General features: G+C 64.3%; 62 protein-coding genes and 2 tRNA genes (1 of these 64 cut by a window edge). 21 read left to right on the forward strand and 43 right to left on the reverse strand.

The features are described 5' to 3' along the window. The 25 genes from AAG821_RS11410 to AAG821_RS11530 all read right to left on the reverse strand — a co-directional run. A partial coding sequence (locus AAG821_RS11410) for an ABC transporter permease (protein ID WP_341916281.1) occupies positions 1-590 on the reverse strand: 590 nt, incomplete at its 3' end. A 17-nt stretch (positions 591-607) separates the two neighbouring features. Then, positions 608-1,933, reverse strand: a complete 1,326-nt coding sequence (proS, locus tag AAG821_RS11415; protein WP_341914231.1) for a proline--tRNA ligase — start codon at positions 1,931-1,933, stop codon at positions 608-610. A 106-nt stretch (positions 1,934-2,039) separates the two neighbouring features. Beyond that, positions 2,040-2,582 carry a hypothetical protein gene (locus AAG821_RS11420; protein ID WP_341914229.1) on the reverse strand — a complete coding sequence of 181 codons (543 nt, stop codon included), beginning with the start codon at positions 2,580-2,582 and terminating at the stop codon, positions 2,040-2,042. 342 nt (positions 2,583-2,924) lie between these two features. Then, complete coding sequence (locus AAG821_RS11425; RefSeq protein ID WP_341914227.1) at positions 2,925-3,188, reverse strand: DUF1467 family protein; 264 nt, start codon at positions 3,186-3,188, stop codon at positions 2,925-2,927. A 19-nt stretch (positions 3,189-3,207) separates the two neighbouring features. Next, positions 3,208-3,612, reverse strand: a complete 405-nt coding sequence (mce, locus tag AAG821_RS11430) for a methylmalonyl-CoA epimerase (protein ID WP_341914226.1) — start codon at positions 3,610-3,612, stop codon at positions 3,208-3,210. 111 nt (positions 3,613-3,723) lie between these two features. Continuing rightward, positions 3,724-5,385, reverse strand: a complete 1,662-nt coding sequence (locus AAG821_RS11435; protein ID WP_341914224.1) for a ribonuclease J — start codon at positions 5,383-5,385, stop codon at positions 3,724-3,726. Positions 5,386-5,392: 7 nt separating this feature from the next. Further along, positions 5,393-6,109, reverse strand: a complete 717-nt coding sequence (locus AAG821_RS11440) for a hypothetical protein (RefSeq protein WP_341914222.1) — start codon at positions 6,107-6,109, stop codon at positions 5,393-5,395. 3 nt (positions 6,110-6,112) lie between these two features. Beyond that, the gene (locus AAG821_RS11445) at positions 6,113-6,880 is read right to left on the reverse strand and encodes a type III pantothenate kinase (RefSeq protein WP_341914220.1); all 768 of its coding nucleotides are present in this window, start codon (positions 6,878-6,880) and stop codon (positions 6,113-6,115) included. A 12-nt stretch (positions 6,881-6,892) separates the two neighbouring features. Then, positions 6,893-7,627: a biotin--[acetyl-CoA-carboxylase] ligase gene (locus AAG821_RS11450; protein WP_341914218.1), complete on the reverse strand. Its 735-nt coding sequence runs from the start codon at positions 7,625-7,627 to the stop codon at positions 6,893-6,895. A 24-nt stretch (positions 7,628-7,651) separates the two neighbouring features. Next, positions 7,652-9,097 carry an NADH-quinone oxidoreductase subunit NuoN gene (gene nuoN / locus AAG821_RS11455; RefSeq protein WP_341916282.1) on the reverse strand — a complete coding sequence of 482 codons (1,446 nt, stop codon included), beginning with the start codon at positions 9,095-9,097 and terminating at the stop codon, positions 7,652-7,654. An 11-nt stretch (positions 9,098-9,108) separates the two neighbouring features. Further along, positions 9,109-10,623: an NADH-quinone oxidoreductase subunit M gene (locus AAG821_RS11460; RefSeq protein WP_341912526.1), complete on the reverse strand. Its 1,515-nt coding sequence runs from the start codon at positions 10,621-10,623 to the stop codon at positions 9,109-9,111. A 4-nt stretch (positions 10,624-10,627) separates the two neighbouring features. Continuing rightward, positions 10,628-12,556 carry an NADH-quinone oxidoreductase subunit L gene (nuoL, locus tag AAG821_RS11465; protein ID WP_341912532.1) on the reverse strand — a complete coding sequence of 643 codons (1,929 nt, stop codon included), beginning with the start codon at positions 12,554-12,556 and terminating at the stop codon, positions 10,628-10,630. A gap of 13 nt (positions 12,557-12,569) precedes the next feature. Beyond that, positions 12,570-12,878 carry an NADH-quinone oxidoreductase subunit NuoK gene (gene nuoK, locus AAG821_RS11470; RefSeq protein WP_341894115.1) on the reverse strand — a complete coding sequence of 103 codons (309 nt, stop codon included), beginning with the start codon at positions 12,876-12,878 and terminating at the stop codon, positions 12,570-12,572. 2 nt (positions 12,879-12,880) lie between these two features. After that, a complete protein-coding gene (locus AAG821_RS11475) occupies positions 12,881-13,495 on the reverse strand; it encodes an NADH-quinone oxidoreductase subunit J (protein WP_341912524.1) in 615 nt (204 codons plus the stop codon). Between the two features lie 26 nt (positions 13,496-13,521). After that, the gene (gene nuoI / locus AAG821_RS11480; RefSeq protein ID WP_341912522.1) at positions 13,522-14,010 is read right to left on the reverse strand and encodes an NADH-quinone oxidoreductase subunit NuoI; all 489 of its coding nucleotides are present in this window, start codon (positions 14,008-14,010) and stop codon (positions 13,522-13,524) included. A 3-nt stretch (positions 14,011-14,013) separates the two neighbouring features. Beyond that, positions 14,014-15,045: an NADH-quinone oxidoreductase subunit NuoH gene (gene nuoH / locus AAG821_RS11485; protein ID WP_341912521.1), complete on the reverse strand. Its 1,032-nt coding sequence runs from the start codon at positions 15,043-15,045 to the stop codon at positions 14,014-14,016. Continuing rightward, entirely contained in the window at positions 15,038-17,104 is a 2,067-nt protein-coding gene (gene nuoG / locus AAG821_RS11490) for an NADH-quinone oxidoreductase subunit NuoG (RefSeq protein WP_341912519.1), read from the reverse strand. The genes nuoH and nuoG overlap by 8 nt, the downstream gene beginning before the upstream one ends. 18 nt (positions 17,105-17,122) lie before the next feature. Further along, a complete protein-coding gene (nuoF, locus tag AAG821_RS11495) occupies positions 17,123-18,421 on the reverse strand; it encodes an NADH-quinone oxidoreductase subunit NuoF (protein ID WP_341912517.1) in 1,299 nt (432 codons plus the stop codon). Between the two features lie 14 nt (positions 18,422-18,435). Next, positions 18,436-19,074 (reverse strand): NADH-quinone oxidoreductase subunit NuoE, encoded by a 639-nt coding sequence (nuoE, locus tag AAG821_RS11500; protein ID WP_341912515.1) that lies wholly within the window; start codon positions 19,072-19,074, stop codon positions 18,436-18,438. Then, entirely contained in the window at positions 19,071-20,249 is a 1,179-nt protein-coding gene (locus AAG821_RS11505) for an NADH-quinone oxidoreductase subunit D (protein WP_341912513.1), read from the reverse strand. Before AAG821_RS11505 ends, nuoE begins: the two co-directional genes overlap by 4 nt. Before the next feature lies 1 nt (position 20,250). After that, complete coding sequence (locus tag AAG821_RS11510; RefSeq protein ID WP_341912511.1) at positions 20,251-20,889, reverse strand: NADH-quinone oxidoreductase subunit C; 639 nt, start codon at positions 20,887-20,889, stop codon at positions 20,251-20,253. Positions 20,890-20,899: 10 nt separating this feature from the next. Beyond that, positions 20,900-21,445, reverse strand: coding sequence for an NADH-quinone oxidoreductase subunit B family protein (locus tag AAG821_RS11515; RefSeq protein WP_341912508.1), 546 nt, complete (start codon positions 21,443-21,445; stop codon positions 20,900-20,902). 8 nt (positions 21,446-21,453) lie between these two features. After that, positions 21,454-21,819, reverse strand: coding sequence for an NADH-quinone oxidoreductase subunit A (locus AAG821_RS11520; RefSeq protein ID WP_341912530.1), 366 nt, complete (start codon positions 21,817-21,819; stop codon positions 21,454-21,456). A gap of 274 nt (positions 21,820-22,093) precedes the next feature. Further along, positions 22,094-22,170, reverse strand: a tRNA-Asp gene (locus AAG821_RS11525). A gap of 104 nt (positions 22,171-22,274) precedes the next feature. Continuing rightward, positions 22,275-23,201 (reverse strand): RNA polymerase factor sigma-32, encoded by a 927-nt coding sequence (locus tag AAG821_RS11530; protein WP_341912507.1) that lies wholly within the window; start codon positions 23,199-23,201, stop codon positions 22,275-22,277. A gap of 156 nt (positions 23,202-23,357) precedes the next feature. Between AAG821_RS11530 and AAG821_RS11535 the strand changes: the two genes are divergently transcribed. From AAG821_RS11535 to AAG821_RS11545, 3 genes are all read left to right on the forward strand, one after another. Continuing rightward, positions 23,358-23,996 (forward strand): MarR family transcriptional regulator, encoded by a 639-nt coding sequence (locus tag AAG821_RS11535; protein ID WP_341912505.1) that lies wholly within the window; start codon positions 23,358-23,360, stop codon positions 23,994-23,996. A 114-nt stretch (positions 23,997-24,110) separates the two neighbouring features. Continuing rightward, the gene (locus AAG821_RS11540) at positions 24,111-24,956 is read left to right on the forward strand and encodes a MoxR family ATPase (RefSeq protein ID WP_341912503.1); all 846 of its coding nucleotides are present in this window, start codon (positions 24,111-24,113) and stop codon (positions 24,954-24,956) included. Positions 24,957-24,975: 19 nt separating this feature from the next. Then, complete coding sequence (locus AAG821_RS11545) at positions 24,976-26,160, forward strand: VWA domain-containing protein (protein ID WP_341912501.1); 1,185 nt, start codon at positions 24,976-24,978, stop codon at positions 26,158-26,160. A 6-nt stretch (positions 26,161-26,166) separates the two neighbouring features. Here the strand turns inward: AAG821_RS11545 and AAG821_RS11550 are convergent, their stop codons facing one another. The 8 genes from AAG821_RS11550 to AAG821_RS11585 all read right to left on the reverse strand — a co-directional run bounded on the left by AAG821_RS11550 (position 26,167) and on the right by AAG821_RS11585 (position 31,539). Then, positions 26,167-27,138 carry a tripartite tricarboxylate transporter substrate binding protein gene (locus tag AAG821_RS11550; RefSeq protein WP_341912499.1) on the reverse strand — a complete coding sequence of 324 codons (972 nt, stop codon included), beginning with the start codon at positions 27,136-27,138 and terminating at the stop codon, positions 26,167-26,169. 76 nt (positions 27,139-27,214) lie between these two features. Next, positions 27,215-27,802 carry a hypothetical protein gene (locus AAG821_RS11555; protein WP_341912498.1) on the reverse strand — a complete coding sequence of 196 codons (588 nt, stop codon included), beginning with the start codon at positions 27,800-27,802 and terminating at the stop codon, positions 27,215-27,217. Beyond that, positions 27,795-28,352, reverse strand: a complete 558-nt coding sequence (locus tag AAG821_RS11560) for a hypothetical protein (protein WP_341912497.1) — start codon at positions 28,350-28,352, stop codon at positions 27,795-27,797. The genes AAG821_RS11555 and AAG821_RS11560 overlap by 8 nt, the downstream gene beginning before the upstream one ends. Before the next feature lie 124 nt (positions 28,353-28,476). Then, positions 28,477-29,022: a hypothetical protein gene (locus tag AAG821_RS11565; RefSeq protein WP_341912495.1), complete on the reverse strand. Its 546-nt coding sequence runs from the start codon at positions 29,020-29,022 to the stop codon at positions 28,477-28,479. Positions 29,023-29,025: 3 nt separating this feature from the next. Beyond that, complete coding sequence (locus tag AAG821_RS11570; protein WP_341912493.1) at positions 29,026-29,580, reverse strand: hypothetical protein; 555 nt, start codon at positions 29,578-29,580, stop codon at positions 29,026-29,028. 152 nt (positions 29,581-29,732) lie between these two features. Next, positions 29,733-30,218 carry a 30S ribosomal protein S9 gene (gene rpsI, locus AAG821_RS11575; RefSeq protein ID WP_341912491.1) on the reverse strand — a complete coding sequence of 162 codons (486 nt, stop codon included), beginning with the start codon at positions 30,216-30,218 and terminating at the stop codon, positions 29,733-29,735. Further along, positions 30,218-30,685, reverse strand: coding sequence for a 50S ribosomal protein L13 (rplM, locus tag AAG821_RS11580; RefSeq protein ID WP_341894096.1), 468 nt, complete (start codon positions 30,683-30,685; stop codon positions 30,218-30,220). Before rplM ends, rpsI begins: the two co-directional genes overlap by 1 nt. A 437-nt stretch (positions 30,686-31,122) precedes the next feature. Beyond that, positions 31,123-31,539: a PaaI family thioesterase gene (locus AAG821_RS11585; protein WP_341912489.1), complete on the reverse strand. Its 417-nt coding sequence runs from the start codon at positions 31,537-31,539 to the stop codon at positions 31,123-31,125. A 143-nt stretch (positions 31,540-31,682) separates the two neighbouring features. Here AAG821_RS11585 and AAG821_RS11590 point away from each other — a divergent pair. Further along, a tRNA-Asn gene (locus AAG821_RS11590) sits at positions 31,683-31,757 on the forward strand. A gap of 95 nt (positions 31,758-31,852) precedes the next feature. On the opposite strand, the gene AAG821_RS11595 is transcribed toward AAG821_RS11590, so the two are convergent. After that, complete coding sequence (locus AAG821_RS11595) at positions 31,853-32,077, reverse strand: DUF2798 domain-containing protein (RefSeq protein ID WP_341912487.1); 225 nt, start codon at positions 32,075-32,077, stop codon at positions 31,853-31,855. Between the two features lie 31 nt (positions 32,078-32,108). Then, positions 32,109-32,594 carry a DUF2938 domain-containing protein gene (locus AAG821_RS11600; protein ID WP_341912485.1) on the reverse strand — a complete coding sequence of 162 codons (486 nt, stop codon included), beginning with the start codon at positions 32,592-32,594 and terminating at the stop codon, positions 32,109-32,111. Between the two features lie 68 nt (positions 32,595-32,662). Here AAG821_RS11600 and AAG821_RS11605 point away from each other — a divergent pair, with 68 nt between their 5' ends. Further along, positions 32,663-33,112 (forward strand): helix-turn-helix domain-containing protein, encoded by a 450-nt coding sequence (locus tag AAG821_RS11605; protein WP_341912482.1) that lies wholly within the window; start codon positions 32,663-32,665, stop codon positions 33,110-33,112. 11 nt (positions 33,113-33,123) lie between these two features. Here AAG821_RS11605 and AAG821_RS11610 read toward each other — a convergent pair whose 3' ends face one another. Further along, a complete protein-coding gene (locus tag AAG821_RS11610) occupies positions 33,124-33,942 on the reverse strand; it encodes an alpha/beta hydrolase (RefSeq protein ID WP_341912481.1) in 819 nt (272 codons plus the stop codon). 138 nt (positions 33,943-34,080) lie between these two features. On the opposite strand from AAG821_RS11610, the gene AAG821_RS11615 reads away from it, so the two are divergent. Together AAG821_RS11615 and AAG821_RS11620 are read left to right on the forward strand one after the other, a co-directional pair. Then, a complete protein-coding gene (locus tag AAG821_RS11615; RefSeq protein ID WP_341912479.1) occupies positions 34,081-34,707 on the forward strand; it encodes a LysE family translocator in 627 nt (208 codons plus the stop codon). A 78-nt stretch (positions 34,708-34,785) separates the two neighbouring features. Continuing rightward, on the forward strand, positions 34,786-35,298 hold the full coding sequence (locus AAG821_RS11620) for a GNAT family protein (protein WP_341912478.1): 513 nt from the start codon (positions 34,786-34,788) through the stop codon (positions 35,296-35,298). Between the two features lie 19 nt (positions 35,299-35,317). Here AAG821_RS11620 and adhP read toward each other — a convergent pair whose 3' ends face one another. Beyond that, on the reverse strand, positions 35,318-36,343 hold the full coding sequence (gene adhP, locus AAG821_RS11625) for an alcohol dehydrogenase AdhP (protein WP_341912477.1): 1,026 nt from the start codon (positions 36,341-36,343) through the stop codon (positions 35,318-35,320). 120 nt (positions 36,344-36,463) lie between these two features. Then, positions 36,464-37,234, reverse strand: a complete 771-nt coding sequence (locus tag AAG821_RS11630; RefSeq protein WP_341912475.1) for an SDR family oxidoreductase — start codon at positions 37,232-37,234, stop codon at positions 36,464-36,466. Between the two features lie 127 nt (positions 37,235-37,361). Here AAG821_RS11630 and AAG821_RS11635 point away from each other — a divergent pair, with 127 nt between their 5' ends. From AAG821_RS11635 to AAG821_RS11660, 6 genes are all read left to right on the forward strand, one after another. Continuing rightward, the gene (locus AAG821_RS11635; protein WP_341912473.1) at positions 37,362-37,805 is read left to right on the forward strand and encodes a helix-turn-helix domain-containing protein; all 444 of its coding nucleotides are present in this window, start codon (positions 37,362-37,364) and stop codon (positions 37,803-37,805) included. 97 nt (positions 37,806-37,902) lie between these two features. After that, on the forward strand, positions 37,903-38,775 hold the full coding sequence (locus tag AAG821_RS11640; RefSeq protein WP_341912471.1) for a response regulator transcription factor: 873 nt from the start codon (positions 37,903-37,905) through the stop codon (positions 38,773-38,775). A gap of 93 nt (positions 38,776-38,868) precedes the next feature. Beyond that, positions 38,869-40,350 (forward strand): deoxyribodipyrimidine photo-lyase, encoded by a 1,482-nt coding sequence (locus AAG821_RS11645; protein WP_341912469.1) that lies wholly within the window; start codon positions 38,869-38,871, stop codon positions 40,348-40,350. Next, positions 40,347-41,666: an FAD-dependent oxidoreductase gene (locus tag AAG821_RS11650; protein ID WP_341912468.1), complete on the forward strand. Its 1,320-nt coding sequence runs from the start codon at positions 40,347-40,349 to the stop codon at positions 41,664-41,666. The genes AAG821_RS11645 and AAG821_RS11650 overlap by 4 nt, the downstream gene beginning before the upstream one ends. Continuing rightward, on the forward strand, positions 41,663-42,508 hold the full coding sequence (locus AAG821_RS11655) for a DUF1365 domain-containing protein (RefSeq protein ID WP_341912466.1): 846 nt from the start codon (positions 41,663-41,665) through the stop codon (positions 42,506-42,508). Before AAG821_RS11650 ends, AAG821_RS11655 begins: the two co-directional genes overlap by 4 nt. Next, the gene (locus AAG821_RS11660) at positions 42,505-43,869 is read left to right on the forward strand and encodes a cyclopropane-fatty-acyl-phospholipid synthase family protein (RefSeq protein WP_341912464.1); all 1,365 of its coding nucleotides are present in this window, start codon (positions 42,505-42,507) and stop codon (positions 43,867-43,869) included. The genes AAG821_RS11655 and AAG821_RS11660 overlap by 4 nt, the downstream gene beginning before the upstream one ends. A gap of 41 nt (positions 43,870-43,910) precedes the next feature. Here AAG821_RS11660 and AAG821_RS11665 read toward each other — a convergent pair whose 3' ends face one another. Genes AAG821_RS11665 through AAG821_RS11675 form a run of 3 tightly spaced genes read right to left on the reverse strand, consistent with a single transcriptional unit; the run spans position 43,911 to position 45,996 of the window. Further along, entirely contained in the window at positions 43,911-44,687 is a 777-nt protein-coding gene (locus AAG821_RS11665) for an SDR family NAD(P)-dependent oxidoreductase (protein WP_341912462.1), read from the reverse strand. Next, positions 44,684-45,322, reverse strand: coding sequence for a DUF6134 family protein (locus AAG821_RS11670; RefSeq protein ID WP_341912460.1), 639 nt, complete (start codon positions 45,320-45,322; stop codon positions 44,684-44,686). The genes AAG821_RS11665 and AAG821_RS11670 overlap by 4 nt, the downstream gene beginning before the upstream one ends. Further along, positions 45,301-45,996, reverse strand: a complete 696-nt coding sequence (locus AAG821_RS11675) for a ChrR family anti-sigma-E factor (RefSeq protein ID WP_341912459.1) — start codon at positions 45,994-45,996, stop codon at positions 45,301-45,303. The genes AAG821_RS11670 and AAG821_RS11675 overlap by 22 nt, the downstream gene beginning before the upstream one ends. Positions 45,997-46,090: 94 nt before the next feature. Here AAG821_RS11675 and AAG821_RS11680 point away from each other — a divergent pair, with 94 nt between their 5' ends. From AAG821_RS11680 to AAG821_RS11705, 6 genes are all read left to right on the forward strand, one after another. Then, on the forward strand, positions 46,091-46,540 hold the full coding sequence (locus AAG821_RS11680) for a gamma-glutamylcyclotransferase family protein (protein ID WP_341912458.1): 450 nt from the start codon (positions 46,091-46,093) through the stop codon (positions 46,538-46,540). Next, on the forward strand, positions 46,525-47,172 hold the full coding sequence (locus tag AAG821_RS11685; RefSeq protein WP_341912456.1) for an NUDIX domain-containing protein: 648 nt from the start codon (positions 46,525-46,527) through the stop codon (positions 47,170-47,172). Before AAG821_RS11680 ends, AAG821_RS11685 begins: the two co-directional genes overlap by 16 nt. Before the next feature lie 70 nt (positions 47,173-47,242). After that, on the forward strand, positions 47,243-48,244 hold the full coding sequence (locus AAG821_RS11690) for a cysteine synthase A (protein WP_341912455.1): 1,002 nt from the start codon (positions 47,243-47,245) through the stop codon (positions 48,242-48,244). Positions 48,245-48,249: 5 nt separating this feature from the next. Continuing rightward, positions 48,250-48,972, forward strand: coding sequence for an alanyl-tRNA editing protein (locus AAG821_RS11695; protein ID WP_341912453.1), 723 nt, complete (start codon positions 48,250-48,252; stop codon positions 48,970-48,972). Positions 48,973-48,993: 21 nt separating this feature from the next. Continuing rightward, positions 48,994-49,854, forward strand: coding sequence for a 3-mercaptopyruvate sulfurtransferase (gene sseA / locus AAG821_RS11700; RefSeq protein ID WP_341912451.1), 861 nt, complete (start codon positions 48,994-48,996; stop codon positions 49,852-49,854). 8 nt (positions 49,855-49,862) lie between these two features. Then, entirely contained in the window at positions 49,863-50,474 is a 612-nt protein-coding gene (locus AAG821_RS11705) for a GNAT family N-acetyltransferase (protein WP_341912449.1), read from the forward strand. Between the two features lie 54 nt (positions 50,475-50,528). Here AAG821_RS11705 and AAG821_RS11710 read toward each other — a convergent pair whose 3' ends face one another. Further along, a complete protein-coding gene (locus tag AAG821_RS11710) occupies positions 50,529-52,637 on the reverse strand; it encodes a catalase (protein WP_341912447.1) in 2,109 nt (702 codons plus the stop codon). Positions 52,638-52,740: 103 nt separating this feature from the next. Next, complete coding sequence (locus tag AAG821_RS11715; protein ID WP_341912445.1) at positions 52,741-53,376, reverse strand: ABATE domain-containing protein; 636 nt, start codon at positions 53,374-53,376, stop codon at positions 52,741-52,743. Between the two features lie 51 nt (positions 53,377-53,427). Between AAG821_RS11715 and AAG821_RS11720 the strand changes: the two genes are divergently transcribed. Together AAG821_RS11720 and AAG821_RS11725 are read left to right on the forward strand one after the other, a co-directional pair. Continuing rightward, positions 53,428-54,141, forward strand: coding sequence for an AzlC family ABC transporter permease (locus AAG821_RS11720; protein WP_341912443.1), 714 nt, complete (start codon positions 53,428-53,430; stop codon positions 54,139-54,141). Continuing rightward, positions 54,134-54,142 carry the beginning of an AzlD domain-containing protein gene (locus AAG821_RS11725; RefSeq protein WP_341912441.1) on the forward strand. It continues 318 nt past the right edge of the window, so 9 of the gene's 327 nt are visible here — the first part of the coding sequence; it begins with the start codon at positions 54,134-54,136; its stop codon lies off the right edge, out of view. Before AAG821_RS11720 ends, AAG821_RS11725 begins: the two co-directional genes overlap by 8 nt.

The raw sequence follows: 54,142 nt of genomic DNA on the forward strand, positions 1-54,142 counted from the left end.
ACATCGAAGATGGCGGCGACGCGGTAGCGCACCAGGCGCGGCACGCTGCCGAACGGCGTGGCATTGGTCTGCGGCGAGATCAGGGTGATCTGGTCGCCGACGCGCAGCCCCAGCTTGCGCGCCAGGCGGTGGCCGATCATGGCGGCATCGTCGCCCTGGAAGTCGCGCATGCTGCCTTCGCGGATGCCCTTGGCAATCGCGCTTTCCTTCATCAGGTCTTCCGGCCGCACGCCACGCACCATGACGCCGGACGAACCGCGGTCGGCGGTGGCCATCACCTGGCCCTCGATGATCGGGTTGGCCATCACCACGCCGGGCATCTTGCCCACCGTGTCGGCGACGAATTCAAAGTCGCGCAGGATGGGGGCGGCTTCCGACTGGATGGTGAGATGGCCGTTGAGGCCGAGGATGCGGCCCATCAGCTCGGCGCGGAAGCCGTTCATCACGCTCATCACGATGATCAGCGTCGCCACCCCCAGCATGATGCCGAGGAAGCTGAAAATCGCGATCACCGAGATGAAGCCCTCCTGCCGCCGCGCCCGTAAATACCGCAGGGCGAGCATCCATTCAAAACGCGAAAAGAAGGGCATGCGATGTCCGGAGTTGGTTACACTTTTGCGGCAGAAAGCTTGTTCAGCGCGGCGTCGACCGACAGTTCCTGCTTTTCGCCGCTGGCGCGGTTCTTCACTTCCACCGTGCCGGCCTTCACGCCGCGCGGGCCGACCGTCACCTGCCAGGGCAGGCCGATCAGGTCCATGGTGGCGAATTTGGCACCGGCGCGCTCGTCGCGATCATCCAGCAGCACGTCGAAGCCGGCCGCCTTCAGCCTGGCATAGAGGTCTTCGCAGGCCGCGTCGCAATCGGCATCGCCGACCTTGAGGTTGATCAGGCCGACATGGAAGGGCGCCACGCTCATCGGCCAGATGATGCCGGCCTCGTCATGGCTCGCCTCGATGATGCCGCCGACCAGGCGCGACACGCCGACGCCGTAGGAACCCATTTCCAGCGTGATGCTCTCGCCACCGGGACCCTGCACGACAGCGCCCATCGGCTTGGAATACTTGGTGCCGAAATAGAAGATATGGCCGACCTCGATACCGCGGGCCGCCACCTGGCGTTCCTTGGGCAGCGCCTCAAAACGGGCGGCATCGTGCTTTTCCTCGGTCGCCGCATAGGGCGCGGTCCAGGAATCCACGATGGGCTGCAGGTCGCTGTTGTAATCCACGCCCTCGCCCAGCACGTCACGCTCGATCAGCGCCTTGTCGCAGAACACGCCGCTCTCGCCGGTCTCGGCCAGCACGATGAATTCATGGCTGAGGTCGCCACCAATGGGCCCGGTATCGGCCTGCATCGGGATCGCCTTCAGCCCGAGCCGGGCGAAGGTGCGCAGATAGGCGACGAACATGCGGTTGTAGGACCGGCGCGCGGCAGCCTGGTCGAGATCGAAGGAATAGGCATCCTTCATCAGGAATTCGCGGCCGCGCATGACGCCGAAGCGCGGGCGCACCTCGTCGCGGAATTTCCACTGGATGTGGTAGAGGATCTTCGGCAGGTCGCGATAGCTCTTGAATTCCGTCGCGATGATGTCGGTCAGCATTTCCTCGTTGGTCGGGCCATACAGCATCGGCCGCTCATGACGGTCGGTGATGCGCAGCATCTCCTTGCCGTAATCCTCGTAACGACCGCTCTTCTGCCACAGCTCGGCCGACTGGATGGTCGGCATGAGAAGTTCCTGGGCGCCGGCATTGTCCTGCTCCTCGCGCACGATCTGCTCGATCTTCTTCAGCACGCGATGGCCGAGCGGCAGCCAGGCATAGATGCCGGCGGCGGTCTGGCGCACCATGCCGGCGCGCAGCATAAGCCGGTGGCTGACGATCTGGGCTTCGGAGGGGTTTTCCTTGAGAACGGGCAGGAAGAAACTGCTGAGCCGCATAGGGTGGGTTATCCTGAATGATCGTGCGGTGATGGCGGGATAATGGGGCGTTTTTAAGGCCCAGCCTTCCCGGCTGCAATGGCCCCCCGCTGGCAATGGCTTGAGGCTAGCGCTTCTGGGCCGGCGGCTTGGCCAGGTATTCCCGGCAGGCCACGGCGACCGCATCCTCGGTCGGCGGCTCCAGCGGCTTGCCGTTGAAGGCCAGCTTGCCGCTCATCGGATCGATGCTGAGCGTGGCGATCCTGAGCCGGGATTCCTCTTTCACCGCGGTGGGGACCTGCGGCAGCCCGGGCAGACCCGAGAGCGGCATGCGGATCGGCAGGTCGATCATGCCGTCCAATGGCAGCGGATTGCTGCCCGGCAGGTCGGCGGGGGCAATGGGGCGGCCCTTGGAATCGACATCGCGGCCGGGCTGATAATTCACATCCGGTGCCGGCTGGTGCGCGGTGACCATGCCCCGCTGGGCCAGCAGCCGGCGGCAGTCCGCCGCGTTGAGGCTGACCACCACGGGCAGATCCTTTGAATCAGCGGGTTTGACCGAGTCGGCGGCTTTTTGCGGGGGTTTCGTGGACTGACTACCCGTCTGGGCCATGGCCGCCACGGGTAGCAGCAGCAGTCCGAGCAGGCAGGTGGTCGGAATCCGGAGCATTTGAGCACCCTGCACCGCCATTATTACCATTTTGTTAGGAGGTCATAACTTTTTGGATGACAACGCTTTCATCATTCGGTATAGAAAATACGCAACCGCTTGGTAACAGGCGGCCCAAGTCTGGGGAGGCTTAAACTTACCCGTGCGAGACGGGGTCCGGAGCGAGGCATGTCCTTGCTCCTTTCTTTTTTGTGCATACCCCTTCGCAAAACTGCAGCCTCAGGTAGAGCGATTTCATCGCTTCCCGCCCCCGCCAGGGCTTAGCCCGGGCAGACTGACTAAAAACCGTCCTTATCCGAAAATCTGGCCCACAACAGGGCCTCGCCGCGCCCGGCGAGCCGCTCAGAAGCGGCGGCCGAGCAGGTCGTTCAGGCCGAGCAGGTCGTAGGTGCCGACCACGTAATAGACGCCGAACAGCACGCAGCTGATCGCGAAGGTCAGCAGGAACTTGAAGCCGATGCGCGGATTGAGCGGCGCCGACGAGGCATGGCCGGGCTCAACCTCTGCGCCGACATCCTGCGCGGTTTTCACACCGATCGGCAGCACGCAGAACAGCGTGAGCATATAGATCAGCGCAAAGGCGACGAGGTTGTTGTACCAACTCATGACTCAGTCCCCGCCCGGCTCAGACCTGTTCGATCTCGACCAGCGTGCCGGCGAAATCCTTGGGATGCAGGAACAGCACCGGCTTGCCGTGCGCACCGATCTTCGGCTCGCCGTCGCCCAGCACGCGGGCGCCCTGCGCCTTCAGCCGGTCGCGCGCGGCGATGATGTCTTCCACCTCGTAGCAGACATGATGCATGCCGCCCGAGGGATTGTTGGCGAGGAACTTGGCAATCGTTGAGCTCTCGCCCAGCGGATGCAGCAGCTCGATCTTGGTGTTCGGCAGTTCAACGAACACCACCGTCACGCCATGGTCGGGCTGCGCCAGCGGCGCCGAGACCTTGGCGCCCAGCGTGTCGGCGTACATGGCCGCGGCAGCGGCAAGGTCGGGGACGGCAATAGCAACGTGGTTGAGGCGGCCGATCATGGACACGGATTCCCTGCTGGTCTTTTCTGCAGCGCAATATGGGGCCGAATGCTGCGGCGGGCAAGCGGACCTAAAGTCGCAGACGGCACCGATACTTAGCTACGCCTGTCGCTACGTCAGCCGCAGCACATGCACCTGGATCACCGGCTTGCGGCCGTTCAGGCCCTTCAGATAGGCGCGCACGGCGCGCTGGGACACCTGCTCCAGCGCCGCATCCTCGCGCTGCGGCCCGGGGCGCAGCTTGTCGATGGCATCGGCAATATCCTCGGCGATATCGGCATCCACCTCGTCGGGCTCGAAATTCACCACGCCCGCCATGCTGACCTGCGGCGGCGCCAGCAGCAGCCCGTCGCGGTCGACCGCCAGGCTGACGGTGACCGAGCCGTTGAAGGCCAGCTTGCGCCGCATCTGCAGGGTGCCGCCCTGGATCGGGATCAGTTCGTCGCCGTCGATGGCGAGCCGGCCGGCCGGCACCTGCTCCACCACATCGGGCTCGCCCGGTGCCAGCCGGATCAGGTCGCCGTTGCGCGGCACGATGCCATGCGGCACCTGCAGGCTCTGGGCAAAGCGCGCATGTTCCACCAGATGGCGCGGCTCGCCATGCACCGGCACGGCGATCTGCGGCCGGGCCATGGCATACATCTCGGCCAGCTCGTCGCGCGAGGGATGGCCCGAGACATGCACGAAAGCATCCTTCTCGGTGATCACCTCGATGCCTTTCAGCACCAGTTCATTATGCAGCTTGAACAGCGTGCGCTCGTTGCCGGGAATGATCTTGGAGGAAAACACCACGGTATCGCCGGGCGACACCACCACATGGGGATGGCTGCCGAAGGCGATGCGGGCCATGGCGCCGCGCGGCTCGCCCTGGCAGCCGGTGCAGATATACATGATCTTCTCGCGCGGCAGGAAACCGGCCTCGCGTTCATCCACCTGGTTGGGGATATGCTTGAGATAGCCGTTCTCCTGCGCCGCGGCGATGAAGCGGTGCATCGAGCGGCCGATCAGGCAGACATGGCGGCCGAGTTCGACCGCCACGGCAAACAGGGTTTCCAGGCGGGCGAGATTCGATGAGAAGGTGGTGACGGCGATGCGGCCCGGCTTGTCGCGCAGCAGCGGGATCAGGCTGTCATGCACCTCGCCCTCGGAGCCCGAGGTGCCGCGGCTGAACACATTGGTGCTATCGCAGACCAGCGCCAGCACGCCGCGATCACCATAGCCGCGCAGCGCCTCGATCTCGGTCTTCGGCCCCAGCATCGGGCGCGGATCGAGCTTCCAGTCGCCGGTATGCAGCACCACGCCGCGCGGCGTCTCGATGGCCAGCGCCTGACTCTCCGGCGTCGAATGGGTGATGTTCATCGAGCGGATCTTAAAAGGCCCCAGCTCGATCAGGTCGCCCGGCTCGTAGATATGCAGCGGCACATCGTCGACCATGCCCTTCTCGGCCAGCTTGCGGCGCAGCACGCTGGCGGCAAAGCCGGTGGCCCAGACGGGGCATTGCAGATCGTCCCAGCAATGGCTGATGGCGCCGAGATGATCCTCATGGGCATGGGTCAGCACGATGCCGAGCAGCTGATCTTTGCGATCGGCGATCCAGGTGACATCGGGCACCACCATGTCGACGCCGGGCATGGCGTCGTCGGCGAAGCTGGTGCCGAGATCGACCATGATCCACTGGTCGTTATAGCCATAGAGATTGAGATTCATCCCAATCTCGTTCACACCACCGAGCGGCAGGAAATACAGGCTATCTTTTTTGAGGCGAACTGACATCTCTATCTCAATCGCCAAAAGACCGGCCAAAGTCCCACATCTTCAGTCCATCCCTGGTAATGTCCGCCTTAATGTTCGCCGGCCCTCGCGAAAAATAAAACCCGATCTGATAATACGGCTCTGCGCTTACATGCCGTTTTCCGAAATACTCCAGATGTGGGGAGCCATATTTTTGAACAGTCTCTGTAAAAGACTTTAACGATCCGATCGATTTATATGGCTCCACCATACTACGATCGGCGATGAACATGTCGTCAGTTATCTTCTGTTGCCGAATGCTCGACCAGACCTTCATGAATTCAACAAAGATACCCTCAGTAACAGAGTCCGTAAGGATATAATCTCCGTGGTCATGCGCAGGGCAATCCCCATCAGAAAGAGCCATAAAACTCCGTAACCTGTAGTCATTGGGTGGCGGGGAATCAAACTTCAAACCGGCTGGCGTCTGATACTCGAACACTTGCTTGACACCAAAACTGCAAACACCGAAATGCCCTTTCTGTATCTTGGATAGAGAAAAATAGAAGATGCTGACAGGCCAAGCCTGCTGGTTACGGCAGATCATGGCGGCACCATTGCCGTACTGCTTGGCAATCTCATTCACTTCTGCGGGAGCATCAGGGGCATCCTGTATGTACCGTGTACAAACTGGCCGCGCTTCCCACGCCAGTGCCTGACCCGACAATGCCGTAACGGCAAGCAAGAAAAGCAGCATAAAGCGCATGATCTACGCCTGCGTACTACGCCGGTAGATCTCAATCAGGCCGCGCACGGTGATGTCGGGCACGTTCTGCTCGATCACGTCGGTGGAACCGTCAAACACCGGGGCCAAACCACCGGTGGAGATCACCTTCATCGGCCGGCCGAATTCGGCGCGGATGCGGCCGACAATGCCGTCGATCAGGCCGACATAGCCCCAGAACACGCCGGAATGCATGCAGGCCACCGTGGTGGTGCCGATCACGCTCTGCGGCTTCTCGACCACGATGCGCGGCAGCAGGGCCGTGGCGCTCACCAGCGCCTCGATGGAGAGGTTGATGCCCGGCGCGATCACGCCGCCGCAATAACTGCCCTCCTCGTCCACCACGTCAAAGGTGGTGGCGGTGCCGAAATCGACCACGATCAGCGGCGTCTGGGGGAACAGCACGCTGGCGCCCACGGTGTTGCAGATGCGGTCGGCACCGGCTCCGGCGCCCTTGATCTGGATGCCGTATTTCACATTGGGCTCGCCCAGCACCAGCGGCTCGGTCTCGAAATAGCGGGTGCAGAGCCGGCGCAGGTTGAAGGTGGCCTGCGGCACCACGCTGGCGATGATGGCGCTGCGCACGCTTTTCGGGTTGATGCCCTCGATCTGCATCAGCTGCAGCAGCCAGACGGCATGCTCATCCGCCGTGCGCATGGCCGAGGTATGCTGGCGCCATTCGCCGACAATGCGGTCGCCGTCGATGACGCCGAACTTGACGTTGGTGTTGTTGGCATTGATGGCGAGCAGCATGGCGCGTCCTCTTCAGCCGGCCGGGAACACATCGCCGGCGGTCACAGTCTGACGCCGGCCGTCGGGCATTTCCAGTATAAGCGCGCCGCCTTCGTCCAGTGCGACGAAGACACCGCGCAATTCCTGGTCCGGCAGGCGCACCACGGCGGGCAACCCAAGCCCCTGCGCCCGCTTCAGCCAGGCGGCACGCACCGGCGCAAAGCCTTCGGCCTGCCAGCGGCCATACCAGTAGCCGTAGCGCGCCAGCAGCCAGGGCGCGAAATCCTGCGGCGACAGGCTGGTGCCATGGGCGGCGAGCGAGGTGACCGCATAGGGCGTCTCGGCCGGATGCCAGGCGAGATTGACACCGATGCCGACGGTGACCCAGTCGAGGTTGCCATCCGGAGCGGTGCGCGATTCCAGCAGGATGCCGGCGATCTTGGCGCCATTCACCAGCACATCGTTCGGCCATTTGCAGGTGATCGTCGGGCCCAGCTGGGGTGCGGCCAGTTCAAGCGCCTCGGCCAGCACGATGGCGGTGAGGAAAGACATCGTCGCGGCCTGGGCCGGCGAGGCTTTGGGGCGCAGCAGCAGCGAGAGGAAGAGATTGCCCGGCGGGGACTCCCAGGCACGACCGCGACGGCCACGGCCGGCGGTCTGCTGCTTCGCCAGCACCGCGAGACCCTCCGGCGCGCCGGTCTCGGCCTGGCGGCGGATTTCCTCATTGGTGCTGTCGAGGCTGTCGAAGGCCCGGAGGTCCCACTTCATCGAATGGGCCAGGTCACCACCGGCTTACGGGAACAGGGCCTTGGCGGCGATGCCCGCCATGTTCAGCAGCGGCGCCGGCCAGATGAAGAACAGCATGGTGAACAGGCCGGTCACGGTCATCACCGCACCGAGTTCACCGCGCACCGGCTTGGCCAGCGGTTCGGCCGCCTCGTCGAAATACATCAGCTTGACGATGCGCAGGTAGTAATAGGCACCCACCACCGAGCTGAGCACGCCGATCACCGCCAGCGTATAGAGGCCGGCATTGATGGCGGCCATGAAGATGTAGAACTTGCCGAAGAAGCCGGCCAGCGGCGGCACACCGGCGAGCGAGAACATGAAGGCGGCCAGCAGCAGCGCCATGCCCGGATGGGTTTTGGCCAGACCGGCGAGATCGTTCACGCCCTCCACCATCTGGTCCTTCTGGCGCATGGCGAGGATGCAGGCAAAGGTGCCGACATTCATGGCCAGATAGATCGCCAGATAGATCAGGATGCCGCGCACGCCTTCCTCGGTGCCCGAGGCCAGGCCGATCAGGGCATAGCCGACATGGCCGATGGAGGAATAGGCCATCAGCCGCTTGATGTTGGTCTGCTCGATGGCGGCGAAGGCGCCCAGCAGCATGCTGAGCGCGCTGACCACGATGATGATCTGCTGCCAGTCATGGGCGATTTCGCCGAATGGCGTGAGGATGGCGCGCACGAACAGCGCCATGGCGGCGATCTTCGGCGCCACGGCGAAGAAGGCGGTCACCGGTGTCGGCGCGCCCTCATAGACGTCGGGCGTCCACATATGGAAGGGCACGGCCGAGACCTTGAAGGCGAGACCTGCCGACAGGAACACGATGCCGACGATCAAGCCGATGGACGTATGCCCCTCGCCCGCCCCGGCCAGCGCCTTGGCGATCAGCGGGAAACTGGTCGAGCCGGCAAAGCCGTAGATCATCGAGGCGCCGTAGAGCAGCATGCCGGACGACAGCGCGCCGAGCACGAAATACTTCAGGCCCGCCTCGGTGGCACGGCCGGAATCGCGCTTGAAGGCGGCCAGCACATACAGCGACAGCGACTGCAGTTCGAGGCCGAGATAGAGCGCGATCAGGTCGTTGGACGAGACCATCATCAGCATGCCGGTGGTGGCCAGCAGGATCAGCACCGGATATTCGAAACGCTCCATGCGCTCGTAGCGGATATAACCGAGCGACAGCACGATGGCGAAAGCCGAGCCGAGCAGGATCAGCACCTTGGCGAAACGGCCGAAGCCATCGGCGATGAACAGGCCGCCGAAGGTGATCTCGGTGGCGGCCGGCTGCATGACCACCAGCAGCACGGTGACGGCAAGCGCCGCCACGCTGAGCCAGGCGACCAGGCGGGTCGAGCCGTCGCCCTTGAAGACGCCGAGCATCAGCAGCGCCATGGCAGACAGCGCGAGCCAGAGTTCCGGATAGGCGGGCGCGAGGGCGGGCAGAGTCACGGTCTAAACTCCTAACGGGCAGCGGTCGCGATCGCCTTGGCGGCGGCGAGCGCGGTCTGGTGCTGGTCGAGCAGATGCTTGACCGAGGCGGCCATGACGTCAAAGAACGGCGCGGGATAGATACCCATCCACAGCGTCATGATCACCAGCGGCGCGAAGATGGCGATCTCGCGCGGGGTGAGGTCGAGCATGGCCTTGAGGTCGGACTTGGTCAGTTCACCGAAGACCACGCGACGATAGAGATACAGCGCATAGGCCGCGGCGAAGATCACGCCCGAGGTGGCGATCAGCGCCACCCAGGTGTTGGCCTGGAAGGCACCGACCAGCGTGAGCAGCTCGCCGACGAAACCGCCGGTGCCCGGCAGGCCGACATTGGCCATGGTGAACAGCATGAAGACGGCCGCGTATTTCGGCATGTTGTTGGCCAGGCCGCCATAGCGCGCGATCTCGCGGGTATGCAGGCGGTCGTAGACGACGCCGACGCAGAGGAACAGAGCGCCGGAGACGATGCCGTGGCTCAGCATCTGGAAGATGGCGCCTTCGATGCCCTGGGTGTTGAAGGCGAAGATGCCCATGGTGACGAAGCCCATATGCGCCACCGAGGAATAGGCGATCAGCTTCTTCATGTCTTCCTGCACCAGCGCCACCAGCGAGGCATAGACGATGGCGACGACCGACAGGGTGAAGACGAAGGGCGCGAAGTATTCCGAGGCAATCGGGAACATCGGCAGCGAAAAACGCAGGAAGCCGTAGCCGCCCATCTTCAGCAGCACGGCGGCCAGGATCACCGAGCCGGCGGTGGGCGCCTCCACGTGGGCATCGGGCAGCCAGGTATGCACCGGCCACATCGGCATCTTCACCGCAAAGGAGGCAAAGAAGGCGAGCCACAGCCAGGTCTGCGCTTGGCCTGAGAACAGCCCGGTCTTCATCAGGCTCGGGATGTCGGTCGTGCCGGCGATGAAATACATGTAGAGCAGCGCCAGCAGCAGCAGCACCGAGCCGAGCAGCGTGTAGAGGAAGAACTTGAAGCTGGCATAGATGCGGCGCTTGCCGCCCCAGATACCGATGATCAGGAACATCGGGATCAGGCCGGCTTCGAACATCAGGTAGAACAGCACCAGATCCAGCGCGCAGAACACGCCGATCATCAGGGTTTCCATGACCAGGAAGGCGATCATGTATTCCTTGACGCGATGCTCGATGGCCTCCCAGCTGGCCAGGATGCAGAACGGCATCAGGAAGGTGGTGAGGATGACGAACAGCATGGAAATGCCGTCGACACCCATATGGTAGTTGATGCCGGCGCCGATCCACTGGTGCTTTTCAACGAACTGGAAGGCCGCCGTGCTGTTGTCGAAATTCAGCCAGATCAGCAGCGAGACGGCAAAGGTGATCGTGGTGGTCCACAGCGCCACCGAACGGGCGTTGCGGGCCACGATCTCCTCTGGCCCGCGCGCCAGGAAAATGAAGGCGGCGCCGACCAGCGGCAGGAAGGTGACGATCGACAGCAAGGGCATGCTCGACATCGGATTAGTGCCCCATCGCACTGAAGAAATAGGTCACCAGCGCCGCCACGCCGATCAGCATGGCAAAGGCATAGTGATAGACATAGCCGGTCTGCAGGATGCTGGCGCGTTTGGCCAGCCGGATCACGGTGGCGGCAAAGCCATCGGGGCCCAGCCCATCGATGATCTTGCCATCGCCGCCCTTCCACAGCACCTGGCCGAGCCAGAAGGCCGGGCGCACGAAGATGCGGTCATACAGCTCGTCGAAATACCACTTGTTGAGCAGGAAATTGTACAGCAGCGGCTGCTGGGCGGCGGCGCGATGCGGCAGGCCGGTATCGCGGATATAGGCGATCCAGGCGATGAAGATGCCGATGATGCCGACGATGATCGGTCCGACCTTGACCAGGAAGGGCACGTTATGCGCCTCGTCCATCGCCTTGTGGGTGTCGAGGATCAGGATCGAGCTGCCCCAGAAGTCTTTCCAGTGATGGCCGATGAAACCGTCGTGGAAGGCGAAGCCGGCAAAGACCGCGCCGATCGCCAGCACGAAGAGCGGCGCCAGCATGATCATCGGGCTTTCATGCACGTGTTCCATCACGTGATGGTCGGCCCGCGGCTTGCCATGGAAGGTCATGAACAGCAGGCGCCAGGAGTAGAAGGCGGTCAGGATCGCCGCCGCCATACCCATGATATAGGCATACTGCCCGACCCCGCCGGCGGCATAGGCCACTTCGAGGATCATGTCCTTGGAATAATAGCCGGCAAAGATCGGGAAGCCGGCCAGCGCGAGGCTGCCGATCCACATCATCACATAGGTGACCTTGATGTGTTTCCACAACCCGCCCATGCGGCGCATGTCCTGCTCGCCATCAACGGCATGGATCACCGAGCCGGCACCGAGGAACAGCAGCGCCTTGAAGAAGGCATGGGTGAAGAGATGGAAGATCGCGGCCGGATAGGCCGAGACGCCAAGCGCGAAGAACATGTAGCCGAGCTGCGAGCAGGTCGAATAGGCGATCACGCGCTTGATGTCGTTCTGTGCCAGGCCGACGGTGGCGGCGAAGAAGGCGGTGCTGGCGCCGACCACGGCGACGATGGCGAGCGTATCGGGCGCGTATTCAAACAGCGGCGAGCAGCGCGCCACCATGAAGACACCGGCGGTGACCATGGTCGCGGCATGGATCAGCGCCGACACCGGCGTCGGGCCTTCCATCGCATCCGGCAGCCAGGTGTGCAGGCCGAGCTGGGCCGACTTGCCCATGGCGCCGAGGAACAGCAGGAAGGTGGCGACGGTGAGGATATCCCAGTCCTTCCAGAGGAAATGGAAGGTCTTGCCGGCCAGCGCCGGGGCGGCACCGAACACGGCGTCGAAATTCACCGAGTTGGTGGCGAGGAACAGCGCCATGATGCCGAGCGCGAAGCCGAAATCGCCGACGCGGTTGACCACGAAGGCCTTGATGGCCGCCGCATTGGCGGTCGGCTTGTGATACCAGAAACCGATCAGCAGATAGGAAGCCAGGCCGACGCCTTCCCAGCCCATATAGAGCTGCACGAAGTTGTCTGCCGTGATCAGCATCAGCATGGCGAAGGTGAACAGCGACAGGTAGGCGAAGAAGCGCGGGCGATGCGGATCGTGGCTCATATAGCCGACGCTGTAGACATGCACCACGGCCGAGACGGTGTTGACCACCACCAGCATGACGGCGGTGAGCTGGTCGATCTTCAGCGCCCAGTCGACGCTGAAGCTGCCGGAGTCGATCCAGTCGAGCACCTTGACGGTGACGACCATGCCCTTGGAGATCACCAGGTAGAAGGCGACCCAGGACAGAATGGCGGAAATGATCACCGCCACGCAGGTCACGGCCATGGAGGCCGCATCGCCGATGCGACGGCCGAACAGGCCGGCAATGATGGCAGCCAGCAGCGGCAGGAAAACGATCAGATGGTACATCGTCATCGCCGCCTCAGCCCTTCATCATATTGATGTCTTCAACCGCGATGGTGCCGCGGTTGCGGAAATAGACCACCAGGATCGCCAGGCCGATGGCGGCCTCGCCGGCGGCAACGGTCAGCACGAACAGCGCAAACACCTGCCCGACCAGATCGTTCAGGTGGGTGGAAAACGCCACCAGGTTGATGTTGACGGCGAGCAGCATCAGCTCGACCGACATCAGGATGACGATGACGTTCTTGCGGTTCAGGAAGATGCCGACGATCCCGAGCGTGAACAGGATCGCGGCAACCGTGAGATAGTGTCCAAGGCCGATGGTCATGGTCAGATACCCTTCCCCGTCTCGACCTTCTTGATCTCCACCGCGTCTTCACGCGGGCGATTGACCTGCTCGGAGATGCTCTGGCGCTTCACGCCGGGGCGCGAACGGAGCGTCAGCACGATGGCGCCGATCATGGCAACCAGCAGGATCAGGCCTGCGCCCTGGAACAGGTAGATGTATTTCGTGTAGATCACCGCACCCAGCGCATGCGTGTTGGTGGTCTGGGCCAGCGGCGGGATCGGATCGGTGCCGGCCGACAGCGCCGCCGGCGTCAGCACCCAGCCGCCCAGCACCAGCGCCAGTTCAACCAGCAGGATCAGGCCGATCACGCCGCCGATCGGCAGATACTGCAGAAAGCCCTGGCGCAGCTCGACGAAGTTGATGTCGAGCATCATGACAACGAACAGGAACAGCACGGCGACGGCGCCGACATAGACGATCACCAGGATCATGCCGAGGAACTCGGCGCCCATCAGCACGAACAGTCCGGCCGCATTGAAGAAGGCCAGGATCAGGAACAGCACGCTGTGCACCGGGTTACGCGAGGCAATCACCATGAAGCCGGAGGCCACGGTGATGGCTGCGAACAGATAGAAGGCCAGAGCCTGGATAATCATCGTCTACCCCCTCGCCTGCGGCGCGCTCAACGGTACGGCGCGTCCGCGGCGATGTTCCGCGAAATCTCGTATTCCCAGCGCTCGCCGTTGGCGAGCAGCTTGGCCTTGTCATAGAACAGCTCTTCACGCGTCTCGGTGGCGAATTCGAAATTCGGCCCCTCGACAATGGCATCGACCGGGCAGGCTTCCTGGCAGAAGCCGCAGTAGATGCACTTGGTCATGTCGATGTCGTAGCGCGTGGTGCGGCGCGAACCGTCATCGCGCGGCTCGGCCTCGATGGTGATGGCCTGAGCCGGGCAGATCGCCTCGCAGAGCTTGCAGGCGATGCAGCGCTCTTCGCCATTGGCGTAGCGGCGCAGCGCATGCTCGCCGCGGAAGCGCGGGCCGAGCGGGCCCTTTTCATAGGGATAGTTCACGGTGGCGCGCGGCTTGAACATGTAGGAGAAGGTCAGGCCGAGGCCCTTGACCACTTCCCAGAGGAAGAGTGCACGCGCGCCGCGATCGAGCAAAGCCATGGCCTAGACCCCTTTCGGCAGCAGATCGAAGGCGAGCAGAACGCCAGCGGTCAGCACCACCCAGAACAGAGAGAACGGCAGGAACACCTTCCAGCCCAGACGCATCAGCTGGTCGTAGCGATAGCGCGGCACGGTGGCGCGCACCCAGATGAAGACGAACAGCAGCACGAAGATCTTCAGGCAGAACCAGACGATGCCCGGAATCCAGTTGAACGGCGCGATGTCGAGCGGCGGCAGCCAGCCGCCCAGGAACAGGATCGTGGTCATACCCGACATCAGGATCATGTTGGCGTATTCGCCGAGGAAGAACAGCGCAAAGGCCATCGACGAATATTCGACCTGATAGCCGGCGACCAGTTCGGCCTCAGCTTCCGGCAGATCGAAGGGATGCCGGTTGGTCTCGGCCAGGGCCGAGATGAAGAAGACGATGAACATCGGGAACAGCGGGATGGCGAACCACACTGTCTTCTGGGCCTGCACGATGGCGCTGAGGTTCAGCGAGCCGACGCAGAGCAGCACCGAGATGATGACAAAGCCCATCGAGACTTCGTAGGACACCATCTGCGCCGAGGAGCGCAGCGCGCCGAGGAAGGCGTAGCGCGAATTCGACGACCAGCCGGCGATGATAATGCCGTAGACGCCGAGCGAGGAAATCGCAAAGAGATACAGCACGCCGACATTGATGTTGGCAATCACCAGTCCCTCGCCCACCGGGATCACCGCCCAGGCGATCAGCGCCAGGATGAAAGTGATGCAGGGCGCGGCGATGAACAGGAACTTGTTCGCGCCCGACGGGATGATGGTTTCCTTGAAGATCAGCTTGGCCGCATCGGCAAACGGCTGCAGCAGGCCGAAGGGCCCGACCACGTTGGGGCCCATGCGCAGCGACATTGCCGCCAGCACCTTGCGCTCCATCAGAGTCAGATAGGCGACCGCGATCAGCAGCGGCACCGTCAGCATCAGGATGTGGACGAGGATCAGGCCGCCCGGGAAGACGTAGCCGGTCCAGAGTGTTTGCCAGAGCGACTCAGTCATGGGTACCCGTCTTCGGCTGCGTGATGCCGCGTGCGATGGCGGAGCATTCGGCCATGGTGGCGGAGGCCCGCGCGATCGGATTGGTCAGGTAGAAATCGGCCACCGCCGACACGAAGGGCACATCGCTGACGGCACCGGCAGTGCCGAAGGCGCCCCAGGCGGCCGGCGTCAGCTTGTCGACGGCCGAGAAATGCGGCGCCAGCTGCAGCATGCGCCGGCGCAGCATGCCGAGATTGTCATAGGCCAGCTTGTGGCCCAGCGGCTCGGACAGTGCGCGGATGATCGACCAGTCCTCGCGGGCATCACCCGGCGGTGCCGCGGCGCGACGGCCGAGCTGCACGCGCCCCTCGGTGTTCACCCAGGTGGCGTCCTTCTCGACATAGGCCGCGCCCGGCAGGATCACATCGGCGCGCTTCGCACCGGCATCGCCGTGGCTGCCCTGATAGATCACGAAGGCGGAACCGAGCTTCGTCGTGTCGATCTCGTCGGCGCCAAGCAGATAGACCGCTTTGACCTCACCGGCCTGCGCAGCGGCCAGAATGCCCGCAACGTCCTTGCCGCCCTGCCCGGGAACGAAGCCCAGATCGAGCGCGCCGACACGGGCGGCAGCGGTGTGCAGCATGTTGAAGCCGTTCCAGCCATCCTTGACCAGACCGAGCGTGTCAGCCGCCAGTTTGGCCAGCGCCAGCACGGCGGCACCGTCGGCACGGGCAATCGCGCCCTGGCCGAGAATGATCATCGGCTTCTGCGCGCCCTTCAGAACTTCGGCAAAGGCATGGCGGCCTTCGGCGATATCCTTCAGGGTCGCAGGGCCGGCGCCGAGATAGTCATACTTGTAAGTGAGCTGCGGCTGCTCGCTGCTGATCAGCGCGATCTTCACCTTGCCGGTGAGCGAGCGCTTGCGGATACGGGCATTGATCAGGGCGGCTTCGCGGCGCGGATTGCTGCCGACGATCAGGATCGCATCGGCCTCTTCGATGCCGGCAATGCCGCTGTTGAAGATATAGCCGGCGCGGGTCGACGCATCGATCTTCGCGCCATCCTGGCGGCAATCGAGATTGGGCGAGCCCAGCTTCTCCATCAGGTCTTTCAGCGCCGTGACGCTTTCGGCGCAGGCGAGATCGCCGGCGATGGCGGCGATCTGGCTGCCCTGCAGGCCCTTCAGGCCGGCGGCAACGGCAGCGAAGGCCTCGTTCCAGGTGGCTTCCTGCAGCTTGCCGTTCTTGCGGACATAGGGGCGGTCGAGGCGGCGGGTCTTGAGGCCGTCATAGGCGAAGCGGCTTTTGTCCGACAGCCATTCCTCGTTGACGTCTTCGTTCACGCGCGGCAGCACGCGCATCACTTCGCGGCCGCGCACATCGACGCGGATATTGGCGCCAACCGCATCCATCGCATCGATGGTCTCGGTCTTGCGCAATTCCCAGGCCCGCGCCGTGAAGGCATAGGGCTTGGAGGTGAGCGCACCCACCGGGCAGAGATCGATCACGTTGCCGGACAGCTCCGACGTCATCGCCTGCTCGAGATAGGTGGTGATCTGCATGTCTTCGCCGCGGCCGATGGCGCCGAGTTCCGGCACGCCGGCCACTTCCTGCGCAAAGCGCACGCAGCGGGTGCAATGGATGCAGCGGGTCATCACCGTCTCGACCAGCGGACCCATATACTTGTCGTTCACCGCGCGCTTGTTCTCGTCGTAACGCGAGGCGCCCTTGCCGTAGCCCATCGACTGGTCCTGCAGGTCGCATTCGCCACCCTGGTCGCAGATCGGGCAATCCAGCGGATGGTTGATCAGCAGGAATTCCATCACGCCTTCGCGGGCCTTCTTGACCATCGGCGTGTCGGTCTTGATCACCATGTTGTCGGCGGCCGGCATGGCGCAGGAAGCAATCGGCTTCGGCGCCTTCTCCTGCTCGACCAGGCACATGCGGCAGTTGCCGGCGATGGTGAGGCGCTCGTGGTAGCAGAAGCGCGGGATTTCCTTGCCGGCAAGCTCGCAGGCCTGCAGCACGGTGGTGCCCGGCTCGACCGTTACCTGAATGCCGTCGATGGTCAACGTGGGCATTGCTTCGCCTTCCCCCGCCTACTCGGCCGCCGCCGGCATGACCGGCGAGCCCGAGTGATACGCGTCGATGCGGCGTTCGATCTCGCCGCGGAAATGCCGGATCAGGCCCTGGATCGGCCACGCCGCGGCATCGCCGAGGGCGCAGATCGTGTGGCCTTCCACCTGCGTGGTGACTTCGAGCAGCATGTCGATCTCGCGGCGCTCGGCCTTGCCCTGCACGAGACGCTCCATCACGCGCCACATCCAGCCGGTGCCTTCGCGGCACGGCGTGCACTGGCCGCAGGATTCATGCTTGTAGAACTTGGACAGCCGCGCGATGGCACGCACCACATCGGTGCTCTTGTCCATCACGATCACGGCCGCGGTGCCAAGGCCCGAACGCTGGGCGCGCAGACTGTCGAAATCCATCAGCACGTCGTCGCAGATCGCCTTGGGCAGCAGCGGCACGGAAGAACCGCCCGGGATCACCGCCAGCAGATTGTCCCAGCCGCCGCGCACGCCACCGGCATGCTTCTCGATCAGCTCTTTCAGTGGAATGCCCATCTCTTCTTCGACATTGCACGGCTTGTTCACATGGCCGGAAATGCAGAAGACCTTGGTGCCGGTGTTGTTCGGACGGCCCAGGCCGGCAAACCACTCGCCACCGCGGCGCAGGATGGTCGGCGCCACCGCGATGCTCTCGACATTGTTCACCGTGGTCGGGCAGCCCCAGACGCCCATATTGGCCGGGAATGGCGGCTTCAGGCGCGGCTGGCCCTTCTTGCCTTCCAGGCTTTCGATCAGCGCGGTTTCCTCGCCACAGATATAGGCGCCGGCGCCACGATGCACATAGACATCGAACTTGTAGCCGCTGCCGCAGGCGTTATCGCCGATCAGACCGGCCGCATAGGCCTCGTCGATGGCACCCTGCAGGTTCTCGGCCTCGCGATAGAATTCACCGCGGATGTAGATATAGGCAGCGACCGCACGCATGGCGAAGCCGGCGACCAGGCAGCCCTCGACCAGCTTGTGCGGATCGTGCCGCATCATGTCGCGGTCCTTGCACGTACCCGGCTCGCCCTCGTCGGCATTGACGACGAGATAGCTCGGACGGCCATCGGACTGCTTGGGCATGAACGACCATTTCAGCCCGGTCGGGAAACCGGCGCCGCCGCGACCGCGCAGGGCCGACTTCTTCATCTCCTCGATGATCCAGTCCTGGCCCTTGTCGAGGATGGCCTTGGTGTTGTCCCAGTCGCCACGCTTGCGGGCAGCCTCAAGGCGCCACGACTGCTGGCCGTAGAGATTGGTAAAGATGCGGTCTTTATCCTGAAGCATGATCCGGCTCCGCCTCAGTCGTCATTCCCGCCGGCGGCACCGGCAGGATTGAAGGTGGTCAGGGTGGTGGCGCCGCCATGCGGCTCCGACGAAAGCCGGCCGCTCTGCGGGCCGGGCTTCGGTGTCTCGCCGCGCTTCAGCGCCTCGAGAATCTTGCCGGTGCTTTCCTCGGTGAGATCCTCGTAGAAATCGTCGCCCAGCTGCAGCATCGGCGCATTCACGCAGGCGCCGAGGCATTCCACCTCGATCACGGTGAACTGGCCATCGGCCGAGGTCTCGCCCGGATTGAGGCCAAGATGCTTCTTGCAGGCGCTCACCACCTTGTCCGAGCCGGCGAGCCAGCAGGGCGTGGTGGTGCAGACCTGGATGAAGTGTTTTCCCACCGGCGCGAGATTGTACATCGTGTAGAAGCTGGCGACTTCCAGCACGCGGATCGGCGCCATGCCCAGCATCTCGGCGATATGACGGATAGCCGCCTGCGGCACCCAGTTGTCATGCTGGCGCTGCGCGATATCCAGCAACGGCATCACCGCGCTCTGCTGGCGGCCGGCCGGGTACTTGGCGATATGCTTCTTCGCCAGTTCCAGATTCTCCGCCGTGAAGGCGAAGCTGGCCGGCTGCTGCTCGGGCGGTGCGATATGGACGCCACTCATCGGTCGATCTCTCCGAACACGATATCCATGTTGCCGACGATGGAGACGGCATCGGCCAGCATGTAGCCCTTCGACAGGAAGTCGGTGGCCTGCAGATGCGGGAAGCCCGGGGCGCGGATGCGGCAGCGATACGGCTTGTTCGAGCCGTCCGACACCAGATACACGCCGAACTCGCCCTTCGGCGCCTCGACGGCGGCATAAGCCTCGCCCTCGGGCACATGATAGCCTTCGGTGTAGAGCTTGAAGTGGTGGATCAGCGCTTCCATCGAGCGCTTCATCTCGCCACGCTTGGGCGGCACCACCTTGCGATCATCAGACGCAATCGGGCCGGTCGGCATATTGGCGACCACCTGCTCGATGATGCGCGCGCTCTGGCGCATTTCCTCGATGCGGCAGAGATAACGGTCGAAGCAGTCGCCGTTCTTGCCGACGGGAATGTCGAAGTCATATTTCTCGTAGCCATCATAGGGCTGCGACTTGCGCAGATCCCAGGCGACGCCCGAGCCGCGCAGCATGACGCCGGAGAAGCTCCAGTCCATCGCATCCTTGGCATCGATCACGCCGATATCGACATTGCGCTGGCGATAGATGCGGTTCTCGGTCAGCAGGCCTTCAATGTCGTCGATCACCTTCAGCATGCGCGGCAGGTAATTGACGATGGCCTCGTCCATGCCCTTGGGCATGTCCTGATGCACGCCGCCGGGACGGAAATACGCCGCGTGCATGCGGGCGCCGGATACGCCCTCGTAGAATTCCATCAGCTTCTCGCGCTCCTCGAAGCCCCAGAGCGCCGGCGTCATGGCGCCGCAATCGAGAGCATGAGTGGTCACGTTCAGCAGATGATTGAGCAGACGGCCGATCTCGGCGAACAGCACGCGCACCGCCTGGCCGCGCGCCGGCACTTCCAGGCCGAGCAGACGCTCGGTGGCCAGCGCGAAGGCATGCTCCTGGTTCATCGGCGCGACATAATCGAGGCGGTCGAAATACGGCACCGCCTGCAGATAGGTCTTGTGCTCGATCAGCTTCTCGGTGCCGCGATGCAGCAGGCCGATATGCGGATCGCAGCGTTCGACGATCTCGCCGTCGAGTTCCATCACCAGGCGCAGCACGCCATGGGCCGCCGGATGCTGCGGCCCGAAGTTGACCATGTAGTTGGCGATTGTGACTTCGGCCATGTTACTTCTGCCCCTCGGCCTTTTCGTCGCCCGGCAGCACGTATTTCGCGCCTTCCCACGGGCTCATGAAATCGAAGCGGCGGAATTCCTGGGTCAGCTGCACGGGCTCGTACACCACGCGCTTCTGCGCCTCGTCGTAGCGCACTTCGACATAGCCGGTGAGCGGGAAATCCTTGCGCAGCGGATGCCCTTCGAAACCGTAATCCGACAGGATGCGGCGCAGGTCGGGATGGCCGGCGAACATCACGCCATACATGTCCCAGGTCTCGCGCTCGAACCAGTTGGCGGCGGAATAGACACCAACGGCGGACGGCACCGGCGTCTCTTCGTCGGTCTGCGCCTTGATGCGGATGCGCTGGTTCAGCTTCATGCTGAGCAGGTGATAGACGACATCGAAACGCTTGGCCCGCTCCGGCCAGTCGAGGCCGGTGAGATCGACCAGCTCGGTGAACTGGCAGTTGCCGTCATCGCGCAGGAAAGTGAGCACCTTCACGATACGCTCGGCCGGCACCTGGATGGTCAGCTCGCCCAGGGCGATGCTGCTCTCCAGCAGATCGGCGCCGAGGCCGGCTGAGAGGTGGTCGGCCAGGTCGCGCAGCGCCTGTTCCTGTTCGCGCAAGATTGCCTTGCTGTCGGTCATGTCGCGTCCCTCAGCGGGCAATCGTGCCGGTACGCCAGATCTTCTTCTGCAGCTGCAGAAGACCGTAGACCAGCGCTTCGGCGGTCGGCGGGCAACCGGGGACATAAACGTCGACCGGCACGATGCGGTCGCAACCGCGCACCACCGAATAGGAATAGTGATAATAGCCGCCGCCATTGGCGCAGCTGCCCATCGAGATCACATAGCGCGGCTCGGCCATCTGGTCGTAGAGCTTGCGCAGGGCCGGCGCCATCTTGTTGGTCAGGGTGCCGGCGACGATCATCACATCCGACTGGCGGGGCGAGGCCCGCGGCATCGAGCCGAAGCGGTCGAGATCGTAGCGCGCCATATAGGCATGGATCATCTCGACGCCGCAGCAGGCCAGACCGAAGGTCATCGGCCAGAGCGAGCCGGTGCGGGCCCAGTTGGCCAGCTTGTCGAGCGAGGAAATCACCACGCCCTTGTCGGCCAGTTCATCGGACAGATCCTTGTAGAAGCTGTCCTGGTCCGACCCCAACTGCAGGGCGGTATCGGTTTTCGGGGCGGTCGTCTGCATGGCGTTGCTCATTCCCACTCCAGCGCCCCCTTCTTCCATTCGTAGATGAAGCCGATGGTGAGGATTCCGAGGAAGACCATCATCGACCAGAAGCCATAAACGCCGATCTCGCCCAGGCTGATCGCCCAGGGGAACAGGAAGGCCACTTCCAGGTCGAAGATGATGAAAAGAATGGCGACGAGGTAGAAGCGCACATCGAACTGCTTGCGCGAGTCACCGAAGGGCTCAAAGCCGCACTCGTAAGTGGAATTCTTCTCGGGGTCCGGCGCGCGCTTGGCTGCCACAAAGGGCAGCAGGGCCAGAATCACGGCCAGCGCGATGGCCAGGCCAAGGAAAAGCAGGATCGGCAGATATTCCCGTAGCAGGGCGTCCACGGTCATTCCCCTCCGAAAAAAGCGTTCTGCCCGGGCCGGTCCCACCCCACCCGAGTTCCGGGCTGTTCTAGCCGGTTCCGTGCCGCGCCGCAACACGTGCCCGTGCGGCAAAAAAGCCGCAAGTGGCCGGCCAAAAACCAATTTTCGGCTTTTTGAGAATCACTCGCGAGAGGGTTTTGCGGCGAATCGCTCCGTGTACGAAGGCACGGATTCGGGCGACCCGGACAGGCAGGCACAGCGATCGGATTTTCAGGAAAGGTGCCCGCGGGGAAAATGGCGAGAGTGACGGGACTTGAACCCGCGACCTCCGGCGTGACAGGCCGGCGCTCTAACCAACTGAGCTACACCCCCGCGGCGGCAGGCGGTTTACCCTTCGCCACCCCCGATGTCAAGCAGGCGTGGCCGATATTCCGGCCACGCCTGCAAACACTTGCAACCCTAGTGCCTGCCTAAATTCAGGCGGGCGCCAAATGGCTCATATCGTCCAGCATCGGGGCCAGCTTCTCGCCGGCCAGCTTGGCCTTGCGGTGCACGGCATTCTGCAGCTTGCGGAAGGCCTTGGTCTCGATCTGGCGCACGCGTTCCTTGGTGACGCCGAGCTTGCCGCCCAGTTCTTCCAGGGTGGCCTTCTCGTCGGTCAGCATGCGTTCGACGATGATCATCTGCTCGCGCGCATTCAGCTCCTTGAGCGATTCCGTCAGCCATTCCCGCCGCAAACCGCCATCCATCTTGGTGGTGACGATTTCCTCAGGGTTAGGGCCCGGATCGACCAGGAAGTCCTGGAAGGCGTCGCCGCCCTCCTCGCCGCCCACGGTCTCGTTCAACGAATGGTCGCGGGCCGACAGGCGCTCGGCCATGTTGGTCACGTCCTTCGGCGACACCTTGAGCGCCGTGGCGATTTCATCGCGGGTGGCATTGTCCAGCGTCAGCGTGCCGCCGCCAGCCCGCTCCAGCTTGGCACGCAGCCAGCGCAGATTGAAAAACAGCGCCTTCTGGCCGGCCGAGGTGCCGGAGCGCACGATCGACCAGTTGCGCAACACATATTCCTGGATCGACGAGCGGATCCACCAGGACGCATAGGTGGAAAAGCGCACGCCGCGCTCGGGGTCGAAACGGTTCACCGCCAGCATCAGGCCGATATTGCCTTCCTGGATCAGGTCGGGCATCGCCAGGCCGTAATTGCGGAAACGGGTCGAGGTGGCGACCACCAGGCGCAGATAGGCCGTTACCAGCTTCTGCATTGCCTTTTGATCTCCATCAACGCGCCAGCGACGGGCGAGGTGTAATTCCTCTTCCTCTGTCAGCATGGCTTTGGTCATGACGGTGGACAGGTAGCGCCGGTCGGCGGTGTCCAGGGTCCGGGGAGCTGATGCGATGGCCATTTGTATGTCCTCCATCGACTTTCGCCCGGTCCTGCACTAGGTTCCTCAGACTGCTGGCTGGGCGAAGCGTTGTTAGTATCGTGTCGATACAATCAAACGATACGCCTCACCTTGCTCCACCGGCAAGGGGTATTAGCGAGTCGAAACAAAACTGTGATGCCGATCACCGATCCCCTTCACGCCCTGGCCGAAACAACCGGCATAGGCCCCGGCCAAAGCGAAAAAACCGCGCTGGCGCAAAGGGTTATCATCCTGCTTGATCGCCTCGGGCGGCTGACGCGCGAGCTGCAGTTCGCCAATGGCCTGAACCCCGCCCAATGGGAAGCCTTGCGCTTTATCGCCCAGGCCAACAAGTATTCCCGCTCCCCCACCGCACTGGCCGACTATCTCGGCGCCACCAAGGGGACCGTCTCCCAGACCCTGATTGCCCTCGAATCCAAGGGCCTGATCACCCGCTGCAAGAAAACTGAGGACCGCCGCCAGGTCGATCTCTGCCTCACCGAGGCCGGCCAGGCCATGCTGGCCAAGGATCCGATGCAGACGCTGGAACAGGCGACGCTGGAAATCGCCGACGAGCTTGGCATCCAGATGGTGAAGGGCCTGACCCGCCTGCTGCACGACCTGCAAAGCCGCAACCAGATCAACGAATTCGGCGTCTGCCAGGACTGCTCGCTGTTCTGCGTGAACAGCCAGTCCGTGACCGACCTGACCGGCGGCACCTGCGGCAATACCGGCGAAGCGGTCGATACCGCCGAAAAAACCAAGATCTGCATCAACTACAAGACCACCAATTAGGCGGTCCTGCCGTTGCCGGCCGCCGTTGACGTAACGTCACGGCTTGCGAAGCGCGGGGTGGCGACCTAGCGTCTTCCCCATCCGCAGTCCTTTGCAGAATCCGGGAAGCCCGCAATGAAGTTCACTGGTACCGAGTCCTATGTCGCCACCAACGACCTCAAGGTGGCGGTGAATGCCGCCATCACGCTGGAGCGGCCATTGCTGGTGAAGGGCGAGCCGGGCACCGGCAAGACCGTGCTGGCCATCGAGATCGCCAAGGCGCTGAACGCCCCGCTCCTCACCTGGCATGTGAAGTCGACCACCAAGGCGCAGCAGGGCCTGTATGAATACGACGCCGTGTCGCGCCTGCGCGACAGCCAGCTGGGCGACGAGCGCGTCAAGGACATCCGCAACTACATCAAGAAAGGCAAGCTGTGGGATGCCTTCACGGCGCCGCAGCGGCCGGTGCTGCTGATCGACGAAATCGACAAGGCCGATATCGAATTCCCCAACGACCTGCTGCTCGAACTCGATCGCATGGAATTCTTTGTCTACGAGACGAACGAGACGGTGAAGGCGACCGTGCGCCCGATCATGATCATCACCTCGAACAACGAAAAGGAACTGCCCGACGCCTTCCTGCGCCGCTGCTTCTTCCACTACATCCGCTTCCCCGAGCGCGAGACGATGGAAGAGATCATCGAGGTGCATTATCCCGGCGTGCAGAAGAACCTGGTGCGCGATGCGCTGAATGTGTTCTACGACATCCGCGAGACGCCCGGCCTGAAGAAAAAGCCCTCCACCTCGGAGCTGCTCGACTGGCTCAAGCTGCTGATGGCCGAAGACCTGCCGGCCGATGCGCTGCGCACCAAGGACCAGGGCAAGCTGATCCCGCCGCTGGCCGGCGCACTGTTGAAGAACGAGCAGGATGTGCATCTGTTCGAACGACTGGCCTTCATTGCCCGCCGTGAACGGAACTAAGCCTTAAAAAGAGGCCGCCATGTTCATCAATTTCTTCCTCGAACTGCGCAAGGCGAAAGTCCCCGCCACCCTGCGGGAATACCTCACGCTGATCGAGGCGATGGACAAGAACGTGGCCGAGTACCGCGTCGAGGATTTCTATTACCTGTCGCGTACCGCCCTGGTGAAGGACGAACGCAATCTCGACAAGTTCGACCGCGTGTTCGGCCAGTGCTTCAACGGCCTGCAGTTTGCCGGTGCCGGCGCCGAGATCACCGCCGAGATTCCGGAAGAATGGCTGCGCAAGCTGGCCGAGAAGGTGCTGACCCCGGAGGAAATGGCGCAGATCGAGGCGCTCGGCGGCTGGGACAAGCTGATGGAGACGCTGAAGCAGCGCCTCGAGGAACAGAAAGGCCGCCACCAGGGCGGCAGCAAATGGATCGGCACCGCCGGCACCTCGCCCTTCGGCGCCTATGGCTACAATCCCGAAGGCGTGCGCATCGGCCAGGACAAGTCGCGCAACCGCCGCGCCGTGAAGGTGTGGGACAAGCGCGAATACAAGAACCTGGACGACAGCGTCGAGTTGGGCACCCGCAACATCAAGGTGGCGATGCGCCGCCTGCGCAAGTTTGCCCGCGACGGCGCCGACATGGAACTCGACCTGCCCGACACCATCAAGTCGACGGCGGCCAATGCCGGCTATCTCGACATCAAGATGGTGCCCGAGCGGCATAACAAGGTGAAGGTTCTGCTGCTGTTCGATATCGGCGGCTCGATGGACGACCATATCCGCGTGACGGAAGAGCTGTTCTCGGCGGCGCGCGCCGAGTTCAAGCATATGGAGTTCTTCTACTTCCACAATTGCGTCTACGAGAAGCTGTGGAAGGACAACCGCCGCCGCCACAGCGAATTCCTGCCCACCTTCGAGATGCTGCGCACCTACCAGCATGACTACAAGCTGATCTTCGTCGGCGACGCCACCATGAGCCCGTATGAGATCGTGCAGCCGGGCGGCAGCGTCGAGCACTGGAACGAGGAAGCCGGCGCGGTGTGGATGCAGCGCCTGATCGACACCTATCCGAAGGCGATCTGGCTCAACCCGGTGCAGGAAAAATACTGGGACTTCACGCCCTCGGTGCAGGTGGTGCGCCAGATCATGGGCAACCGCATGTTCCCGCTAACGCTGGAAGGGCTGGAGCGTGGGATGAAGGAACTGAATCGGTAAGGCAGATCAATCCGGCTGGATCTTCGCCGTCGTCACCACCTTGCCCCACCGCTCTTTCTCCTTGGCGATCAGGGCCGCAAACTGTTCCGGTGTGCCGCCGGCGGTGATGCCGCCATCGTCGCTGATGCGCTTCTTGGCATCGTCGCTCGCCAACGCCTTGCGGGTTTCTTCCGCGAGGCGATCGATGATCGCCCGTGGCGTACCGGCCGGCGCCATCAGGCCATACCACTGCGAGGTCTCGAAACCCGGATAGCCGCTTTCGGCCACCGTCGGCACATCGGCCAGCGCCGGCACGCGCGCTGCCGAACCGACCGCCAGCGGCCGCAGCTTGCCGGCCTTGATATGGCTCATGATCGGCGGGATGCCGTTGAAGGTGGCTTCCACCTGGCCGCCGAGCAGGTCGGACAGCATCGGGCCGGTGCCGCGATATGGGATATGCACAATGTCGATGCCCGCCTGCAGCTTGAAATACTCCATCGCCAGATGACCGGCGCTGCCGTTGCCGGCCGTGCCGTAATTCAGCTTGCCCGGCTTGTCCTTCGCCGCCTTGACGAATTCGGCGAGGTTCTTGATCGGCACATCGGGGTGCACGGCGATCACATTGGGCACCACGGCGAGCAGCGAGATCGGCTGGAAATCCTTCACCGGATCGTAAGGCAGCTTGGCGCCATACATGGCCGGATTGACCGCGAGTGTGCCGATATGGCCGAGGATCAGCGTGTAGCCATCGGGCGCTGCGCGCTTGACCTCTTCCATCGCGATATTGCCGCCTCCGCCGCCCTTGTTCTCGACATAGACCTGCTGGCCAAGGCCGGCGGTCAGCTGGTTGGCGACAGCGCGCGAAATGATGTCGGACGAGCCACCCGGCGCAAAGGGCACCACGAAGCGGATGGTCTTGTTCGGATAGCCCTGCTGCGCGATGGCGGCCGGGCTGACCGCCAGCATGAGCGTGGCGGCAAGGATGGCAATTTTCTGCATGGTTTCCTCCCGGGAAACACAGAGGGGCGTCTGATTGCGCCGATGACTGGATGTTAAGCCAGGATAGTCCGAACCGCTAGATCGCGCTGATGGCCGCTTCGATCGGTTCCGGCGCGTCGATGGCGGTGCCGCGCGGCGGTGCCGGATCGACGGTGAAGCCGTCGCGCAGCAGGAAGCGCTGCTGCATCGCCTGCACGGCATAGTCCATGTTCGGTGCCGGCACTTCGTAGTAGCGGCCCTCGATCCATTTATGCGCCGGATGGCTGAACGACCCGGCCTGTGCGCCCAGCTCGGCATTGCGCACCACCACGCGCCAGGTGCGATAGCGGCGGTCGACCACATCGACGATGGTGGCAGTGTAGCCGAATGGCAGATCGGTTTCCTTGTGGCGCTTGGTCAGCGCATCGAGATCCTGCTCGGCGCGGGTCACCTGGTTTTTCAGATCGGCGATGCTCTCGCGCAGCGACTGCACGGCCTTCACGGCATCGTCGGCCTGGCGCTCCAGATCCTGCTTCAGGCCGGTGAGTTCCTCGGCCTTCAGGCGGACGCGGGTCCAGGCGGCATGGCTGCGCTCGCCCAGCAGGATGATGATCATCACCGCGATGCCGATATTGGCCGCAGCAGCCAGGATGCCGATGAACTGAGTGATCGAAACCTCAGGCATCGCCGAGCCTGAGCTTGCCGTTGAACGGGCGGATCAGCATGACCTCTGACAGCGCGCCGAATATCTTCTTGGTGCGCAGGCGCGCCGCATGTTCGTCCTCGATGCCCCACATCACCACGCGCGCCGTGCGGCGGCCGGGAAAGGCCGAGACGGCCGAACCGGGACCGCTGAACATCTCGTGCATCTCGGGGCCAATCAGCTTGACATACCAGCCGGTGTGATGCGGCTTCGGCGTGCCGACCTCGTAGATCACCATGTTGCGGGCGTCGCTGAATTCGACCTCGCGCGCCATCATCGCGCCATAGGTCGACTGTCGCTCGCCCAGGCGCAGCTCCAGCTCCGCCTTGGTCTCCACCAGCTTGTCGTATTCAACGCGGATATCGGAGAGCTGGTTGCGGATACGGTCGGCATCGCCGACCAGTTCGTCGAGCCGGAAACGGCCGCGCGCATAATTGAAGACATAGCGTTCCAGGCTGTTCGCGCCGAGCGAAACGGCGAAGAACATCATCAGCGACGGCAGCAGTGCGGAGACGATGTCGACGGTATCCATACCGGCGGCCTCTGGCTTATTGCCCCCTGGGGTTAGCCAATACTGTCGGGCAAAGGCGGTATCAAATCAATCACAGTTTTACCGCTGATTGTGGTCGCCGGACCCGACTCGGCCCGAGATCTGCCTAACCCGGCTGGGCCGGCGCGTCGCTGGAGGCTTCGCCTATGTTAACCACGGTAAACCCGCGATGGCGCGGCAGCAGGCGATCCATCACCGAACGCGCCTCGGCCTGATTCTCGGCGGTCAGCACATAGGGGCGGCCCTGATTCCACTGCCCGGCCGGAACGGTGTCGGGCAGGTCGGCGCCGAGCGTGGGATGGCGGGCACTGAAGCGCCAGGGGCGCGCATACATGTCGCGGCTTTCCATCGGCACCGCAGTGTAGCTGAAGACATGCTCGGTGGCGTTCAGCTGGGCCTTCAGGCTTTCGCAATCGGCCTTGGTCTGCTGCACCTTGCGGCGGACTTCGGCAATCGCGGGCCGCTGCTCGGCGATGGCGCGCTCGAGCTGTTCCAGCCGCATGGTCAGTTCATGCTGGCGATTGCGGCGGCCGGCCTGCTCGGCTTCGGCGCGACGATAACCGTTGCGGGCGCGATCAATAACGATCACAGCCGCCAGGCCGAACAGCAGCAGAGCAATCATGGCTCCGAGGGCAGCGACCAGACCATCCATCGCTCAGACCTCGTGCCAGAACAGCTTGCCGGCGAACTCGCGCGCGTCGATCACGCGGCCATCATCGCCGGTCCAGTTCATCGCAATCGCCTGCGCCGCTTCCATGTTGCCGGCCCAGACCACCAGGCGCACGCGCCGCTTGCCGCCCATCGCCGTCGGCAGCGAGGCCATGCCGGCAAAGGGCATCACCGCGGCGGGGCCTTCGATGCGGAAGTAGAAACCATTGGTACCCGGCGCGGGATAGCCCGCTTCGGCCACCAGATTGTTCTGGCGATCGGCCATGCGGCGCTGCTGGCCCTGCAGGTTGGCGCGCTCTTTCATCAGCTCGGCGAGATCTTCCTCCAGCCGCGCCTTCTCGTCGCGCAGACGGGCGAACTCGGTGCGCTGCTGGTTGTAGGTGCCCTGCATGCGCGCCTGGTTCTCGGCATTGTCCTCGCCATCGCCGCCGCCGCGATAGAGCTGGTAGACCGCGTTCTCGATATAGCCGGCAAGGCCGCCGGCTGCGAGCAGCAGCAGCATGGCGGGCACAACGAGCAGCAATGCCTCTCCGGCATCCATCGTCAAAAACTCCGTTTACGTCGCGATTCTGAGACGCGTCGGTGCACACAGCCATAGCACCGCGAGGCGATGCCGCACCATTAAAAAGCAAAAGGGCCGGAGCTTGCGCTCCGACCCTTTTCTCGTTTGCCGCCAGATGGCAGCGAAACCGATTAGCGCTTCGAGAACTGGAAGCTGCGGCGGGCCTTCGGCTTGCCGTACTTCTTGCGCTCGACCACGCGGCTGTCGCGGGTCAGGAAGCCCTGGGCCTTCAGAGCCGGACGCAGTGTCGGCTCGAAATAAGTCAGGGCCTTCGAGATGCCGTGACGCAGCGCGCCGGCCTGGCCCGACAGGCCGCCGCCAACGACGGTGGCCATGATGTCGAACTGACCCGAGCGGTTGGTCACGACCAGCGGCTGGGCGAGCAGCATGCGCAGCACGGGACGAGCGAAGTAATCGTTGCTCTCCTTGCCGTTCACGGTGAACTTGCCGGTGCCGGGCTTGATCCAGACGCGGGCGATGGCGTTCTTGCGCTTGCCGGTGGCGTAGGCGCGGCCGTACTTGTCGAGCTTGCGCTCGGCCGGAGCGGCGGCGGTGGCAGCCACGGCGGCCTTGGCGTTGCCCAGGCTCAGGTCGGCGAGTGTGCGGGACTCAGCCATTAGTCGTTCCTCTTGTTCTTCGGATTGAGCGCGGCGACATCCAGCTTCACGGGCTGCTGTGCCTCATGCGGATGCTCGGCACCCTTGTAGACCTTGAGCTTGGTGAGCTGACGGCGAGCCAGCGGGCTCTCCTTCGGCAGCATGCGCTCGACGGCCTTCATGATGACGCGCTCGGGATACTTGCCGGCCAGGCCCTCACCGAGGGTGCGGCCCTTGATGCCACCCGGATGACCGGTGTGCCAGTAGAAGACCTCATTCGCGGCCTTGCGACCGGTGAGGCGAACCTTCTCGGCATTGATGACAATGATGTTGTCGCCGGTATCGCAGTTCGGCGTGAAGATGGCCTTGTGCTTGCCGCGCAGACGCATGGCGATCAGGGAGGCAAGCCGCCCCAACACCAGGCCATCGGCGTCGATCAGCAGCCACTTCTTGTCCACTTCGGACTCTTTGGCGGTGAAAGTCTTCATCTGACGTCCTGACAGAGTAGTAAAAATCCCGCCGGACAGCCGGCGGGCGGATCGGGGCGCACTATGAGGATTTTTGGCGTGCTGTCAAACGTGATCTGTCTAATGAAATCAGATATTTACAGAGCGGTATTATAATACCCAGACTTCGCCTCATATAAATCAACGGCTTAGAGCATTCGCCATCAGTCCGCGCCGGCGGGAAATCCAGCTTATTTGTGCCAAGGCCCCGTTTCCCGCCGCTTCGGCAGCCTTCGCCAGGCTTCCGCAGGCTTCGCCCGTATTCGTGGCGCTTCGCTGGTGTTCGCCAGGCTTCGCCCGTATTCGCTGCCCTTCGCCAGTATTCGCGGCACGCCGGCACTGCCACCCAGTCAGGAACGATATGGGAACAGTGTTCCGGCCGGTCAAGCCCTGCCCGTCCCCCTTGCAATTACCCGGCCTCAGCGTTTGGGCGGAATCGCGTAGGTCATCACCGAATGCGCCACCGGATCGGCCTGGCCGGCGGTGAACAGCGCGATCTCAATGATCGCCAGGGTCTTGCCCAGCTTGAGCATGGTGGCCTCGGCGGCCAGATCGCCTAGGCCGGGCTTGCGCAGGAAATTGATGTTGAGATTGGTGGTGACCGCCAGCGCCACCGGGCCGATCAGGCCGAGCAGCAGCAGATAGGCGGCGCAGTCGGCCAGCGTCATCATCGCCGGGCCAGAGACCGTGCCGCCGGGGCGCAGATTCTGCTCGGTCACCGGCATGGCCAGCCGCAGCGCCGCGCCGTCCCAGCTTTCGATTCGCATGCGCAGCGGCGCCATCTGCGGGAATTCGGCGGCGAGAAAGGCTTCCAGATCGGCCTTGGTCATTTTCATTTTTGCGGCTCCCTCGCCTCCCGCTTACCATCTGGCGCATAAAGGGAAAAGCCGGTTTGACAGGCGCCGGAAGCGGCTGCGGAATTTTTGCAGGCGGCCCTTGCAGTGCGGGGCTCAGGTGGCTAGGTTGCGCGCCGCACTGGTCCGAGGTAGCTCAGTGGTAGAGCAGGCGGCTGTTAACCGCCCGGTCGGGGGTTCGAATCCCTCCCTCGGAGCCATTCATTCCCCAGCATTCCTGCACATCATCGCACGCTGCATCACAGGCAGCGACCGGACGCGTGTATTCCGCGCGCCCGGCCGTCTGGCCGTGACCTTACGCCCGCACCATCCGTTTCACGACACGCCGCGCGACCGGCGCGACGAACAGCACGACCGGGAACGCGACCAGCCATGAGGCCAGCCAGGCACCGGTCCACAGCCAGAGGAAATTCTCAGCCAGACCAGCAGTGCGAAACGTAGCGATGCCGGAAACGAGCAGCGACATCAGGGCCGAGAGCACGAAGCCGAAGGCAACAGGTTCAAAGCGAGCGGGGATCATCGGATATCTCCTTCTTCCGGAATGATGAGCGTTACAGAGTTGCGGCGAGCCGGGCGGCGCCGTAGAGCCCGGCGCCAAACACCAGATGCGTGATGAGGCTGCGTGCCCGCGCCGCCATCGGCGCCGGTGTGCGCGATGCGGCGATGCCGAGCCCGAGCGCCGGCTGCAGGATCAGGAAAGGTGCCGCAACCGTGACGAGCCCGGTGAGCAGCGCCGGCGCCAGCGTGGGCGCCTGCAGCCAGCCGGCGCCGAACACCGCCACCAGCCCGGCAGAAAAGGCGATGCCGATGGCGTAATGCGCCACCCAGCCGAGCGCCGCCTCGCCCGCCACCGGCGCCGCACGGCCGATGCCGTCATGGCGGAAGCGGCCGCGCGGCAGATGACCGAGCCAGCGGCCGACCATGCGGTAGTCGAGCCCGGTGACGCCGTAGACATGCCGCAGCACCAGGCCCCAGAGATCCATCGCCAGCGTGGCGCCAATGCCCACGGCGGCAATGTGAAAGGGTGTATCCAACATCTGAAATTCCTCTTGTGTGGTGGTGATGTTGGGGTAGCCTACAAATTCAAGTTCACTTGAGGTCAAGCATGAAAGCGCTCGATATCGCCGAAGTGGCGACCCGCACCGGCGTGCCGGCCTCGGCGCTCCGCTTCTATGAGGAAAAGGGCCTGATCGCCTCCATCGGCCGGCGCGGGCTGAAGCGCCTGTTCATGCCCGATGTGGTGGAACGCCTGTCGCTGATCGCGCTGGGGCGGCTGGCCGGCTTCAGCCTCGAGGAGATCGCCGGCATGTTTGCCACCGATGGCCGGCTGCGCATCAAACGCGAGCAGCTGGCGGCCAAGGCCGATGATCTGGACAGCACCATCCGGCGGCTTTCAGCCATGCGCGACGGATTGCGCCATGCGGCGAAATGTTCGGCGCCAAGTCATCTCGAATGCCCGACCTTCCGCCGGCTGGTGAATGCCGCCGGTCAACTCAGCCGGACGCAGAGCCGCAAAACCGTTGGCAAAAGCAAAGGCCTGCGCAAAAAGCGATAGCTGCGCGCAGTCTATACGCGGCAGCGCGCGATGAAGCCGGTGACCAGAGCCGTGATTTCGGCCGGCCGGTCCAGGCTCGGCACATGGGCCGCATCGGGCAGCACATGATGCGTTGCGTTTGGCATCAGGCCGGCGACCGCGCGGCAGCGCTCCTGGATATGCGGAAAGTCCATGTCGCCGCAGATCACCAGCGCCGGCACCGCTATTTCACCCAGATGCTGGAAGGCGCCGGGCGGTGCATCCATGTCCATTCCGAGCGGCGACGAGCGCAATGCAGTGGCGTTCATGTCCAGGAACAACTGGCGCGCTCGCCCGGTGACACGACCTTCGGGCTGCAGCGGTCCATCGAGCCAGAGCCGCGCCTTGATCGCGATCACGCGGTCGAGATCGCCGGCTGCCTCGGCGGCTTTCTGTTCGGCCAGCAGGCTCTTGATATCGGGCGGCAGGACGGGATCGGGCGCACCGGTCACGGTGGGCGAGATCAGCACCAGGCCGCGCACGGCGGATGGATGCCGCAGCGCCGTGTCGATGGCGATGCGGCCGCCCTGCGAGCAGCCGACGAGGATCGCAGATCTGCCCTTCGCCGTGGCGCCGAGTACCGCCATCAGATCGCTGATCGCCGAATAGTCCTCCGGCTCACCGCGGGTGTCACCAAAGCCGCGCCGGTCATAGGCCACCGCCATGTTGCCGGCACTGATGCCATCCATCTGCGCGCGCCACATGCGGCGGTCGCCGACATTGGCATGCAGAAACACGACGGGATCGCCGCTGCCGACCGTTTCCACCGCCAGCATGGCGCGTCCGGATGCGATCGTGTGATAGGTGGTCATGGATGATCCTGGGCCTTGCCGGGGAAGCAGGCAGTATTGCGTCGACCTGCGGGTATCACAAGGTGCGACGGGCTGCGCGATTGTAGCGATACATCTCCGCGCTTGCCTTCGCGGCATTGGCCGGACCAGACTTGGCGCATGCTTGATGACATCAACCTGCCGCTCATTCTCCTTGCCGCCCTGCTCGCCACCGGCAGCCCCGGCCCGGCCACGCTGGCCATCGCCGGCGCCTCGATGAAATCCGGTCGCGGCTTCGGCCTTGCGGTGGCCGGCGGCGTCAGCACCGGATCGCTGATGTGGTCGACGGCGGCTGCCTTCGGCCTTGGCGCGGTGATGCTGGCCAATGCCTGGCTGTTCGAAGTGATGCGCTTTTGCGGTGCCGCCTATCTGCTCTATCTCGCGTTCCGGTCGGCGCGCTCGGCGCTGAAAGCCGGGGAACTGCATGCACGCGCCGGCAGCTATGCGTCACGGAAGCGCGCCTATGCCGCCGGGCTTGGCCTGCACCTGACCAACCCGAAGGCGATCCTGTTCTTCGGTTCACTCTATGCCGTGGGCGTGCCGGCACAGGCCTCGCCGCTGACGCTCGTCACCATCATCGCCGCCGTGGCGCTGCAGAGCACGCTGGTGTTCCACGGCTATGCGCTGCTGTTCTCCAGCCCGCCGCTGAGCCGGGGTTACATGCGGCTGCGGCGCTGGTTCGAGGGTGCCTTCGCACTGGCCTTCGGTGCCGCCGGCCTGAAGATTCTGACCACTCGCCTGCAATAGGGCTTTGCTTCCGGCCGATCCCGCGCCAGCATGACGGCACGGCGGCGACGGCCGCATGTCTGATGGCAGGAGAGCAGCATGGCCCTGACGGTGCGGCTGATGACGGCGGCGGAAACCCCGCTCATCCTCGATTATTTCCACAATGCCACGCCCGAACATCTCGAACTGCTGGGCGTCGACCCCACCCGCCTGCCGGCGCGCGCGGCCTGGCAGAGCGCCTATGAGCAGGAGCTCGCCCTGCCGGTGGAGCAGCGCAAAAGCCTGCTGGTGATCTGGCTGCTGAACGGCCGGGCAATCGGCTTCTCGACCAGCGACCGCATCCTGCGCGGCGAGCGCGCCAACATGCACCTGCATATCGTGGAGCCCGACCTGCGCGTGCAGGGCCTGGGCACCCAATGCGTCAAGCACAGTGTCGATATCTATTTCGAGGAACTGAAAATCCGCAAACTGTTCTGCGAGCCGAATGCCTTCAATGCCGCGCCGAACCGGACCCTGCAGAAAGCCGGCTTCAAATTCGTCAAGACGCATATGACCGTGCCCGGCCCGCTCAACTATCACCAGGCCGTGACACAATGGGTGATCGAACGCTGACGCCTTGCGGGCGCCGCGCCTAGGCGAAATCGAGCACGATGCGGCCTTCGATTTCGCCACGATGCATGCGGGCGAAGACGTCGTTGATATTTTCCAGCCGCTCGGTCTTCACCGTCGCCTTCACCCTGCCCGCCCCGGCGAAGGCCAGCGCCTCCTGCAGGTCGAGCCGCGTGCCGACAATCGAGCCACGCACCGTGATGCCGTTGAGCACGGTGTCGAACACCGATAACGGGAAGTCGCCGGGCGGCAGGCCGTTCAGCGATACCGTGCCGCCACGGCGCACCATGCCGAGCGCCTGCTGGAAGGCCTTGAGCGAGACGGCGGTGACCAGCACGCCATGGGCGCCACCGATCTCCTTCTTCACGAAAGCAGCCGGATCGGTCTGTCGCGCATTGACCGTCAGCGCCGCACCCAGGCGCCGGGCCAGCGCCAGCTTGGCATCGTCGATATCCACGGCCACCACATTCAGGCCCATCGCCGTCGCGTATTGCACGGCCATATGGCCCAGGCCGCCGATGCCCGAGATCGCCACCCAGTCGCCGGGCTTGGTATCGGTGACCTTCAGTCCCTTGTAGACGGTGACGCCGGCACAGAGCACCGGTGCGATCTCGACGAAGCCGACATTCGCCGGCAGATGGCCGACATACTCGGGATCGGCAAGCACATATTCGGCGAAGCCGCCGTTCACCGAATAACCGGTATTCTGCTGCGTCTCGCAGAGCGTTTCCCAGCCGCCGAGGCAATGCTCGCAATGGCCGCAGGCGCTGTAGAGCCAGGGCACGCCGACGCGGTCGCCTTCCTTGACATGGCGCACGCCGCTGCCGACCGCGGCGACATAGCCGACGCCTTCATGGCCGGGAATAAACGGCGGCGTCGGCTTGACCGGCCAGTCTCCTTCCGCGGCATGCAGATCGGTGTGACAGACGCCGCTCGCCATGACCTTGACGAGGATCTGGCCGGCACCCGGCAGCGGCACGGCCGCCTCCTCGATGACAAGCGGCTTGCCGAAGGCGCGAACGACGGCGGCTTTCATGGTCTTCTGCATGATCAATCTCCAATGCAGGAAGACTAGAACGGGCCGCGCTGCGCCACGTTGATATGAATCAACAGGGAGAAGCGGCCTTGCAGCTTCTTCTCCCTGCATCGTCAACGGCCAAGCATGGCTTCAGCGGAAGGCCGGACCACCGACCGGCGCGCCGTTGCTGCCACCATCGACGAAGATTTCGGTGCCGTTGACATTCGAGGCATCGTCAGAGGCCAGGAACAGCACGGTCTTCGCAATCTCGTCGGCTTCGCCCAGACGGCCGAGCGGGATGATGCCAGACAGGCGCTTTTCCAGCTGCGCCTTCGCCTCGGGTGTCGGCGCCGCGCCGTCCCAGATCGGCGTGCGGGTGGCGCCGGGCGAGACGACATTCACGCGGATGCCACGCGGCGCCAGTTCGGATGCCATCACGCGCGCCATTCCGCGCACGCCGGCCTTGCTGGCGGCATAGGCCGAAGAACCGGGCGAGCCGAGCTGCGACATCACCGAGCCGTTCAGGATGATCGAGGCGCCATCGTTGAGATGCGGTGCGGCGGCCTGCACGGTGAAGAACACGCCGGTGATGTTGGTGCGCAGGATCTGCTCGAAAACCTCGAGCTTGCTGCCACCGATGGGCGTGCTGCCCGGAATGCCGGCATTGGCGAACAGGATGTCGAGCTTGCCAAAGGCCTGCACGGCCGCCGCCACCGCCTGCTCGATGGCGGCGATGTCGGTGGCATCGGCCTGCAGGGCGATGGCATTGGGGCCCAGCTCTGTCAGCGCCGCGTCCAGGGTCGCCTTGTTGCGGCCGGTGATGGCGACGCGGGCGCCCGCGGCGATGAAAGCTTTGGCGGTGGCCAGGCCGATGCCGCTGTTGCCGCCGGTGATCAGCGCCGTCTTGCTCTTGAGCCTCATGGTGTTCTCCAGGGGGATATAAGTTTAATGATGAAACCACATGGACATCTCACCATACTGGTTTTATAATGCAACCACCGTGGAGCGCCGCCCGGTGACGGCGCGCACAAAACCCCGAGGAGCCACCATGAAGCGAACCAGCCTCGATGACGCGGATTGCCCGATTGCCCGGGCACTGGATGTGATCGGCGACTGGTGGTCGCTGCTGATCGTGCGCGATGCGTTTTTCGGCCTGCGCCGCTTTGGCGAATTCCAGAAAAGCCTCGGTCTGGCTAAAAACATCCTGACCGTGCGGCTGAAGAGCCTGGTCGCCAATGGCATCCTGGAGGCCGTGCCGGCTGCGGATGGCAGCGCCTACCGGGAGTATGTGCTGACGCCAAAGGGCCGCGCGCTGTTTCCGGTGCTGGTGGCGTTGCGGCAATGGGGCGCCAAACACCAGTTCCCCGACCAGCTCTGCAGAATCGAACTGATCGACCGTGAGAAGGGTGAACCGGTTCCGATGCTGGAACTGCGTGCCGCCGATGGCCGCCGGCTCACGCCCGCCGATACCATGATCCGAATCCGCACCTGAGCTTCGCTTTGATACTTATGTCGGGTAAAAAGCCCGTCAGGCCTCGTTTCTTTTGCGAGATGATCCGCTACAATACGCGTGGAGCGGGAGACAGGCTTTGGCGGATTCCTCGATCAATTTTCTCGACGACCGGGCCGACCGGCGCGACGACACACGGCCACCGGGCGGTGGCGGACCGACATCGGATCGCCGCAACTGGAAGGTCCTGATCGTCGATGACGAGCCCGACGTCCACTCGCTGACCAAGCTGCTGCTGCGTAATTTCAACTACCGCAAGCGCGGCCTGAATTTCCTCAGCGCCTATTCCGCCACCGAGGCGCGCGACGTGATGCGCGACAATCCCGACACCGCCCTGGTGCTGCTGGATGTGGTGATGGAAACCGAGCATGCCGGGCTGGCGCTGGTGGATTACATCCGCAACGACCTGGCCAACCGCTCGGCGCAGATCGTGATCCGCACCGGCCAGCCGGGCCAGGCGCCACCGCTGACCGTGGTGTCGAACCACGGCATCAACGACTACAAGGAAAAGACCGAGATCACGCAGCAGAGCATGATCCTCACCGTGGTGAAGGCGCTGCGGCTGTATGAGGAATTCCTGCCCAGCTATATCGCCGCCGCCAAATTCGCCCAGCTGGCCGAGCGCGCCAAGGCCGGCGCCGACGACCGCGAATTGCTGCGCAGCCTGCGCCATGAGCTGGACGGGCTGGATGACGCGACCCGGCCGCCGCCGGTGGCCGAGCCGGCCGATCCGCGCCTGGCCGCGCTGACCGATCGCGAGCGCGAGGTGCTGAAATGGGTCAGCCAGGGCGATTCCAACAAGGCCATCGCGATCCGGCTGGGCGTGCAGGAGGTGACCGTGAAGGCGCATCTGCGCCAGATCTTCACCAAGATGCAGGTGTTCAACCGCACCCAGGCGGCCTCCCTGGCGCTGCGGCTGCTGGAGCGCGACGGCGAGTTGCCCGTCCGTTAAACCGCCTGCGGCGCGGTGATCCACCCTGCCAGTGCTTGCGTATCAAATAGTGAACGTCGTCAGTCCCGGCGACCGCAGCAGATACAGCTTGGCATGCCGTCGCTTTCATCCCCTCCCGTGATCGTCTGGTTCCGCCAGGATCTGCGTCTGAACGACAACCCGGCCCTGGCCCAGGCGGCGGCCGCTGGCGCTGCCGTGATCCCGCTGTTCATCCTCGACACCAGCGCCACCGCCTGGCGCATGGGCGGCGCGACGCGCTGGTGGCTGCATCACAGCCTGGAACGGCTGGCGGCCGACCTGCAGCAGCGTTATGGCCTGACCCTGGTGCTGCGCCAGGGCGACCCGGCCACGGTGCTGCACAGCATCCTGCGCGAGACCGGCGCCACAGCCGTGCACTGGAACCGCTGCTACGAGCCCGCACTGGTGGCACGCGACACCGCGATCAAGGCCGCGCTGAAAACCGCCGGCGTGGCGGTGGAAACCCACAATGCCGCGCTGCTGTTCGAACCCTGGACGGTGAAGACCCAAGCCGGCGGCTGGTTCAAGGTGTTCTCGCCCTTCTGGCGGGCCTGCCGCGCCCTGCCCGCGCCGCCGGCACCGCAGCGCGCACCCAAGACAATTGCGCCCTGGCCACAGCCGATAGCGAGCGATGCGCTGGCCGACTGGACCCTGCTGCCGCGCAAGCCCGACTGGGCCGGCGGCCTGCGCGACAGTTGGACACCGGGCGAGGCCGGCGCCGCCGCACGGCTGCAGGCCTTCATCGACAGCGACCTGATCTACTATGCCGACGGGCGCGACCGGCCCGACATGAACGTGACCTCGCGGCTGTCGGCGCATCTGCGCTTTGGCGAGATCGGCCCGCGCCAGATCTGGCATGCGGTGCAGATGGCGCTCGGCCATAGCGGCCCGGCGCTCGGCCGCAACGCCGACAAATTCCTCACCGAGCTGGGCTGGCGCGAATTCTCCTATCACCTGCTGTTCCATTTCCCCGACCTGCCGCAGCAGAATTTCCGCGCCGACTTCGATGCCTTCCCGTGGCAGCCGCGGCCCGATTTCCTCACCGCCTGGCAAGGTGCGCGCACCGGCTATCCCATCGTCGATGCCGGCATGCGCCAGCTCTGGCATACCGGCTGGATGCACAACCGCGTACGCATGATCGCCGCCTCCTTCCTGATCAAGCACCTGCTGCAGGACTGGCGCCAGGGCGAGGCCTGGTTCTGGGACACGCTGGTGGATGCCGACCTCGCCAACAATGCGGCGAGCTGGCAATGGGTCGCCGGCTCTGGTGCCGATGCCGCCCCCTATTTCCGCATCTTCAATCCGATCCTGCAGGGCGAGAAATTCGATCCCGAGGGCCTCTATGTGCGGCACTGGCTGCCGGAACTGGCCCGGCTGCCGAACAAATATGTGCACAAGCCCTGGATGGCGCCGGATGCCGTGCTGAAGCAAGCCGGGCTGGTGCTGGGCCGCGACTACCCGCAGCCGCTGGTGGACCATGACACCGCCCGCAAGGCGGCACTGGCGGCCTTTGCCGCTTTACGCAATGATGCCAGGGAGGCAGCGGGGGCCGAATGACAACCACTCAGACAGAGCGGCGGCAACGTATCGCCGTGATCGGCGCCGGCATCGCTGGACTGGGCACCGCCTGGGCCCTGTCGAAGCACCATGACGTCACCGTCTTCGAGGCCAACGCCTACCCCGGCGGCCACAGCAACACGGTCGAGGTGGATTACGACGGCGTGCCGATCGCGGTGGATACCGGTTTCATCGTTTTCAACGACTGGAATTACCCCAACCTGCGCCGCCTGTTTGCCCATCTGGATGTCCCGGCAATCAAGAGCGACATGTCGTTTGCGGTGTCGGTCGGCCAGGGTGAACTGGAATGGAGCGGCAGCAGCCTTGCCACGCTGTTCGCGCAGAAGCGCAACCTGCTGAAGCCCGGCTTTCACCGCATGTGGCGCGATATCCTGCGCTTCAACAAGACCGCCGTTGCCGATCTTGCCGCCGGCCGGATGGCCGGGCTGAGCCTGGGTGACTATCTGGCGCGCGACCGCTACAGCGACAGCTTCATGCTCGACTATCTGCTGCCGATGGGGGCGGCGATCTGGTCGGCGCCGCTGGCCGACATGATGGCCTTCCCGGCCGAGACCTTTGCCAATTTCTTCAAGAACCACGGCCTGCTCAGCGTCAACGACCGGCCGCAATGGTACACAGTGAACGGCGGCAGCCGCGAATATGTGAAGCGCCTGCTGGCGGATGGCGATTTCACCCTGCATCTGCATACACCCGTGCATGCGGTGCGCCGCGAGGCGAATGGCGTCAGCGTTGTCACCGCCGGCCATGCAACGCATTTCGACCAGGCGGTGCTGGCCTGCCATGGCGACCAGGCCCTGCGCCTGCTCGATGATGGTGCGAGCGCAACCGAGCGCGACATCCTGTCGGCCTTCCGCTTCCAGCCCAACCGCGCCGTGCTGCATCGTGACATCGCGCAGATGCCGCAGCGCCGCAGCGTCTGGGCCAGCTGGAATTACCTGTCCGAGCCGCGCCGCGATCTGCAGCGCCGCGTCGGCCTCACCTACTGGATGAACCGGCTGCAATCCATCGACGAGCGGCGCCCGTTGTTCGTCACCATGAACCCGATTACCGAGCCGCGGCCCGATCTGGTGTTCGCCGAATTCGCCTACGACCATCCGCTGTTCGACCGCGCCGCCATCGACGCGCAGGCGCGGCTGCCCGAGATCCAGGGCCGGGACCGGCTGTGGTTCTGCGGCGCCTGGTGCAAATACGGTTTCCATGAAGACGGCTTCAGTGCCGGCCTGGCCGTGGCGCGCGCCCTGGGCGCGGAGCCCTTCACCGATGCCGCAATGCCGCAGCGGGACGCCGCCGAATGACGGACCATGCCCTCATCCCCCTGCCGGCTGCCAGCCTGTACTGGTGCCGCGTGGTGCATGAGCGCCTGCTGCCGTTCCGGCACAAGTTCACCTACCGGGTATTTTCTCTGCTGCTGGATATCGACCGGCTGACGGCACTGGCGGCCGGATCGCGGCTGTTCCGCTACAACCGCTTCGGCCTGGTCAGTTTCCACGACCGCGACCATGGCCCGCGCGACGGCACCGCCCTGCGCCCCTGGATCGAAGCGGCGCTGGCGCGGCAGAACCTGTCGGATGCCGCAGCCCATATCCGCGTGCTGTGCTTCCCGCGCCTGTTCGGCTATGTGTTCAACCCGCTCAGCGTGTTCTTCTGCTATGACGCGGCCCAGCGCCTGCGCGCCGTGTTGTATGAAGTGAAAAACACCTTCGGCGACCAGCATGGCTATCTGATCGAGGTGCCGCTGCGGAACAGCAGCGAGCCGGTCCTGCAGCAGAGCGTGGCCAAGCGCTTTCATGTCTCGCCTTTCCTGCCGCTGTCGGGCGATTACCATTTCCGCCTGCTGCCGCCGGGCGAAAAGATCGGCATCCTGATCCGGCAGACCGCCCCCGATGGTGCCGTGCAGCTGCTGGCGACGCAGACCGGCCGACGCGAAGACCTGACAGATCACAGTCTGTTGAAAGCCTTCATCCGGCATCCGCTTATGACCGTAAAAGTCATGGCCGGCATCCACTGGGAAGCGCTGCAATTGTGGCGCAAGGGTGCCGCCTTCTTCGGCTGGACGGCCCCCCCGCGCGAACCGGTGTCGGCGGGACAGCCGCTGGATGACAAGACGAACCGTGCGATGATGGAGCGTGACGCATGAGTGATGCCTATGCCCGGAACGAGCCGGCGCTGAACCGGGCCGCGGAAGTGGCAATGGATGCGGCCATCGACGCCGCCGCCGGTGTGATACGTTCCGCGCATCCCACGCATCCTCCAGCCGCCGAACCGATGCTGCTGAAATCGGCGCAGGATGCGCTGCGACTGCACAACGTGCCACGCTGGACCCGGCTGATGCTGTCGCTCGCCGCCCGCGTCAGCCATGGCAGCCTGACCATCACCCTTCCCGATGGGCGGGCCCTGCAGGCGCGCGGCCCGCATGGTGGCCCCGATGCGCGGCTTGATATCAACAATCATCAACTGGCCAAGCGCCTGCTGCTGGGTGGCAATCTGGCCGTCGGCGAAGCCTACCTCGATGGCGATTTCGACTGTCCGGACCTCGCGGCGCTGACCGAATGGGCCTGCCTGAACAGCGACCTGGACTCAACGCTGATGGGCAAGCCCTGGCTGCGCCTGCTGCGGCGCCTGGGCTTTGCCTTTGCCGCCAACAGCAAGCGCGGCAGCCGCCGTAACATCGCCTATCACTACGATCTCGGTAATGATTTCTACGGCGCGTGGCTTGATCCCTCGATGACCTATTCCGCCGCGTTGTGGCGGAACGAGACCGAGACGCTGGAACAGGCACAGCTGAACAAATATCGCCGGCTGGCCGGCGAGGTGCTGCAGATCAAGCCAGACCAGCGTGTGCTGGAAATCGGCTGCGGCTGGGGTGGCTTTGCCTGCCTGGCCGCGCAGGAATTCGGCGCCCGCGTGCATGCCATCACCATCAGCCGCGAACAGCATGACTATGCCCAACAGCGCGTGCAGCAGGCCGGGCTGAGCGACCGGGTGCAGATCGAGCTGCGCGACTATCGTGACCTGACCGGGCAGTATGACGCCGTCGCCTCCATCGAGATGATCGAGGCCGTGGGCGAGAAATACTGGCCGCGCTATTTCGGCCAGCTGCGCGACCGTCTGGTGCCACAGGGTCGCGCCGGCATCCAGGCCATCGTGATCGCCGACCAGTATTTCGAGGATTATCGCGGCACCATGGATTTCATCCAGGCGCATATCTTCCCCGGCGGCATGCTACTGTCGCCGGCGATGGTGCAGCGCCAGGCCGCCGGTGCCGGCCTGCAGATCGCTGATACTTTCAGCTTTGGCCGCGACTATGCCCGCACGCTGAACCTGTGGCACCAGAGCTTTGAGGCCGCCTGGCCACGCATCCGTGCGCTGGACAGCCGCAAGCTGGCTTTCGATGACCGCTTCCGCCGCATGTGGCGCTACTACCTCGCCTATTGCGAGGGTGGCTTCAATGCCGGCACCATCGATGTTCTGCAGTATGGCTTTACGCGCACGGCTTAACCGCCGGCGGATCAGATGCCGGTGAATCAGATGCCGCTGAATCAGATACCTGTGAAGCGGCGCACCAGCGGAAAATACAGGCTGTAGGGCAGCAGCCGCAGCGTCTTGAGGATATAGGCGAAGCGGCGCGGGAAAGTGATCTCGAAATCGCCGCCGGTTTCCAGCGCCTGCCAAAGCCGCTCGGCCGCCACATCGACATCCATCAGGAACGGCATCGGGAACGGGTTGCGGTCAGTCAGCGGCGTGCGCACAAAGCCCGGTGAAATCAGCCGCACGATGATGCCCTTGCCGTCGAGATCGAGCTTCAATGCCTCGGCCATGTTGATCAGGGCCGCCTTGCTGGCGCCATACCCTGCGGCCGATGGCAGGCCGCCATAGCCGGCCAGCGAGGCATTGATCGCCACCATGCCACTATTGCGCGCCAGGAAGCCCGGCAGCACGGCATCCAGACTGTTGGCCACCGTCATCACATTGCTGTCGAGCAGCATGCGCACATCATCGGCCTGGAACCGCGTGCCCGGCGTCGGCTTGTGCGTACCGGCATTCAGCACGGCCAGCCGGATCGGCCCAAGCTCCGCCTCGATGCGGGCGATCACGGCGCGCGTGGCGGCCAGATCGGTGAGGTCGGCGGCAAAGGCATGGAACCGTCCGCCGGCGCCACGGGCCTCCGCCGGCAGACTGGCAAGGGTTTCCAGCCGCCGGGCCGTGCCGGCGACAATGGCGCCAGCCCGCAGGTAGCGCAACGCCAGTGCGCGGCCGATGCCCGAGCCTGCGCCCGTGATCCAGACCGCGCCGGTTCTGGTGTTGCCTCCTGTCATTGCAGCAGATACTCGATTTTCGACCCGTCCTTGGCCGGGAATGCGGTTTTCACCCAGCGGCCATCGCGGCCATACCACAGGGTGAGATCGACCTCGCCGGTCACATCGTACCGGTATGCCGGCAAGTCGCTGGTGGCGACGCTGGCCATTTCAAGCTGTGACGGCTTGACGACCAGATCGAGGCGACGGCCATTCTGGCTATCCATGATGGTGGCACGCTGCACGAAGTCGCTGCGCCAGTAGCTGGTCGGCATGGTGTCGGCCGGCAGCATGCCCTTGAAGCGCGAGCCATCCACCTGCAGACCGGCCGCCGCAGCGGTGGCGTTGAGGTATTCGGCATCGCCGTCATTGTCAGTGGTGGATTTCAGGCTGACCAGGCGGTCACCTTCCCAGATTTCGTGCGAGTCATGGATGTAGCGATACAGCGTCAGCACGCCAGCAACCGTGACCCGCAGCCGGATATCGACATTCACATCGGTGCGCTCGCCGTTGCGCCGGATGGTAACAATGTGATGGCCGATCGGCGTGCCGTTGCGCAGCACCTGGAAATTGCGGCTCTCGATCTGTTCGGCCTGCGCCGTCAGCGGCAAAGCCAACAGCAGCAGTGTACAAGCTATGCGGAGAATCTGGCCCATTGACTCAGCACCCACCCAAATGACCCGCTGAAGCGCAGCGGCGCGTCGGTGACGGCAAGGCAAATGCAAGGCTGATCCAACATGGCCAGCGGGCGATGCTCCACGCTGCCATCGGCGATCTCGACATCGCCACGCCGGAAGGCGCCGGCAGCGTCGGTATAGCCGCCGCTCAGCACCAGGGTCATTTCTTCGCCGCGATGGGTATGCATCGGCAGGCCGGCACCGGGCGCCACCCTGAGCAGACTGACCATGCCGCCGCGCGGCTTGCGCATCGGCAGGGCATAGGATTGCAGCCCGGCGCCGCTCCAGCGCCACGGGATGGTATCGATGCTGCGGTTCAGATAGCTGCGCAGTGGCACGGGCAGAAGATCGTCGGTCGCCGCCTGGGGCGCCGGTGCGGCCGGCTCCTGCGGCCCCAACCGGGCGGCGACGGCGGCAAAGCCGCTGGCCTTGACCGGCTGCGGCGCGATGTCTTCCAGCATGGCGCCGGCGGTGGCCTCGATGGCGGCCAGCTCGCGCCGGCAATGCGGGCAGAAGGTCAGGTGGCAGGCGGTTACCAGCGACCATTGTTCCGGCAGCGTGCCGCTGGCGTAATCCAACAGCAACTCGGCCGGAATATGATGTTCCGGTGCCCGGATAGAATCGGAGCTGGGGGCCAAATCGGTCACAACCATGGTCTTTGCGAAATCCTGTGCTCTGGACTACACGGTGTTGTACGTGTCTGCTTGCAATTTGGATCAATCCCCGGACCGGTCAAGCCTGCCACCCATGGTGTATTTCTTCTACGGCACGCTGTGCGATGCGGATGTGCGGCGCCTGATTCTGGGCTACCGGCCCAGCCCCCGCCAGCTGCACCCGGCCCGGTTGCCGGGCTTCTGCCGCAAACGGGCGCGCGGGCGCAGCTATCCGGTGCTGGTGCGGGCCCCCGGCGGGCTGGTGGACGGCCTGCTGTTCCGGCCGCGGCCCGGCGATGCCGGCCGCTTGGCCGCCTATGAGGGACCGGAATACCGGACCCGCACCCTGCCGGTCTGCCGTCGCGGCAGCCCCGGCGCCATCCCCGCCACCCGCCCGGCCCGTGCCCGGGTGTTCCTGCCGGCCGGTGCCACCCTGCCGGCCTCCTTCGATGACTGGCAGCTGTGCCGCTGGCAACGCCGCGACAAGGCTGCCTTCCTCCGCACCCTCCACCACCAGGGCCCGATGCCATGCGCAAGGCGTTAGACACCAGCAACCAGCCCTACCCGGTGGAGGTGGTGCGCCATGACCGGGTCTTCGACGGCCATCTCAAGGTGGACGAACTGCATCTGCGTCACGGCCTGTTCCGCGGCGGCATGAGCGGCCTGATCAGTCGCGAGGTGGTGGGGCGCGGCGATGCCGTCTGTGTCGTGCCCTATGATCCGAAGCGCGATGAAGTGGTGCTGGCCGAGCAATTCCGCACCTCCGCCCTGCTGAATGGCGACCGCGCCTGGATGATCGAGGTGGTGGCCGGCCTGATCGAGGATGGCGAGAGCCTGGAGGACGTGGCCCGCCGCGAGATGAAGGAAGAAAGCGGCCTCGACCCGATCGGGCCGCTGATCTTCATCAACACGGTCTATGCCACGCCCGGCTTCTGCTCCGAGCGCTATCACCTGTTCTGCGCGCCAGTCGACGCGGCGCTGGCCGGCGGCCTGCACGGCCTCGCCAACGAGAATGAGGAAATCCGGGTTTTCGCCCTGCCGTTTACCGAGGCCTTTGCCCGCTGGGAAGCCGGGGAAATCCCCAACCCGCCCGCCTCGTTCAGCCTGCTATGGCTGGCGCTGCATCGCGAAAAGCTGCGCCGCAGCTGGGCCGATCCGCGCGGGTTGCGACCCTAACCCCCCCTCGGTATAGGATTAGGCCGGGAGGGCGCTATATCGGCCCGACCTCCCTGAGACCGAGAGCGTTATGGACATCCGCAAAGACTTTATCGACAGCATCGGGCGCACGCCGCTGATCCGCCTGCGCCGCGCCTCCGAGGCCACCGGCTGCGACATTTACGGCAAGGCCGAGTTCATGAATCCCGGCGGCTCTGTAAAGGACCGCGCGGCACTGTACATCGTGCAGGATGCGCTCAAGCGCGGAAGCTTGCGCAAGGGCGGCACCATCGTCGAAGGCACCGCCGGCAATACCGGCATCGGCCTCGCCCTGGTGGGCAATGCGCTGGGCTTCAAGACCGTGATCGTGATGCCCGAGACCCAGAGCCAGGAGAAGAAGGACTTCCTGCGCCTGTGCGGCGCCGACCTGCGGCTGGTGCCGGCCGTGCCCTACAAGGATCCGAACAATTACGTGAAATATTCCGGCCGCCTGGCGGAGGAACTGGCGAAGACCGAACCGAACGGCGCGATCTGGGCCAACCAGTTCGACAATGTCGCCAACCGCGAAGCGCATTACCACACCACCGGCCCGGAAATCTGGGAGCAGACCGGCGGCAAGATCGACGGCTTCACCTGCGCGGTCGGCTCCGGCGGCACGCTGGCCGGCATCCTGATGGCGCTGAAGGAGCGCAATCCGCAGGTGCAGGTGGCGCTGGCCGATCCGATGGGCGCCGCGCTGTATCACTATTACAAGCATGGCGAACTGAAGGCCGAGGGCAGCTCGATCACCGAAGGCATCGGCCAGGGCCGCATCACCGCCAACCTGGAAGGCATCACGCCCGACGACGCCTTCCAGATTCCCGACGAGGAAGCCCTGCCGGTGGTGTTCGACCTGATCCAGCATGAAGGCCTGGTGCTGGGCGGCTCCAGCGGCATCAACATCGCCGCCGCCATCCGCCTCGCCAAAAAGATGGGTCCGGGCCACACCATCGTCACCATCCTGTGCGACGGTGGCGCGCGCTATCAGAGCAAGATGTTCAATCCGGAATTCCTGCGGTCGAAGAACCTGCCGGTTCCGCCCTGGATGAGTTGAGCCCCATGACCAGCTTCCTGTTCCGCGACGACGCCTACCTGCCCGCCTGCGATGCCATCGTGACGGCAATCGACGAGCGTGGCTTCCAGACCGATGCATCGGTGTTCTATCCGATGGGCGGCGGCCAGCCGGGCGATATCGGCCGCTTCCTGCTGGACAGCGGCGAGGCGGTGGAGATCGCCGATACGCGCAAGGGCGACGGCCCCGACGGCATCATTCATGTGCCGGCCGGCGGCTCGGCGGCGCTCAAAGTCGGCGCGAAGGGCAAGCTGGAACTCGACTGGGCGCGGCGCCACCGCCTGATGCGCATGCATACATGCCTGCATCTCCTCTCCGTGCTGGTGCCCTTCCCCGTCACCGGCGGCCAGGTCAGCGACGGCAAGGGCCGCCTCGATTTCGACATGGCCGACAGCATCCCCGACAAGGATACGCTGACGGCGAAGCTGAACGAGCTGATCGCCGCCGATCATGCGGTGAGCGCGCGCTGGATCACCGATGAAGAACTGCTGTCGAGTCCCGACCTGGTCAAGACCATGGCGGTGAAGCCGCCGATGGGCCTGGGCAAGGTGCGCCTGATCGAGATCGCCGGGCTGGACAGGCCGCTGGATCTGCAGGCCTGCGGCGGCACCCATGTGAAGCAGACCGGTGAGATCGGCCCGGTGGCTGTCGTCAAGATCGAGAACAAGGGCAAGCAGAACCGGCGCGTGAATATCGCCTTCGCCGCTTAAAAAATTCCAGGGAGTGACTCCATGTCGTCGTATGTGAATCCGGATGCGCTGGTCTCGACCGAATGGCTGGCCGAACACCTGAAGGCGCCTGACCTGCGCATTGTCGATGCCTCCTGGTATCTGCCCACCATGAGCCGCAACGGCCGGCAGGAATATGCCGATGCGCATATCCCCGGCGCGGTGTATTTCGATATCGACGAAATCGCCGATACCGATGTGCCGCTGCCGCATATGCTGCCCAGCCCGGAAAAATTCGCCGCCCGCATGCGCCGCCTTGGCATCGGCGATGGCAATCGCATCGTGGTCTATGACGGCTCGGACGTGCATCTGTCGGCGCCGCGTGCCTGGTGGATGTTCCGCGTTTTCGGCCATAACGATGTCGCCGTGCTGAATGGCGGCTTCAAGAAATGGAAGGCCGAAGGCCGCCCGGTGGAAGACCTGCCGCCGCTGCCGCGCGAGCGCCACTTCACCGCGCGCCGCAACGATCTTCTGGTGCGCGATGTCGACCAGATGCGCGCCAACATGACCCATCCGCGCGAACAGGTGGTGGATGCGCGCAGCAAGGGCCGCTTCGACGGCACCGAGCCGGAGCCGCGCATCGGCCTGCGCGGCGGCCATATTCCCGGTTCGCTGAACGTGCCCTCCTCGCTGCTGACCGATCCGAAGACCGGCCTGTTCCAGTCGGCCGATGCGCTGAAGGACATCTTCACCAAGGCCGGCATCGACCTGAACAAGCCGGTGGTGAACAGCTGCGGCTCGGGTGTCTCGGCCTGCATCCTCACGCTCGGCATGCATCTGCTCGGCCATCGCCAGGTGTCCGTCTATGACGGCTCCTGGACCGAATGGGGCGGTCGCGCCGACCTGCCGGCCGAAGTGGCCTGAGGCGCCACTTGGCCGAGGCCCGCGACAATCACAACGAGACGGTCGCCGCGGCCATCTTCCGCATGCCGCCGGCCGAGCTGCTGGATGACGGCCGCTACAATGTCACCGTCGTCTATCTGGAAATGACCAAGGCGCCGCCCGAAAGCGCCAACCTGCCGCCACTGGTCCCCAAGCTGGCGCTGCTGCGGCTCGACAAGCCGACCACCGGCTTCTACCGCTATCTCTACGATGCGGTCGGCAAAGCCTGGCACTGGGTCGATCGCCACCGCATGAGCGATCTGGTGCTGGGCAACATCATCAGCGATCCCCTGGTGGAAATCTGGGTGCCCTATGTGGGTGGCGTGCCGGCCGGCTATATCGAACTCGACCGGCGCACCATCGACCATGACGAGCGCAAGACCGTCAACATCGCCTATTTCGGCCTGACACCGGAGTTCTTCGGCCGTGGTATCGGGCCATGGCTGTTGCGTGCCGGCATCCGGCAGGCCTGGTCCTATGGCATCGACCGGCTGACCGTGAACACCTGCAATCTCGACCATCCGGCGGCGCTGCCGCTGTACCAGAAATGCGGCTTCCGGCCGTATCAGACGCGCGAGGCGCTGTTCGATCCCCGACGCTGAAGCCCTTTGTATTTCCGCGTCGCCCCGGGCCTGCCCCGGGGCGATGCGGAACACTCAGCCCGGACTGCGCAGTTTCGGCTCGCGATCCCAGATGCGGTGCTGCTTGGCCGCCGCAATGAAAGCTTTCACGTCGCTGCTGCCTTCCAGCATCACCACGCCGTCATCCGCCTCCACGCCGGCCTTGGCCAGCAGCGGCTCGGCCGCCGCGACACTGCCGATGGCCTTCAGATGGCTGAAGGCATCATGCACCCAGGCGACAGCGCCGGCTTCGCGTACCAGCGCCCGCACGCCATCTGCCGATGGCAGCAGCACCACGGCATCAAACAGCACCGAGGGACCGCCAGAGATGGTGTGATGCGGCGGCAGCATCTTACCATCGCTGAGCTTCGCACCGCCGATCTTCGGCGCCACGATCTCGACCACCGCGCCTTCACCATCGGCGGCCTTCTGTATCGCGGCAAGCAGTTTCGCATCGGTGCCATCGGTGATCAGCACGCCGATCTTGCGCCCCTTGATGGTGGGAGACGCCTTGGCGATCAGGCTGAGCGCCGGCGACGGCTGCATGGTTCTGGCCGGCACGGCGGGCGTCAGGGCATCCGCCTGGCCCTCCATGCCCAACGCGGCTTCGACACCGGCACAGAGATCGGTGTGGACCAGCTTCAGCCGGCCCAGCATGCGGGTGCGGATCGCGATGGTCTCCACCTTGGCCAGTTCAAAGGCAAACGCGCTGACGATGTGGGTCTGCTCCGGCTTGGTCATCGACAGCCAGAACAGCCGCGCATGGCTGTAATGATCAGCGAAGCTTTCGGGCCGCTGGCGCAGCTTTCCGCCCTCGGCCGGCTCCGGGAAGGTATTGAAACCGGCGGTGGGGTGCTCACGCGGGCTGTCCGGATCGAGGCTATTGGGCTCATAGTTGACCCGCCCCTGCGGCACGGCCATGCGGTGAATGCCATCGCGCTGGAAATTACGCATCGGGCAAACCGGCCGGTTGATCGGGATCTCGTGGAAATTCGGGCCGCCGAGCCGGCTGAGCTGGGTGTCGGTGTACGAGAACAGCCGTCCCTGCAGCAACGGATCATTGGTGAAATCGATGCCGGGCACCACATGCCCGGGATGGAAGGCAACCTGCTCGGTCTCGGCGAAGAAATTGTCCGGATTGCGGTCAAGTACCAGCTTGCCGATCATCTCCAGCGGCACGATCTCTTCCGGAATCACCTTGGTGGGATCAAGTACATCGAAGTCGAACTTGTCGGCGGTCTTTTCATCGAAGGCCTGGATGCCCAGTTCGAATTCCGGAAAATCGCCGATATCAATGGCGTTCCACAGATCGCGGCGATGGAAGTCGTAATCGGCACCGGCCAGCTTCACGGCTTCGTCCCAGATCAATGAGACTGCACCGATGGTGGGGCGCCAATGGAATTTCACGAAGGTGGATTTGCCCTTCTCATTGATGAAGCGGAAGGTATGTACGCCAAAGCCTTCCATCATGCGGTAGCTGCGCGGAATGCCGCGATCCGACATCGCCCACATCAGCATATGGGTGCTTTCCGGCATCAGCGACACGAAATCCCAAAAGGTGTCATGCGCAGAGGCCGCCTGCGGGAAAGCGCGGTCTGGCTCCATTTTCACTGAATGCACCAGATCGGGAAACTTCATCGCATCCTGGATGAAAAATACCGGGATGTTGTTGCCCACCAGGTCGAAATTGCCTTCCGAGGTATAGAACTTCACCGCGAAGCCGCGCACGTCGCGCACGGTGTCGGCCGAACCGGCACCGCCGGCCACGGTGGAGAAGCGCACGAAGACCTTGGTTTTTTCACCGGGATCGCGCAGGAAGGCGGCCTTGGTCAGGCGGCCGAGATCCTTGTAGGGCTGGAAATAGCCATGCGCCGCACTGCCACGGGCGTGAACAATCCGCTCCGGAATACGCTCATGATCGAAATGGGTGATTTTCTCGCGGAGGATAAAGTCCTCCAGCAGGGTTGGGCCGCGGGCGCCGCTTTTCAGCGAGTTCTGGTTATCGGCGATCACCGTGCCCTGATTGGTGGTCAGGCGATTGTCGTCGCCGTCTGCCTGCTGGTGCGTCTCTCCGCCCTTGCCGGTTACGGTCTTTGTCTTGTTGTTGGGCGCAGTCTTCTTCGCGTCTCGCGGCGTCTTGGCCATGTCCATCCCTCGCTGGTTTTCTGGAGCTATTCCAAAAGACATGACGGAGATGAAAGTTCCGACTGCGACGCCTGCCTTGCTTCAGCAAGCACAGCTTGGCAGTTCAGACCTGCTTTTTGATGCGATCGTAGTGTCGCCGTGCCTTCGCGCGGTTGCCGCAGCTTTCCATCGAACACCAGCGGCGGCGTTTGTTCGGACTGGTGTCATGAAACAGCCAGCCGCAATCAGGACCGGCGCAGCAGCGGATGCTGTTCGGCGCCGCCGTCACCAGCAGATCAGCGCCGAGCCGGGCGATGGCACCCAGTGGCGAACCCAGCTCAAGTCCCTCGCCATGCGTCTTCCAACCCAGTCGTGAGCCGGAAGCCGCAATGACACGGCCTTCCGGATAGCGCAGCAGAATGCGGTTCAGGACTTCGAGATCGGCGGGCTTTGCCGTCTTGCCCTGCCGGGCGGCCTGGGCCAGGCGATACAGCGCCTCGCGCAGCGCGATGGCCTCCTGCAGCACAGCATTGGCCTGCGCGGCCCTGGCGGCGGCCATGCGCTCCAGCTCGGCCTGGGTCGGCGCACCGATGACACCGAGACGCCGGCACCAGGCCAGCAGCGCGCCATAACTGACCAGCATGTCTTCCGGCCCGCCATCAGCCATGGGACGGTCACGCCAGTCCAGCGTGTTGACGAAATCGAGCGCCGGATGACCGCCATGCAGCCCGGCGGCAAGGATGCGGAGAGCCACTGCCATATAACCACCATACCGGTTGACTGGCCGCACGCCAATCCCTAGCTTCCGGCCATGGATTCGCTGCCCGACAAACCGGAACCGGCCAAATTCACCCGCGAAGGCGTGTGGCACGGCATGAAGCTGACCACGCCCTACAGCCTGAGCGCCCTGCCCTTTGGCATCGCTTTCGGCGCCGCGGCACTGGGCACCACGCTCTCTCCCGCTGAAGCCATTCTGATGAGCGTGATCACCTTTGCCGGCAGCGCGCAGTTCGCCGTGCTGGGCCTGTGGGGCGTGCCGCTGCCGGTGGCCGCCATCGTGCTGACCAGCTTCCTGGTCAATGCCCGCCATATCGTCATGGGCGCGGCGCTGTATCCCTATCTCGGCAGCCTGCCACGCCGCTGGCTGTACCCGATCTCGGCCGGCATGACCGATGCCGGCTGGGCCATCACGCTGCAGGCGATGATGAATGGCCGCCGCGATCTCGGCATCCTGCTCGGCACCATCATCATGCAATGGCCGGTCTGGGTCGGCGGTACCGCGCTCGGCGCGCTGGTGGGCAGCGGCGGCCTCGATGTAAAGCGCTGGGGCCTGGATGTACTGATCGCCGGCGTGTTCGCCACCTCAGTGGTCGGGCTGTATCGTGGCCGCAGCGACATCCTGCCCTGGGTTGCCGCCGTGGCCGGCACCCTGGCTGCCCTGCTCTGGCTGCCCGGCAACTGGTACATCCTGATCGGCGGCCTCTGCGCCGGCATGGCCGGGCTGTGGAGCAGCCGCAATGAGTAGC

It is taken from the genome of Ferrovibrio terrae (assembly GCF_943372915.1).
Taxonomy (GTDB): Bacteria; Pseudomonadota; Alphaproteobacteria; order Ferrovibrionales; family Ferrovibrionaceae; genus Ferrovibrio; species Ferrovibrio terrae_A.

Coding starts and splice junctions, on each gene's coding strand:
- AAG821_RS11550 (WP_341912499.1), bottom strand. CDS start 27,138: ATGCAGAAAATTGCCATCCTTGCCGCCACGCTCATGCTGGCGGTCAGC.
- AAG821_RS11425 (WP_341914227.1), bottom strand. CDS start 3,188: ATGAGTTGGTACAACAACCTCGTCGCCTTTGCGCTGATCTATATGCTC.
- AAG821_RS11710 (WP_341912447.1), bottom strand. CDS start 52,637: ATGGCCAAGACGCCGCGAGACGCGAAGAAGACTGCGCCCAACAACAAG.
- AAG821_RS11555 (WP_341912498.1), bottom strand. CDS start 27,802: ATGCCTGAGGTTTCGATCACTCAGTTCATCGGCATCCTGGCTGCTGCG.
- AAG821_RS11605 (WP_341912482.1), top strand. CDS start 32,663: ATGAAAGCGCTCGATATCGCCGAAGTGGCGACCCGCACCGGCGTGCCG.
- AAG821_RS11585 (WP_341912489.1), bottom strand. CDS start 31,539: ATGAAAATGACCAAGGCCGATCTGGAAGCCTTTCTCGCCGCCGAATTC.
- nuoI (WP_341912522.1), bottom strand. CDS start 14,010: ATGGCTTTGCTCGATCGCGGCGCGCGTGCACTCTTCCTCTGGGAAGTG.
- proS (WP_341914231.1), bottom strand. CDS start 1,933: ATGCGGCTCAGCAGTTTCTTCCTGCCCGTTCTCAAGGAAAACCCCTCC.
- AAG821_RS11680 (WP_341912458.1), top strand. CDS start 46,091: ATGGTGTATTTCTTCTACGGCACGCTGTGCGATGCGGATGTGCGGCGC.
- AAG821_RS11665 (WP_341912462.1), bottom strand. CDS start 44,687: ATGACAGGAGGCAACACCAGAACCGGCGCGGTCTGGATCACGGGCGCA.
- adhP (WP_341912477.1), bottom strand. CDS start 36,343: ATGCAGAAGACCATGAAAGCCGCCGTCGTTCGCGCCTTCGGCAAGCCG.
- AAG821_RS11595 (WP_341912487.1), bottom strand. CDS start 32,077: ATGATCCCCGCTCGCTTTGAACCTGTTGCCTTCGGCTTCGTGCTCTCG.
- AAG821_RS11690 (WP_341912455.1), top strand. CDS start 47,243: ATGGACATCCGCAAAGACTTTATCGACAGCATCGGGCGCACGCCGCTG.
- AAG821_RS11655 (WP_341912466.1), top strand. CDS start 41,663: ATGACGGACCATGCCCTCATCCCCCTGCCGGCTGCCAGCCTGTACTGG.
- AAG821_RS11545 (WP_341912501.1), top strand. CDS start 24,976: ATGTTCATCAATTTCTTCCTCGAACTGCGCAAGGCGAAAGTCCCCGCC.
- AAG821_RS11630 (WP_341912475.1), bottom strand. CDS start 37,234: ATGAGGCTCAAGAGCAAGACGGCGCTGATCACCGGCGGCAACAGCGGC.
- AAG821_RS11660 (WP_341912464.1), top strand. CDS start 42,505: ATGAGTGATGCCTATGCCCGGAACGAGCCGGCGCTGAACCGGGCCGCG.
- AAG821_RS11715 (WP_341912445.1), bottom strand. CDS start 53,376: ATGGCAGTGGCTCTCCGCATCCTTGCCGCCGGGCTGCATGGCGGTCAT.
- rplM (WP_341894096.1), bottom strand. CDS start 30,685: ATGAAGACTTTCACCGCCAAAGAGTCCGAAGTGGACAAGAAGTGGCTG.
- AAG821_RS11435 (WP_341914224.1), bottom strand. CDS start 5,385: ATGTCAGTTCGCCTCAAAAAAGATAGCCTGTATTTCCTGCCGCTCGGT.
- AAG821_RS11460 (WP_341912526.1), bottom strand. CDS start 10,623: ATGTCGAGCATGCCCTTGCTGTCGATCGTCACCTTCCTGCCGCTGGTC.
- rpsI (WP_341912491.1), bottom strand. CDS start 30,218: ATGGCTGAGTCCCGCACACTCGCCGACCTGAGCCTGGGCAACGCCAAG.
- AAG821_RS11445 (WP_341914220.1), bottom strand. CDS start 6,880: ATGCTGCTCGCCATCAATGCCAACAACACCAACGTCAAGTTCGGCGTC.
- AAG821_RS11600 (WP_341912485.1), bottom strand. CDS start 32,594: ATGTTGGATACACCCTTTCACATTGCCGCCGTGGGCATTGGCGCCACG.
- nuoE (WP_341912515.1), bottom strand. CDS start 19,074: ATGAGTGGCGTCCATATCGCACCGCCCGAGCAGCAGCCGGCCAGCTTC.
- AAG821_RS11420 (WP_341914229.1), bottom strand. CDS start 2,582: ATGCTCCGGATTCCGACCACCTGCCTGCTCGGACTGCTGCTGCTACCC.
- nuoF (WP_341912517.1), bottom strand. CDS start 18,421: ATGCTTCAGGATAAAGACCGCATCTTTACCAATCTCTACGGCCAGCAG.
- AAG821_RS11565 (WP_341912495.1), bottom strand. CDS start 29,022: ATGGATGGTCTGGTCGCTGCCCTCGGAGCCATGATTGCTCTGCTGCTG.
- AAG821_RS11505 (WP_341912513.1), bottom strand. CDS start 20,249: ATGGCCGAAGTCACAATCGCCAACTACATGGTCAACTTCGGGCCGCAG.
- AAG821_RS11720 (WP_341912443.1), top strand. CDS start 53,428: ATGGATTCGCTGCCCGACAAACCGGAACCGGCCAAATTCACCCGCGAA.
- sseA (WP_341912451.1), top strand. CDS start 48,994: ATGTCGTCGTATGTGAATCCGGATGCGCTGGTCTCGACCGAATGGCTG.
- AAG821_RS11635 (WP_341912473.1), top strand. CDS start 37,362: ATGAAGCGAACCAGCCTCGATGACGCGGATTGCCCGATTGCCCGGGCA.
- AAG821_RS11535 (WP_341912505.1), top strand. CDS start 23,358: ATGCCGATCACCGATCCCCTTCACGCCCTGGCCGAAACAACCGGCATA.
- AAG821_RS11620 (WP_341912478.1), top strand. CDS start 34,786: ATGGCCCTGACGGTGCGGCTGATGACGGCGGCGGAAACCCCGCTCATC.
- mce (WP_341914226.1), bottom strand. CDS start 3,612: ATGATCGGCCGCCTCAACCACGTTGCTATTGCCGTCCCCGACCTTGCC.
- AAG821_RS11510 (WP_341912511.1), bottom strand. CDS start 20,889: ATGACCGACAGCAAGGCAATCTTGCGCGAACAGGAACAGGCGCTGCGC.
- AAG821_RS11685 (WP_341912456.1), top strand. CDS start 46,525: ATGCGCAAGGCGTTAGACACCAGCAACCAGCCCTACCCGGTGGAGGTG.
- AAG821_RS11610 (WP_341912481.1), bottom strand. CDS start 33,942: ATGACCACCTATCACACGATCGCATCCGGACGCGCCATGCTGGCGGTG.
- AAG821_RS11675 (WP_341912459.1), bottom strand. CDS start 45,996: ATGGTTGTGACCGATTTGGCCCCCAGCTCCGATTCTATCCGGGCACCG.
- nuoL (WP_341912532.1), bottom strand. CDS start 12,556: ATGTACCATCTGATCGTTTTCCTGCCGCTGCTGGCTGCCATCATTGCC.
- AAG821_RS11450 (WP_341914218.1), bottom strand. CDS start 7,627: ATGAAGTGGGACCTCCGGGCCTTCGACAGCCTCGACAGCACCAATGAG.
- AAG821_RS11695 (WP_341912453.1), top strand. CDS start 48,250: ATGACCAGCTTCCTGTTCCGCGACGACGCCTACCTGCCCGCCTGCGAT.
- AAG821_RS11440 (WP_341914222.1), bottom strand. CDS start 6,109: ATGCGCTTTATGCTGCTTTTCTTGCTTGCCGTTACGGCATTGTCGGGT.
- AAG821_RS11560 (WP_341912497.1), bottom strand. CDS start 28,352: ATGGATACCGTCGACATCGTCTCCGCACTGCTGCCGTCGCTGATGATG.
- nuoK (WP_341894115.1), bottom strand. CDS start 12,878: ATGACCATCGGCCTTGGACACTATCTCACGGTTGCCGCGATCCTGTTC.
- AAG821_RS11650 (WP_341912468.1), top strand. CDS start 40,347: ATGACAACCACTCAGACAGAGCGGCGGCAACGTATCGCCGTGATCGGC.
- nuoH (WP_341912521.1), bottom strand. CDS start 15,045: ATGACTGAGTCGCTCTGGCAAACACTCTGGACCGGCTACGTCTTCCCG.
- AAG821_RS11515 (WP_341912508.1), bottom strand. CDS start 21,445: ATGCAGACGACCGCCCCGAAAACCGATACCGCCCTGCAGTTGGGGTCG.
- AAG821_RS11670 (WP_341912460.1), bottom strand. CDS start 45,322: ATGGGCCAGATTCTCCGCATAGCTTGTACACTGCTGCTGTTGGCTTTG.
- nuoG (WP_341912519.1), bottom strand. CDS start 17,104: ATGCCCACGTTGACCATCGACGGCATTCAGGTAACGGTCGAGCCGGGC.
- AAG821_RS11615 (WP_341912479.1), top strand. CDS start 34,081: ATGCTTGATGACATCAACCTGCCGCTCATTCTCCTTGCCGCCCTGCTC.
- AAG821_RS11645 (WP_341912469.1), top strand. CDS start 38,869: ATGCCGTCGCTTTCATCCCCTCCCGTGATCGTCTGGTTCCGCCAGGAT.
- AAG821_RS11475 (WP_341912524.1), bottom strand. CDS start 13,495: ATGATTATCCAGGCTCTGGCCTTCTATCTGTTCGCAGCCATCACCGTG.
- AAG821_RS11530 (WP_341912507.1), bottom strand. CDS start 23,201: ATGGCCATCGCATCAGCTCCCCGGACCCTGGACACCGCCGACCGGCGC.
- AAG821_RS11570 (WP_341912493.1), bottom strand. CDS start 29,580: ATGGATGCCGGAGAGGCATTGCTGCTCGTTGTGCCCGCCATGCTGCTG.
- AAG821_RS11540 (WP_341912503.1), top strand. CDS start 24,111: ATGAAGTTCACTGGTACCGAGTCCTATGTCGCCACCAACGACCTCAAG.